Source organism: Nocardia niwae NBRC 108934 = DSM 45340 (genome assembly GCF_001613465.1).
Taxonomy (GTDB): Bacteria; Actinomycetota; Actinomycetes; order Mycobacteriales; family Mycobacteriaceae; genus Nocardia; species Nocardia niwae.
On the sequence record NZ_BDCK01000043.1, the window covers coordinates 1 to 54,540 of the forward strand.

19 protein-coding genes and 1 pseudogene are annotated in these 54,540 nt (G+C 70.5%); 13 read left to right on the forward strand and 7 right to left on the reverse strand.

Going from position 1 to position 54,540, the window contains the following annotated elements; all coding sequences use genetic code 11:
- The first annotated feature begins 1 nt into the window (after position 1).
- Both NNI01S_RS27560 and NNI01S_RS27565 read left to right on the forward strand, forming a co-directional pair.
- The gene (locus tag NNI01S_RS27560) at positions 2-814 is read left to right on the forward strand and encodes an HpcH/HpaI aldolase/citrate lyase family protein (RefSeq protein ID WP_063023424.1); all 813 of its coding nucleotides are present in this window, start codon (positions 2-4) and stop codon (positions 812-814) included.
- Positions 815-845: 31 nt separating this feature from the next.
- Positions 846-2,795, forward strand: coding sequence for an acetoacetate--CoA ligase (locus NNI01S_RS27565; protein ID WP_063023426.1), 1,950 nt, complete (start codon positions 846-848; stop codon positions 2,793-2,795).
- A gap of 233 nt (positions 2,796-3,028) precedes the next feature.
- Here the strand turns inward: NNI01S_RS27565 and NNI01S_RS34820 are convergent, their stop codons facing one another.
- Positions 3,029-3,211, reverse strand: a complete 183-nt coding sequence (locus tag NNI01S_RS34820) for a hypothetical protein (protein WP_157115004.1) — start codon at positions 3,209-3,211, stop codon at positions 3,029-3,031.
- Positions 3,212-3,898: 687 nt separating this feature from the next.
- Between NNI01S_RS34820 and NNI01S_RS27570 the strand changes: the two genes are divergently transcribed.
- The 10 genes from NNI01S_RS27570 to NNI01S_RS27615 all read left to right on the forward strand — a co-directional run bounded on the left by NNI01S_RS27570 (position 3,899) and on the right by NNI01S_RS27615 (position 17,909).
- Complete coding sequence (locus NNI01S_RS27570; protein WP_157115005.1) at positions 3,899-4,273, forward strand: effector-associated constant component EACC1; 375 nt, start codon at positions 3,899-3,901, stop codon at positions 4,271-4,273.
- Positions 4,260-6,425, forward strand: coding sequence for a caspase family protein (locus NNI01S_RS27575; RefSeq protein WP_063023430.1), 2,166 nt, complete (start codon positions 4,260-4,262; stop codon positions 6,423-6,425). The genes NNI01S_RS27570 and NNI01S_RS27575 overlap by 14 nt, the downstream gene beginning before the upstream one ends.
- 345 nt (positions 6,426-6,770) lie before the next feature.
- The gene (locus NNI01S_RS27580; protein ID WP_157115006.1) at positions 6,771-9,005 is read left to right on the forward strand and encodes a hypothetical protein; all 2,235 of its coding nucleotides are present in this window, start codon (positions 6,771-6,773) and stop codon (positions 9,003-9,005) included.
- Positions 9,002-10,264 carry a hypothetical protein gene (locus tag NNI01S_RS27585; RefSeq protein ID WP_063023433.1) on the forward strand — a complete coding sequence of 421 codons (1,263 nt, stop codon included), beginning with the start codon at positions 9,002-9,004 and terminating at the stop codon, positions 10,262-10,264. Before NNI01S_RS27580 ends, NNI01S_RS27585 begins: the two co-directional genes overlap by 4 nt.
- 11 nt (positions 10,265-10,275) lie before the next feature.
- Positions 10,276-10,887, forward strand: a complete 612-nt coding sequence (locus NNI01S_RS27590) for a hypothetical protein (protein WP_157115007.1) — start codon at positions 10,276-10,278, stop codon at positions 10,885-10,887.
- Positions 10,884-12,137, forward strand: coding sequence for a hypothetical protein (locus NNI01S_RS27595; protein ID WP_063023437.1), 1,254 nt, complete (start codon positions 10,884-10,886; stop codon positions 12,135-12,137). Before NNI01S_RS27590 ends, NNI01S_RS27595 begins: the two co-directional genes overlap by 4 nt.
- Positions 12,138-12,593: 456 nt before the next feature.
- Positions 12,594-13,961, forward strand: a complete 1,368-nt coding sequence (locus NNI01S_RS27600) for a cytochrome P450 (protein WP_063023439.1) — start codon at positions 12,594-12,596, stop codon at positions 13,959-13,961.
- A gap of 258 nt (positions 13,962-14,219) precedes the next feature.
- Positions 14,220-15,461: a TetR/AcrR family transcriptional regulator gene (locus NNI01S_RS27605; protein WP_063023455.1), complete on the forward strand. Its 1,242-nt coding sequence runs from the start codon at positions 14,220-14,222 to the stop codon at positions 15,459-15,461.
- Between the two features lie 149 nt (positions 15,462-15,610).
- Complete coding sequence (locus tag NNI01S_RS27610) at positions 15,611-16,873, forward strand: TetR/AcrR family transcriptional regulator (RefSeq protein WP_063023441.1); 1,263 nt, start codon at positions 15,611-15,613, stop codon at positions 16,871-16,873.
- 160 nt (positions 16,874-17,033) lie between these two features.
- Positions 17,034-17,909, forward strand: coding sequence for an aldo/keto reductase (locus NNI01S_RS27615; RefSeq protein WP_063023443.1), 876 nt, complete (start codon positions 17,034-17,036; stop codon positions 17,907-17,909).
- Between the two features lie 255 nt (positions 17,910-18,164).
- Here the strand turns inward: NNI01S_RS27615 and NNI01S_RS27620 are convergent, their stop codons facing one another.
- Both NNI01S_RS27620 and NNI01S_RS27625 read right to left on the reverse strand, forming a co-directional pair.
- A complete protein-coding gene (locus NNI01S_RS27620; protein ID WP_063023445.1) occupies positions 18,165-18,431 on the reverse strand; it encodes a hypothetical protein in 267 nt (88 codons plus the stop codon).
- 6 nt (positions 18,432-18,437) lie between these two features.
- Complete coding sequence (locus tag NNI01S_RS27625) at positions 18,438-18,626, reverse strand: hypothetical protein (protein ID WP_063023447.1); 189 nt, start codon at positions 18,624-18,626, stop codon at positions 18,438-18,440.
- Between the two features lie 150 nt (positions 18,627-18,776).
- On the opposite strand from NNI01S_RS27625, the gene NNI01S_RS27630 reads away from it, so the two are divergent.
- Positions 18,777-20,228: a helix-turn-helix domain-containing protein gene (locus NNI01S_RS27630; RefSeq protein WP_157115008.1), complete on the forward strand. Its 1,452-nt coding sequence runs from the start codon at positions 18,777-18,779 to the stop codon at positions 20,226-20,228.
- 60 nt (positions 20,229-20,288) lie between these two features.
- On the opposite strand, the gene NNI01S_RS27635 is transcribed toward NNI01S_RS27630, so the two are convergent.
- The 4 genes and pseudogenes from NNI01S_RS27635 to NNI01S_RS36190 all read right to left on the reverse strand — a co-directional run.
- On the reverse strand, positions 20,289-20,507 hold the full coding sequence (locus NNI01S_RS27635; protein ID WP_063023451.1) for an MbtH family protein: 219 nt from the start codon (positions 20,505-20,507) through the stop codon (positions 20,289-20,291).
- 26 nt (positions 20,508-20,533) lie between these two features.
- The gene (locus NNI01S_RS27640; protein WP_063023453.1) at positions 20,534-45,862 is read right to left on the reverse strand and encodes a non-ribosomal peptide synthetase; all 25,329 of its coding nucleotides are present in this window, start codon (positions 45,860-45,862) and stop codon (positions 20,534-20,536) included.
- Entirely contained in the window at positions 45,862-48,534 is a 2,673-nt protein-coding gene (locus NNI01S_RS36185) for a condensation domain-containing protein (RefSeq protein ID WP_369689697.1), read from the reverse strand. The genes NNI01S_RS27640 and NNI01S_RS36185 overlap by 1 nt, the downstream gene beginning before the upstream one ends.
- Positions 48,535-48,550: 16 nt before the next feature.
- Positions 48,551-54,472, reverse strand: a pseudogene (locus tag NNI01S_RS36190) (amino acid adenylation domain-containing protein); the annotation flags it as partial.
- Positions 54,473-54,540 lie beyond the last annotated feature (68 nt).

Here is a 54,540-nt window from a genome sequence, read left to right on the forward strand (position 1 = left end):
TATGAGCTGGCAGATGGCGGGCCCGGCGTGGTTGTTCTGCCCGGCCGATCGCCCCGAACGTTTCGCGAAGGCCGCGGCCGCGGCCGATGTGGTGATCCTCGACCTCGAGGACGGCGTCGCCGCGCACGACAAGGCGGCGGCGCGCGAGGCGCTGCTGGATACGCCGTTGGACCCCGAGACCACGGTGGTGCGGGTCAACGCGGCGGGCACGCGGGATCACGCGCTCGATCTGGCGGCGCTGGCCGACACCGCCTACCGGCGGCTCATGCTGCCGAAATGCGAGGCGGCCGAGCAGGTCGCGGCGCTGTCGGAGCACGAGGTGATCGCGCTGATCGAGTCGCCGCTCGGCGCGCTCACGGTCGGCCAGGCGATGACGGCGCGCAACGCGATCGGCGTCATGTGGGGCGCGGAGGATCTGGTCGCCGGGCTCGGCGGCACCGCGAGCAGGCACGCCGACGGCAGCTACCGCGATGTGGCCCGGCACGTGCGCTCCACCACGCTGCTGGCCGCCAAGGCGTACGGCAAGTTCGCGCTGGACTCGGTGTATCTGAACATTCGCGACCTGGACGGGCTGCGCGCGGAGGCCGAGGACGCGGTCGCGATCGGCTTCGACGCCAAGGTCGCGATCCACCCGAGCCAGGTGCCGGTGCTGCGGGCCGCCTACGCGCCCTCGGAGGAAGAGCTCACCTGGGCCCGGCGGGTGCTGGAAGAAACGCCGAAGCACCGCGGGGTCTTCGCCTTCGAGGGCAGGATGGTCGATGGCCCCGTGTTCCGGCACGCCGAGCAGATCGTGCGGCGCGCCGACCGCGCCTGAGCACCGAGTTTCCACAGTCAGGAGGACCGCGATGCAACCGCAATGGGTGCCGACCGCAGAAGACGTCGCCCAGGCGACCATCACCGACTTCGCACGATTCGTCGCCGATCGCACCGGAGTGCGCACGGCCGACTATCACGCGCTGTGGCAATGGTCGGTCCAGGATCTTCCCGGGTTCTGGCACGCGCTGTGGGACTATTTCGAGCTCGGCGAGATCGCGGGCGAGGTGCTGGCGAGCGCCGAGATGCCGGGGGCGCAATGGTTTCCCGGCACCCGGCTGAACTACGTCGACCAGGTGATCCGGCAGCTGCGCACCGACCGGCCCGCGATCAAGGCGGTCAGCGAGGACGCGCCGATTCGCGAAGTCTCCTGGGCCGAATTGATCGACCACACCGCCGCTTTCGCGCAGACCCTGCGTGGTCTGGGCGTGCGCCCCGGTGACCGGGTGGCCGGGTATCTGCCGAATATCCCGGAGGCGGTGGTCGCGTTCCTGGCCACCGCGAGCATCGGCGCGGTCTGGAGCGCCTGCGGGCAGGACTATTCGCCCAAGGCCGCGCTGGATCGGCTCGGGCAGCTCGAACCCACCGTTCTGGTCACCGCCGACGGCTACCGCTTCGGCGGCAAAGCGCACGACAAGCGCGACGACGTCGCCGCCTTGCGCGCGGGTCTGGACACTCTGAAGGGCACGGTCGTGGTCTCCCGGCTAGGGCTCGAGGTACCGGACGCGACTTCGTGGGAGGGCGCGGTGACCAGCACCGAGTCGGCGCCCCCGGTGATCACCACGGAATCGGTGAGTTTCGACCATCCGCTGTGGATCGTGTTCTCCTCCGGCACCACCGGCCTGCCGAAGGGCATCGTGCACGGCCACGGCGGGGTGTTGCTCGAACACCTCAAAGCCGTTGCACTGCAATCTGATATCGGATCCGAAGACACCTTCTTCTGGTACACCAGCCCGAGCTGGATGATGTGGAACTTCCAGATCGCGGGCCTGCTGGCCGGGGCCACCATCGTCACCTACGACGGCAGCCCGACCGCCCCGGCTCCCGACGCGCTGTGGCGGATCGCCGCCGAGGTCGGCGCCACCGTGCTGGGGGCGAGCCCCGGCTACGTGCTGGCGTGCATCAAAGCGGGCTCGGTGCCGCGCACGGATCACGACCTGTCGGCGCTGCGCACCGTCGGCATCACCGGCTCCTCGCTGCCCACCTCCTCGGCGCTGTGGCTGGGCGAGAACGTCGGCGAGCACGTCCAGGTGTCCTCGATCAGCGGGGGCACCGACGTGGTGTCCGCGTTCGTCGGCGGCGTGCGCACCGTGCCGGTGTGGCCGGGCGAGCTCTCGGCGCCCTATCTCGGGGTGGCGCTGGACGCCTACGACCCGGCGGGGCAGCCGGTGCGCGGCGAGGTGGGCGAACTCGTCGTCACCGCCCCGATGCCGTCCATGCCGGTCTCCTTCTGGCGCGACGAGGACGGAAAGCGTTATCACGACGCCTATTTCGACGTGTACCCCGGCGTGTGGCGGCACGGCGACTGGATCACCATCACCGAGCACCACAGCGTGATCGTGCACGGACGCTCGGACTCCACGCTCAACCGGCACGGCATCCGGATGGGCAGCGCCGATATCTACCAGTCCGTCGAACGGCTCCCGGAGATCGCCGAGGCCCTGGTGATCGGCGCCGAACAGCCGGACGGGGGCTACTGGATGCCGCTGTTCGTGACGCTGGCCCCCGGCGCGGAACTCACCGACGAACTGAAGACCCGCATCAACGGCACCATCCGCACCGAGGTCTCCCCCCGCCACGTCCCCGACGAGATCATCCTCGCCCCCGGCATCCCGCACACCCGCACCGGCAAGAAGCTCGAGGTACCGATCAAGAAACTGTTCCAGGGCGCCGACCCGGCCCGCGTCGTCGAACGCAGCGCCGTGGACAACCCGGACCTGCTCGACTGGTACAGCGCGATCCGGCCCGGCGGGCGGAGCTGAGGGGCCCGAGCGGCTGCGGCGCAGCAGGTTCGCGCAGAACGCGACAGCTTATTCGAGGCTGCCCTGTGGCACGACCCAGATATGGGGTTGCCTCGTCACCGCCGCGATGTGTTCGAAATCCGCGTCGTAATGGACAGTACAGCCCCATGGAACTCGGCCACTGCGGCAGTGAGCAGATCTACGATCCCCGCGGCTCGATGGTCAGTTCGATTGTCACGCAGTGGTGTTCGGGCCTATCTCCGGTAGCCGCGCCCGCCGATGGACGCGGTGAAGACCGCCGCCCGCGCGCCACGGGCGGCGTCCAGGTTGCGCTTCTCCTGCGGGGTGAGCCGATAGCGCGCCGTGATCCGCCGTACCGCGGCGATCACGGCGCCGAGCACCGGGATGGGGTCTACCGGTGGTAAAGCCAACGCCATGACGAACTCCTTACCAGAATACGCACGGGTACAGGCGAATTCGAGTGAATACGAGCGGTGGATCGTGACCGTTCGAATGACGGGCCGCCGCTGGCTTCGTCGCGGCGGCGATTGCCATGAGGCCGGGCGTAGAGGTGCGGTGAGCGCAGCCGTTACGACGAACGTGCCCGGAGCACGGGTGGCGGCTGCCGTCTATCGATCAGCCGATTTCCTCCACCCGATAGGTGCGCTCTCGAGGTCGGCCTTGGACCAACCCCCTGGCTCCACCCCTCAGGCAGGCTCGATGCAACAACACTGTCCGCGAATGCGCGATCTCGAGATTTGCGAATTGTCATGTGCTCGGTGAAACGCTCGTCACGGAGCTTACGATGATTCTGTGACGGGACTGGTGCTCCCCGGCCGATCAGAATTGCAGAACTCAGGCTGGAAGGAGCCCGACCTTACTGTGCCATTGCGGACTGGCCCGTTGAGCGGGACCGAGCCCATGGTCGATCAGCCGATAATACGGCGATCGATGCAGGATCCGACGCTGAATCCGACATAAGTGCTCGTTGCCGAAACAGGGGACTGCCGACGAACCGTAAGCAGCAATTGGCTGTCGACCGCTTCCCGACCAGCGACTCAGCTGATCCCGGTGAAGCGGCGGATCAATAATCACGAAACCCGGGGAATCTGATGCGCGAACAGATGGAATTCACAGTCGTCGAGGTCGGTGCGGACCCTGAACGGCTGAGCTGGGACAGTGATCTGCTCCTCGCCGAACTGCGCGAACTCGACTTCGATGACATCGGCCGTCCCACCGGAGGCCCGGCTTCCGCGCGAACGCGGGCAGGTGATGTAACGGCGGTCGCTTCGATCATCGCGATCGTGTCCTCGCCTGCCGTGACACAGGCCGCGATCGAGGTCGTCAAAAGTTGGCTTACTCGACGCGACCACGGCGTCGTGCGAGTGAAGCTCGATGACGACGAGATCGAGATCCCCGTCGCTTCGACCGACGAGAAGCGCAAGCTTCTCGCCGCATTCTTAGCCCGTCATCGAGCTCCGAACCATGGCAAAACGTAGTCTGATCATCGCGAATCAGCATTACCGCGATCCCGCGTTCGCCGAATTGCCCGGCGCGGCGCACGACGCGACCGAACTCGAGTCGGTCCTAGCCGATCCGAAAATCGGCGGATTCGAGGTCGAAGTGCTGCGGGATGCTACGGCGGCCGAGTGCCGCATGGCGATCGAACGATTCTTCCGCGACGCCCACGGTGACGATCTGCTGCTTCTGCACATGTCCTGTCACGGTCAGAAGGACCTGCAGAATTGCTTGTTCATGATCGGCACGGATTCGATGAAAGCCTATATCGCGTCGACGGGCATCGACTCGGCCTTCATCAACGATCAGATTGAGAGTAGTCGTTCGAACAAGACGGTGCTGCTGCTCGACTGCTGCTATAGCGGCGCATACTTCCATCGCAGGCGCCCAAGGTCCGCACCGGACTCCGTCGACGTCACGGAACCTTTCTTCGGGCAGGGCCGTGTAGTCATCACCGCCTCGACGTCGCTGCAGTTCAGTCACGAATCGGAAGCCAGCAGCCGCGTCACCAACGAACCGTCGGTGTTCACCAGTGCCGTCGTGCACGGATTACGCACTGGCGCAGCCGATCTCAACGGTGATGGCTTGATAAGCATCGATGAGCTCTACACCTACGTACACGATTCGGTGAAACGCCGCACCCCGCACCAGACGCCGACTCGCAGCGTGTCCAGGGTGCAGGGCCCGCTGTTCATCGCCAAGAACGTGGCCGGTCGACCATCGGATGAAACCACTCCCATAGCACCGCCCGAGCCGGAGCCGGAGCCGGGGTGGAAGAGTTTGTGGAGCCCTTCCAACATCGGGATGGCGCTGCTCGTTGCCGGCGTGACGGCGACGTATCTGCTCTGGCCGGACTCCGGCCCCGAGCCTGTCGAACGAACCCTCGAGATCGCCGAGCCGGGCGACACGGCCGAGCTGACCTTTGAAGGACGAGCCGGTCAAAAGGTATTCGTCGACGTCACCTCGTCGACTTTTCCGTCGCAGTGCGGGCTTCCCGTCTTGCGAGATCCGACCGGAAATCAGATCGCCAACGGCTGCACGTCCAGTAACGGCACAGGTTACATAGACGGCACAGCGCTGCGAGCGGACGGTCGATACACCGTCTTACTGGACCCTGCGAACAATGCCACCGGAAAAGCCACCGCACGTGTTATCGATGTGACCGACCAGGACGCGGAGATCGCCCTGGACGGATCACCGATAACCGCCGCCATCGAGGCGCCCGGCGCGGTAAGCAAACTTCGATTCACCGCCGCTGCCGGTCAAAAAGTATTCGTCAAGGTCAGTTCCTCGACCCTGCCTGCACTGTGCGGGGTCCTCGAATTGCGGGACCCGTCCGACAAGGAGATCGCCAACGGGTGCACCTACAACGATGGCACCGGGTATATCGACACCGCACGGCTTACATCGCCCGGGGAATACACGATCGTGGTGGATCCAGACGCCAACGCAACCGGCAAGGCCCAGGTGCAGCTTTTCAACGTCGTAGACCAAGAGAAGAGGATTACTCCGAACGGGCCGCACGTCACCTCGTCCATCGAACAGCCCGGCGCGGTCAGCAAGCTGCGGTTCACCGGCACCGCCGGTCAGCGGGTGTCCGTAGTGGTCGACTCCTCGACATTGCCCGCCCAATGCGGAGTCCTCGAGCTGCGGGATCGAGCCGGCAAAGAACTCGACAGCGAGTGCATTGATCAGAACGGCGCCGGCTTCATCAAGAATACGATCCTGCCGGCGGCGGGGGAGTACACGATCGTGGTGGATCCAGGCGACTACGCGACCGGTACGTCCCAGGTGCGGCTTTTCGACGTTGTCGACCAGGACACGACAATCGCCCCGGACGGGCCACCGGTTACCTCCTCCATCGAACAGCCCGGTGCCATCAGCAAGCTCCGGTTCACCGGCACCGCCGGTCAGCAGGTGTCCATAGTGGTCAGCACCTCGACACTGCCTGCAGAGTGTGGAGTTCTCAAATTATGGGATCGAGCAGGCAAGGAGCTCTACAGCGAGTGCATCGAGAAGGATGGCACAGGGCGCATCACTACGACATTGCCCAACGCTGACGAGTACACAATCACAGTCGACCCGTCCGGGACCGTGACCGGCGACTCCCAAGTGCGGCTGTATACCGGCTGAGCCCACGGGCCTCTCGGGCCCGAGCAGTGACGGCGCGGTGACGCGTAATTGACGGCGGGTGTGGACGATGGGCTCGCGACGACGACTTGCTCTGCGAGGCCCTGCGCAGAGACCGCACCGAATCCCGAGGGAAAAGCCATGACCGCTACGTCCGCAGAAATGGAGGCCTATGCTCCGGCCTCCCCGTTCGCCGAGACTTTTCAGCTGGTGTCCGATGGTGAGAGTCCAGGTTTCGGCTCGGAGACATTGCCTCCGGTAACCGAGATGGAATCGCCATTCCGATCGGAATACGAGCGGGAGACCGGCCCGAATGAGGCGAGTCCAGAGCGTGCAGCGTACGAGACGATGGTCTCGAGCTTGTACGAGATGGAATTCGGCGAAGCGCTGTACGAATTGGCGGCAGACGCAGCCGCAACGCTCGGCGAACAGTCCGAAGAGGTTCAGGCCCGCGACGGCGAGCAATTCCTCGAACACTATATGACCCCGCTCGTCACCGAAGCCGAGGCCATGCTCGATCGTTACGCCGAGCAGTACATGCAGCACGACATCACCACCAGCTCCGAGGACGAGCTCGACCGGCTGTTCGAGTCCATCCAGCCGAGTTTCGAGCACATGTCGCCGGCGTTCGAGAACTTCCTCGGCAAATTGTGGAAGAAGGCCAAGGCGGTCGCCCGCGGCGCGGTGCGACTGGCGAAGAAGGGCATCGCCGCGGTCGGCAAGATCATCCCGCTCGGTTGGATCTTCGGCAAGCTGAAGAAGCTCATCCGGCCGCTGCTGAAGCGGGTGCTCAAACTCGCGCTCGGGCGGCTTCCGGTCGCCTTGCGGCCAGCGGCACGCAAGCTTGCCGGCCGGCTGTTCCGTGAGCAGGAACAGTGGGCAGGCGAAACCGAGTCGTTCAGCGGTTTCGAGGAAGTCGAAACCGAAGCCATCGCCGAGGCGCTCGCGCACCCGGATCCCGACACCATTCAACGTGAATTCGACGCGACGGTAGCCAGTCTGTTCTTCACCGAACAGGAGAGCGAGCAAGAATCGATCCAGGCCGAAGCGACCGAGCAGGCCGAGGAGGAAGCCGAAGACCGGCTGGCCGACCTCGATTCCGCCCGCGAGCAGTTCATCCGCGACGTCACCCAGGCCCCTTCCGGCGGCGACGTCACCGAAGCGATGGAGAACTTCGTCCCGGCGATCATGGGCGCACTCAAGCTCGGCATCAACATCATCGGCCGGAAAAAGGTGGTCGGCTTCCTCGCCAAGTACCTCGGCAGGCTCGTACGGCCCTACGTGGGAGCGGATGTCGCGAAGCCCCTGTCGAAGGCCATCGTGTCCACCGGGATGAGTCTGGTGGGACTGGAGGTCCCGGCGGAGCAGAACAGGCTCGCCGGCGAGGCCGTGGCCGGCGCGGTCGAAGGGACCATCCGCCGAGTGGCGGAGCAAGGTCAGGAGGTTTTCGAAGATCAACGTCTGCTCGAGGCAGCCGTGCAGGAAGCCTTCACCGAGGCCGCCGCGGAATCGTTCCCCCCGGACATGATTCGCGAGGAATACCAGGAGGTGACCGCGAAAGCGGCTGCCCGCGGCACCTGGGTACTGCGCCCGGCCACCGGCAGGCGACGGTACAAGCGGTATACCCGCGTGCTCGATGTCACGGTGAGCCGGCCGACGGCCCGGATGGTCACCGGATTCGGGGCAGTACCACTCGCGGCGATCTTGCAGGCGCGCCTCGGGGTCGCAGCACCGCTGACCTGCAAGGCGTACCTGTACGAAGCGATCGTCGGAACCAATCTGTCCACGATCGCCCGGCTCGAACGCGACGTACCCGGTCTCGGGCCGAACGCCTCCCTCGGCTGGAAGTTGTTCCTGCCTTTGACCAGGCAGACGGCCGCCGCCCTGTTCGGTGAACCCGGACTGGGCCGGGATGTGGCGAACCACTTCCTGATGTCACCTCACCGGATCGCGGTGGGTCAGCGGTTCGTGATTCTCGTTCCGGAAGGCGGTCGGCGCATCCCACCGGATGCCCGCACCGTCACGCCACGGCGGCCGGTCGGGCGCACCAGCCAGGTCAACCTGACGTTGAACATCCCCGCATCGCAGGCGCAGATCTACATCCACCTCAATGAGACCGACACCCAAGCGGTGGCCGCGTCGATGCGCCGCGGCGAATCGGTGACCCCGGTGCTCGTGCTGCTCGAGAGCATTTACGTCGCCTCGCTGCGAAGCATGTTCTCCGGCAATGTCACTCGGCATGTCAAAGTCGTGCACGAGACGGCTGCGGGCGAACAGTTCGCAGGTAGGGCACTGTCCCTGGTAGGTCTGCAACTGCTCATGAAGATCGGCGCCAAGATCATCGACTGGATCGGTGTGGCGCTGTCGGAGTACTTCACCCGGCAACGCCAGGATTTCCTCACGGCGGCGGACAAACCGGTCAACGGAGTGACCATCATCGTCACCGCACGGCACCATTCGATGATGCAGGTGCTGGACAAGGCCCTGCGCGGCGACGGGGTCGGCGCCGCGATCGCCTTGACCAAGGCGCTGCTGCTGCGCGCCGAGATCGGCGTGCGCACCGTCGCGGGGTTCCAGTCATGATCGATGAGACCGCGGCGTTGCGCTTCGAGCTTTCCGGAGAGGCGGCGCACTGGCAGACCGCGACTGTGGGCTTGGCCGACCTGGACAACTTCGCCGCCCCGGACGCTTGGCGCGCGTTGGAAACCTATCTGGGGCTGGCGGTCCGGCGGCACTTGAGCGAACTGGTCACCAGCGCCCGGCTCGAACTCGACGCGATGCAAGCCGACATCCGCGCCGCGCTCACCCTCACCGATCTGCGCCGCTGTCAGCAACGAGTGCACCGATTCCGCCGCCGATACCTGCAGGCCGAGACGGTTCTCACTTTCTACGGGAACGCCGTCAGATCCAGAACCACCGCCCGGCTGGGCGAATTGCTGCGGGCCTGCGACTATCTGGCCGTCGAGAGCATGCGGGTCCCGCTGCGACCGATGCGGGTGACCCCGCCGCCCGCCTTGGTCTACCTCGACAGCGGTCTGGGCGCCTCCATCCTGCGGGCCGGATGGCGAGCGTGGGACGGTAGCTCGCCCTCCCCTGCCGCCGCGATCAAGCTCACTCGCTTCAACCTGCTGCGACCCACCTCGATGCTGCACGAGGCCGGACATCAGGTGGCGCATCTGACCGGTTGGAACGATGAGCTGACCACCGTATTGCGCCGGGGAATCCCGGATTCGCTGGTGGCGGACGTCTGGGCAGGGTGGGCGACCGAGCTGGGACCGGATCTGCTGGCATTCGCCCACGCCGGTTACGGTGCGGTCGCCGCCCTGCACGATGTGGTCAACGATGCGCGCCAGGTGTTCGCCTGTCCGATGGGCGACCCGCATCCGGTTGCCTACCTTCGGGTGCTGGCGGGAGTTCAGATGTGTCAGCGGTTCTATGGCGTCGGTCCATGGGACACGCTCCGGCAAGCCTGGCAGGCCGTCTATCCCATCGCTTCGGCGCCCCCCGAGCTACAGCCGCTACTCGTCCGCAGTGTCGAACAACTCCCCCGAATCGTCGACCTCGGATTGCGTACGCCGATGCGGGCTTTCGGTGGCGCGGCCCTGGCCGAGATCGTCGACCCGACCCGGGTGAGCCCCACCGCTCTCACCGAGTTGCAGCGGGCCGCCGGCGGTGCGCTCACCACCTCCAGCCACTACCTGCAAGCGGAGGGGCTACGGCTGCTGGCGCACGCGGCGTACAGCGTCGCGGTCCGTCCGGAGACCGCAGCGCAGACCGCAGAAGATTTCGAGACATGGATGCGCCGCCTCGGGACGGTTGCCTCCGTGTCCGCCGCAGCTTGAAAGGGAGACCGATGGTTGGCACGAAATTTTCCAAAGATGATGCAGAGCCCAACCAAAACGCACTGTATGCCCTACTCGAACAGCTGGTGCAGGACCTCGACAACCGGCACAACAAGCAATTCGAGGAGTACCGGAAGTTGACGGAAAAAATCACCGGTCGACTCAACGGGGCTGATGCGGAGGGGAACCAGCGCGGATTGCGCGACGAAGAACTACAGCGTTCGCGAGCCTATGCTCTGCATCGCAGTCAACTAGCCGGGCCAGTCGACGATAACTTCGTCGGCCCGGCCCGGATCGTGAGGATCGTTCCCGAGTCGGTCAAGCGGGGCGCCAGCATAGAAATTCACATGCGCGACGCCGCACCGCTGGATCGGGTGGGTTTCGTCGATACCGCAGGCGGTGAGGCCCCCGCGACTCCGGTCGCACTGGCCGAGGCTGGTTCCGGCCCGGACCAGCGCTACACCGTCGTAGTTCCCAAAAACGCAGAGACGGGTCCCGTCACGGTCAGGACCAATACCGACGAATCCTTGACCACGAGTTGGGAATTGACCATCACCGACGAAGACCCGCCCACACCTGTTCCGTACACAGTGCTCGTCGCGTACACAGAAGGTTCGTTATGATCCGCCAACTGGCCAATTGGTTCGCCGAAGACCTGACCAACAGGAAATTCAGCGAGCTCGATATTCCCCGGCTGGCCACCGAGGAAGTCTTCAAGCTGCACCCGGAGCAACTGCTGCGCTTTTTCGAAGAGAGTTGGGCCTATGGCAAATCCGGCAGACCAGTTTTCCAACTTCCCTCCGGTCTCTTGTACGGCGCAATCCCCGGCCTCGAATCCGGGATACGTGACCTATTACCCGGTATCACCAAAACATTCTTCGGACCGATCCAGATCACCCGCGGACCGGCGACAGATTCCGGCACCGGCGGTCGATGGGACCACCTGATCTACGCTTACCTGATCGAAAACACCCGGCTGATTGATATCTTCCGGCGAGTGGTCACCGAGTATCTTCAAGGCGAACGTCTCGAAGTGCCTTCATCGCTGACACATCTGTGGCTTCGTACCACCGAGTCCCTGTTCTTCCGGGATCTGCCATCGAGCAGCATCGCTGCGATCACCAGCCGTATCCGTCCGGACCCGGAGGCGACTCGCCGCAATGCGTACTACCGCATGTTCGGGGTCGATCTGAATCATGGCACGGACGGCGCCTCCAGCTATCCGTACCACCGACCGACCGCGTCGAACACCGGATTCATCGAAATTTTCGAAGACTTTCTGCGCGAGGTGTGGTTGGCATCGGAGAACTACAAGAACACCAGTGGCATCAATACCAAGGACGACGCGGCGATCGCGACCTCCGCGCGGGACATGCAGGACATGCTGACCACCCGGCGAAGGCTCGGCAACCTCGCCAGAGAAGAGTTCGCCATCGTCTCGATGCTGTCCTGGTTCCACCTGACCGTCGAGAGCGACAACTGCGTTGTGACCGATCTGAAGGCCAATGCAGGCAGCCCCGAGGAACGACTCCGCAAGATCGGAGAGCGAGTGGGGCTCGCGCCCCACACCAAATCCGAAAGCTTCTTCCGCCTCGCACCGGCGATGTCGACGCTGCTCAGCAGGATCGAGCTGGGTGACTTCAACACATCCAGCACCGTCAGCGTGCTCTACGCGGATCCCGAAACGGGGCCGCCGAACATTGTGCGCACGGAGATGCTCGACATCATCAACCAGTGGTCGACCGCCACCGGGCGGGACATGAAGGCCCGCCGGACCACGGTCACGCCGCGCACCAACGTCCCGGCTGCTCGGCCGAAGGCGTCTCCGCCGCGGGCGCCCGTCGCCACCGGCGACGGTTCCCGCACCGGCTGAGTCCACGGTTCACCACCGAAAACTCCCATGGGGAGACACCCACGGGCCGGTACCGAACGACCGATCTCCCGCCGCGCGGCAAAGACGGAACATCGGCCGGTTTTCCTGCCGGACTTCTCGGTACCGATCCGGTGCCCCCTTCGAGGCTGCTCGTGGCCGATTCCGAACATGCCGTGAACGCCGTCCGCCGTGGGCTCGACAACACTGTGCACGGGGGTCGAAGCCCTTTCAAACGCTGCCGATTCGGGGACAGCAGGGTACGCATCACGCGGAGCGCCGATACTCCACCGGACTCGATACAAGCTTTTCGGCTCCATAGATATCCGTGCCCTCGCGCTGACGAAGTGCCGGATGCGTTCGGGTTCCGGATTCGGCCCCCGCCACCATCGGACCGATGTCCGGGTTTCTCCTAGGGTGGAGACGACAGTCGGTCGGCATCCGTGTGGAGGTGGCATCGTGGCCGCACAGGACGTTCGAGAACGCGCTGGGTCCGCGGGATTCCCGCCCGGGCCCGTGCTGCCGCCGCTCGTGCAGAGCGCGCTGTTCCAGCGGGACCGGGCCCGCTTCCTCACCGCGATGGCGCGCCGTTACGGTGACGTCTTCACCTTGCGGATCCCGCCGTTCGCCGACCGCGTCGTGGTGTTCTGCCGCCCCGAGCACATCAAGGAGATCTTCGCGGGCGACCCGCGCGACCTGCACGCAGGCGAGGGCAACCAGATCCTCGGGTCGATCATGGGTCCGCACTCGCTGCTGCTGACCGACGAGGCCGAGCACGCGCGGGCGCGCAGACTGCTCATGCCCGCGTTCAACGGCGCCGCGCTGCGCGGCTACCGGGCGCTGATCACCGACATCGCGGCGGCGGAGGCGAGCAGCTGGACGGCCGGCTCCACCATGCGCATGCTGGACCGGATGAACGCGCTCACCCTCGAGGTGATCACGCGGGTGGTCTTCGGCGTCACCGACGAGCGGACCAGGGCCGAGCTGAATCCGCGCCTGAGCCGGATCGTCCACCTGAACCCGCTGGTCTTCCTCGGCTTGAAGAGCGACCGCCTGCGTGGCATCGGCCCGTGGAAGAGGTTCGCGGAGAATCTGTCGGCGGTCGACGCCTTGCTCTACGCGGAGATCGCCGCACGGCGGCGCGCGAGCGATCTGGCCGAACGCACCGATGTGCTGTCGCGCCTGCTCCAGGTGGGCGCGAGCGACGACGACGCACCGCTGACCGACGCGGAACTGCGCGACCAGCTCATCACTTTGCTGCTGGCCGGGCACGAGACCACCGCATCGGCGCTGTCCTGGGCGCTCTGCGAACTCGCCGCCGACCCCGGAATCCAGGGGCCGGCGGTGGAGGCGGCGCGTACGGGCGATGAGAAGTACCTCGACGCGGTGCTCAAAGAAGCGATGCGATTGCACACCGTCATCTCCGGCACCAATCGAAAACTGACCAGGGACATGACGATCGGCGGACGGCGGCTGCCCGCGGGCACCGTGGTCGCCACCTCCATCGTGCTCGCCCACCGGCGTACCGAGGCCTACCCCGACGTCACCGTGTTCCGCCCCGCCCGCTTCCTCGACGGCGAAGTGGCGCCCAACACCTGGCTGCCGTTCGGCGGCGGCGTGCGGCGGTGCATCGGCGCGGGATTCTCGCTGCTGGAGGGCGCCGTCGTGCTGCGGGAAATCCTCCTGCGGCACGCCCTTTCACTCCCGGTCGGCGGCAAGCCGGAGCGCGGCAAGATCCGCAACATCACCACGGTCCCGCGCGGCGGGGCCCAGGTGGTGATCCATCCACGCGATGCGCGGATATGTGAACAATCATTCTTTGACTGATCTGCTCTTGTACTGGCGGTATATTCGTGTAAGTTTGTCCGTGTTCGGCAATCAGTCCCGGCCCGGCGTTCCCTGTGCCCCCGCTCGGGCCGAGTCCGATTGCCGACTTCCGGACGCACCGGCGCGCATGTACCGCCTTCTCGCATGCCGACGCACACCGGAGAACAGGTACGGCTCCCGGGGGTCGCTCATCCCCGGGAGCCGTATCCCGTGACGCGGCCATCCCGGCCATACGGCCAGGTCGTTACGATGTTCGTCATGAGTGTCGACAATCGCCGTACGGCGCGGAAGGCGAGCAGCGGCGACTCGGCACCTCGCGAGATCCGGCGCAGACCGAAGAACCGCCGTGCCCAGATCGCCGCGGCGTCGGCGGCCGCGTTCGGCGCGCTCGGCTACCACGGCGTGAGCATGGACGACATCGCTTCGGGGCTCGGCATCAGCTCCGCGGCGCTGTACCGCCACTACCCGAGCAAATACGCGCTGTTCCGAGAGGAACTGCTGCGCGTCGGCCAGGCGATGACCGAATCGGTCGAGCTGCCCGAGGAGGCGTCCGGCTGGTCCGCCGAGCAGCGGCTCCGGCACGTGCTCGACGCGCTGATCGCGGTCACCATCGATAACCGCCCCACCGTCACGCTGGTGCGCTGGGAGGTCAGGTACCTCGAACCCGACGACCAGATCACGCTCAACGATCAGCAGGCCACGGTGCTCGGCGCGCTGGGCGGTCAGCTGTCGGCGCTGCGCCCGGACCTCGCCGAGGACGACGTGCGCGTGCTGCGCGCCGCCCTGCTCAGCACGATCACCAGCATCGCCGACCACCACGCGGCCTTGCCGGTGAAACCTCTTGCACGACTGCTGCATTCGGCCTGCTGGGCGATCGCGCACGCGAAGTTGCCCGCCACCCGCGCGGTCGAGCCGGTCGCGGTGGTGGAGATCCCGGACTCGTTCAAACACGAACTGCTGCTGCGCAAAGCGGTCGAACTGTTCCACGAGCGGGGCTACCCGAACGTCAGCGTGGAGGACATCGCCACCGCCGCAGGGCTTTCGGCCGCCTCGGCGGTGTACCGGTTCTACCGCGGCAAGAGCGACATCCTGGCCGCCGCGTTCCGCCGGGCCGCCGAACGAGTCTCCGGCGCGGTCGGCCCGGCCGTGGCGGCGGCCACCGATTCCGAGGACGCGCTCACCGCGTTGATCACGCAGTATGTGGCGGGATCGTTCGCCGAACGCGCCCTCACCTTCGTGTACTACACGGAATTCCAGCATGTGCCGACCGAGGAGCGCACGGTGCTGCGCAATATCCAGCGGCTCAGCGTCGAAGAGTGGGCCCGGCTGTTGCGCGAGGTGCGCCCGGAACTCGCTCCGGCGGAGGCGCGCATTCTCGTCCACGCGGCCTTCGCGGTGGTCGTCGACCTGGGCCGCGCCTTCGGCAACGAGCCGCTGGCCGCCCAGGACCGGGTGCGCCTGCTCATGCAGCTGGTGCTCTTCGGCCGACCCGCGCGATAGGCACGTATGTTATCGGCAATTCTGAATACGGCGTGTTCATAGTGCGACATTGAAGCGTGATCGCAAGTTATTTGTGATCTAACGTTCACTTGTTCCCCAGACAGGGCGGCCTGGGTGTACCAAACGTTAGGTTGGGCTACCATCGCGGCATGGGTGCCCAGGATCGCCACGCTGCGGACAAGGCGGCCGACGGGACACCGGCACGGGTGATCCGGCGCCGACCGCGCGACCGTCGCGCCCAGATCGCGGCCGCGTCGGCCGAGGCGTTCGGCGCGCTGGGCTACCACGGCGTCAGCATGGACGACATCGCCTCCCGGCTCGACATCAGCTCAGCGGCGCTGTACCGCCACTACCCGAGCAAATACGCGCTGTTCCGCGAGGAGGTGCTGCGGCTGGGCACCGTCAGCCGGGAAGCGGCCCGGCTGCCCGACGCCACCGGCCTGCCCGCCGGGCAGCGGCTCGCGCGCGTGCTCGACGCCCTGATCGGAGCCGCCATCGCCAACCGGCGCAGCGCCGCGCTGCTGCGCTGGCAGCGCCGCTACCTGGAGGAGCAGGACGCGGCCACCCTGGCCGAACAACTCGCGGGCGTGAACGCGACGCTCACCTCGCTGCTCGGCGAGACCCGGCCCGCGCTGTCGAAGGCCGACCGCGCCGTGCTCGCCGCGGCGGAGCTGAGCGTGCTCAGCAGCATCGGCGATCACCACGTGTCGATCCCGGTGCGGGCGCTCACCGCGCGGCTGACCGCAGCCTGTCACGCGCTCGCCGCGTGCGAGCTGCCGCCGGGCAGCGCGGAGACCGAGAGTTTCGCCGCGACCGAGATCCCGCTGACCTTCAAACACGAACTGCTGCTGACGCGCGCGGTCGAACTGTTCCACCAGCGCGGCTATCCGAACGTGAGCGTGGAGGACATCGCGACCGCCGCCGGGCTGCCCGCCTCCTCGGCGGTGTACCGCTTCTACCGCGGCAAGGGCGACATCCTCACGGCTGCGTTCCGCCGGGCAGCCGACCGGGTGTCGGCCGCCATCGGGCCCGCCGTGACCGCCGCCGAGACGCCCGAACAAGCGCTCGACACCCTCATCGAGTTGTACGTGGCGGGTTCGTTCGCCGAGCGCGAGCTCACCTTCGTCTACTACGCCGAGATCAGCAACGTGCCGCCGGAGGAGCGCACGGTGCTGCGCAACATTCAGCGCCTCAACGTCGAGGAATGGGCCAAACTGCTGATGGGTGTACGGCCCGGGCTGTCCGCCGCCGAAGCGCGCCTGCTCGTGCACGCCGCATTCGCACTGGTCGTCGACCTGGGCGAGCGTTTCGGCTCCACCGACCCGGCGTGCTCCCCCCGCCGCGTGATCCGCCTCATGCAAACAATCCTCTTCGACCGCCCCGCGGAGCTGACGCGCACGAGTGGCACATGATCGCGGCTGATCGCGGGTAGACCTCTCGGTGGTGTGCCACTCGTGGGTCCGGGAATCGGGCTCGCGACAGCGCTGTTGCGGCAGGGAGAGTGCGCGCACGGACAGGTGCGGCGCTCAGGGATTGATCGCGCAGTTTTCCGGCTTCGGAAGGAAGATCCTCATGAGCACAGATCTCGACGCGCAGCCCGCGGCGGCGTCCGGAACCTTCGCCCTCGGCGGAGATCTTCCGGTGCATCGGCTCGGGTACGGCGCGATGCAGCTGACTGGCCCCGGCGTGTGGGGCGACCCCAAGGACCCGGACGAGGCGGTGCGCGTGCTGCGTCGCGCCGTCGAACTCGGCGTCGACTTCATCGACACCGCCGATTCCTACGGACCCTTCGTCAGCGAGACGCTGATCCGCAAGGCCCTGCACCCCTACCCCGAGGGTCTGGTGATCGCCACCAAGGCCGGGCTGACGCGGCAGGGCCCCAACGAGTGGCGTCCGGTCGCCCGGCCCGAATACCTGCGCCAGCAAGCCGAACTAAGCCTGCGTCACCTCGGTGTCGACCGGATCGACCTGTACCAGCTGCACCGCATAGACCCCGAGGTGCCGCTGGCCGACCAGCTCGGCGAGCTCGTGGCGCTCCAGCAGGAAGGCAAGATCCGGCACATCGGCGTCTCGCAGGTGACCGTCGAGCAACTGCGCGAGGCGCGCGAACTCGCCACCATCGTCTCGGTGCAGAACCTGTACAACCTGGCCAACCGCGCCGACGAGGACGTTCTGAACTACGCCGAGCAGGAGAACATCGGCTTCATCCCGTGGTTCCCCATCGCCACGGGCGAACTCGCCGCCCCCGGCGGTCCGCTGGCGGCCATCTCCGCCGAACACGGCGCCACCCCCGCCCAACTCGCCCTGGCCTGGCTGCTGCGCCGCTCTCCGGTGATCCTGCCGATCCCGGGCACCTCCACCGTCGCGCACGTCGAGGAGAACATCGCCGCCGCCCGAATCACCCTGACCGACAGCGAATTCGACGCACTCTCGGCCGCCACGGCCTAACCCGCATCGACGCGCGAGTGGCACACCAGCGCGAGTTCTACTCGCGATTCGCCGCAGCCGTGTGCCACTCGCGCGTTCGGGTAGATGTTCCCCTCCGACATCGACTCGGGGATGGGGACGGGCCTCGCATCTCGGGGGTGGGAGATGCGAGGGCCGGTTTTGCCGGGGCTCCCTCGTCGTAGTCCCGAGCAGGGTGAACTTCGCTGTGGTGCGGATCGCGCGTGATAGCAGCTGGTTCGGCGCGCTGACGCGTGTTCAGCGCGAGTATCCGTCGGCCCGGCTGTCGGGGATGACGCGGCCGGAGGCGACGAGGGTGCGGAAGGCCGCCCGTTTGCGAGGGCAGGCGTCCGCGCGGCAGGGGCGGTGGCCCTGCATCACCCGGTGCGCCTGTTCGACGGTGAACGGCTGCTCGGGTGGCCGGTGCGCGCCCCCGGCGCCACCGCGCGGCAGGCACGAGCCGACGGCGACGATCGCCGCCACCAGCAGCGTGCACGCGCCGAGCATGCCCAGCAGCGGTTCCACGGCGGATCACCGATCGGCGGCCTGCCGGAAACAGAAGGCCGACGCGGCTAGGTACTGACGGCAATGCGCGCCGTGCCCGGCGTGCACCGCGCAGAGGAACCGCGCGCGCTCGTAGGTCAGGCCGAACGGTTCCTGGGTGCAGTCACGGCTCTGGATCAGCCACAGCTCCCGGACATCCGCGGGCAACACATCCATCTTCCACCTCCATCAGCGCAGTGCACCCGGCACCGAGAAGGCGCCGCCGGATCGCGCTCGACACGGATGGATCGGGCCGTGTCGGGACCGTGCGCCGGGTTCCGGACAATGGGCGCCCTCGACAGGGTTTGGGCGGACCCCCGATGCCGGGTGCGATTCAACAGTGCGCGTTGCGATTCGGTAGATAACAGACCCGAATGCGGTAATTGCGAGTACTTTCCGTTTGTAGCGGCCTGGAGCGAGGAAGAGAGACCTATGGTGGAGGTCGACTGGACGGGCGAAGCTGTACATGCGCTTCGCACGGCGATGAAGCGGAGCCGTTACGAATTCGCGCGTCTGGTGGGCGTCACACCGCGCACCGTGGTCCTGTGGGAGAACGGCCGGACAACCCGGATGCACGCCGCTAGCCAGCGTCTCCTCGACAGGGTCCTGTCGGGGGTCGATTCCGTTGTCGCCGAACGATTCGAGCGTGCGATCGTCACGGGCCGGGCGACCGCCCCCGACTACGAAAGCGCCGATTCGGCGCCCGAAAGGCACACCAAGCTCGGTAGGGAAATCGGGCTCGACAAGGAAGTCGAGGAAGATGACGTGAGAAGGCGAGAACTGCTGGCCTGCATCGGCGCCGGCCTGGCAGGCCAGGCGGCGGACCTGGTGGCGAGCGAACCGGAACGAATGCTGGCAACCCTCGACGCGGGGTCGATCAGCGAACGCAGGCTTGCGTTCCTGGAGCAGTCTGCCGAGGTCCTCGGCACGCGTGTGGTCCAGGTGCCGCCGCACGAACTGCTGCAGACCGGGCTCGAGCAATTCCGGATGGTCCGTGGCTGTCTCGGCGAGCGGCAGCCGACCCATCATCAGGTGCGGCTGGTGCGCACGGCGGGCAGGCTGGCGAACGTGGTGGGCGAGATCCTGTTCAACGAGGGGCATTTCGGTCAGGCGCGCATGTGGTATGCCACCGCGATCCATGCCGCGCAGGACATCGGCGACCGCTACTCGGAGGATATCGCGCTGGCCGGACTCGCGTATTTGCCGACCTATAGCGATAAGCCGAAGGAAGTTTTGCAGTTACTCGACGGCCGCTTGCAAGAAAATCCGTCGTACGGCGCGGCCGCCGCGTGGTTGTGGGGAATGGCGGCGCGGGCTCACGCCAGTCTCGGGCACGCCGACGAATTCGCGCGTTGTATCGCGCGATCGGCATCCGCTTTGGAAGACGTCGGCCCCGAAGACCTTTCGGTCGGTATTTTTTCTTTCCGGCCGGAGAAACTCGCCTTTTATCAGGCGATCGGATATTCCCGCCTCGGCCGCGCCGACGAGACCGCCGTGGCGGCCGCCCGCGCGATGGCGCTGTACGACCCGTCGGAGACCATGGAACCGGCCTTGGTCCGCTTCGAGCACGCCACGGCGCTGCTGGCCTCGGGCGAGGTCGACGAAGCCTGCGCGGTGGCGACCAGTGCCATCACGAACGCGCACACCTACGTCGGGCTCACCGTCACCAAACGCGCCAGGCAGTTCGACTCGGCGCTCGGCGGTCTGCGCACCCGGGCGGTCAGCGAATGGCGGCAGCACGCGCACGCGGTGATCGACTCCGCGCACGCGAAGGTCTGAGACGGGACGCGCCGGTCGGCAGGGGGGATGTGGACCGGCGCGCCCCGCGCGTTCAGATGGTCACTTCGCTTCGCCGGACATGGCCTCGATGAGCGAGTTGGGGCGCATGTCCACCCAGTGGGTCTCCACGTATTCCAGGCATGCCTTGCGGTTGGCGGCCCCGTAGGCGATGGTCCAGCCGCCGGGGACGGCGGCGAAGACCGGCCATAAGGAGTGCTCGCCCTCCTTGTTGATCAGGACGTAGAACTTGGCGTCGTGGTTGTCGAACGGGTTGGTCATCTCGGATTTCCTTCTTCCTGGTCGGGTCAGGTGCTGGGGGTCCAGGGGCGGTCGGTGTCGGCCAATGCCGCGGTGAGGACGTAGCCGATCCGGGCCAGCGCGGACTCGGAGGTCATCCGCCAGTGCGTGGCGTGCACCGCGTGGTTGTGCACCGTGCCGTCCACGGCGTCCGCCCAGCTCGCGGCGCCCGTGGCGCCGGTCGGATCGTCCAGCGCGGCGGTGAAGTAGACGAGGTTGCCCTTGTACGGGCGGGGGCGGTAGCGCCGGATCAGCTCCAGTGACCCGGCGCCCGCGCCGAGCGCCCGGTCGAGGCGGTCGGCGCCGAAGGAGGCGAACGGCTCGGGCAGTTCCGCGATCCGGCGCGCGAGCCGCGGCAGGTCCAGTTCGGCGTCCTCGGCGTCGGCCGCTTCACCGAGCAGCCCGCCGAGCAGATCGGCGACCGGCAGCGTCGCGGCCTCGTCCGCGGCGACGCGCAGCGAGCTGTCCATCATGGCCAGGACCGCGACCCGCTGGCCCCGCTCCTGCAGCTGCACGGCGACGGCGTGCGCGAGTACGCCGCCGAGCGACCAGCCGAGCAGGTGATATGGGCCCTCGGGCTGCACGGCGCGGATCTCGCGCACGTAGCGGCTCGCCCAGTCGTCGATGGACTCCGGAAGGGACGCCGCCGAATTCAGCACCGGCGACTGGATGCCGTACACGTCCCGTTCCGGGTCCAGATGCGCGGCGAGCCCCGCGAACGACCACGCGACGCCGCCTGCGGGATGGAGACAGAACAGCGGCTCCCTGGCGCCGCCGGTGCGCAGCGGAAGGACGACGTCGAACGCGGCGGCCGCGTCGACCCGGCCGCGACCGGAGCGGTGCTGCTCGAGCTGGGCGATCATGCGGGCCGGCGTGGGCGCGGCGAACAGCCACAGCACCGGGATCTGTTCGCCGAGCGCCGCGCTCAGGCGGGCGGCCAGGCGGGTGGCCAGCAGCGAGTTGCCGCCGCGTTCGAAGAAGTTGTCGTCCAGGCCAACCCGCTCGGCGGCGAGCACCTCGGCGAAGTCCGCGCACACGACACGTTCCAAGTCGGTGCCGGGGGCGCGGAATTCCCGGGCGTGCGGCTCCGGCCGAGGCAGCGCCGCGCGGTCGACCTTGCCGTTCGCGGTCAGCGGCAACGTCTCCAGTTGCCGCAGCACCGAGGGCACCATGTAGCTCGGCAGAACATCGGCCAGCGCGGCGCGCAACGCACTCGGGTCGACCCGCTCGGTGGCGGTGAAGTACCCGGCCAGCACGGCGTTCGCGCTGTCGGTGGCGTAGGCGAGCACGACCGCCGCACCGATCTCGGGCCGCGAGCGCAGGGCGTGCTCGATCTCGGCCGGTTCGATGCGGTAACCGCGGATCTTGACCTGGAAGTCGCGCCGCTCGACGTACTCCAGGTCGCCGTCGGCGGCCCAGCGCACCATGTCGCCGGTGCGGTACAGGCGGGCACCCGCGGATCCGAACGGGTCGGCCACGAAGCGCTCGGCGGTGAGCTCGGGGCGGCCGTGGTAGCCGCGCGCGAGTTGCGCGCCGCCGAGATACAGCTCACCGGTCACCCCGGCGGGCACCGGGTGCAGCCGGTCGTCGAGCACGTAGACCCGGTTGCCGGATTCGGGTGTGCCGAGGGGTGTCAGCGCTTGCCTGGTGCCCGCAGCGGTGCGGAACCGGGTGACCGACACCGTGGTCTCGGTAGGTCCGTAGAGGTTGTCGATCCTGGCCGCGGTGAGCGTCCGCACGCGCCGCACCGACGCGGCGGGCAATGCCTCGCCGATGACCAGCAACCGGCACAGCGAACGCGGCAAGCGGCGTTCGCCGGACGCTTCGGCCAGCATCGCCAGCAGCGAGGGCACCAGCGTCAGCGTCGTCACCGACGCGCGCCGCACCAGGTCGAGCAGGCCCGCGGGGTCGCGGTGCGCGTCGGGCGGCGCGAGCACCAGCCGGGCTCCGGTGCGCGGAGCCCACCAGTACTCCCACACCGACAGGTCGAAGGCGGCGGAGGTCAGCACCAGCGTGGCGTCGTCGGGGTCGAGCGCGTATTCCGACTGCATCCAGTCCAGCTGGTGCGCGACCGCCGCGTGCGGCACCGCGACACCTTTCGGTACGCCGGTGGAACCGGAGGTGAAGATGACGTACGCGGTGTTCGCGGGCGACAGCGCGGCGATCCGCTCGTCGTCGCGCACCGGCCCATCGGCAACGGCGTCGTCGACGGCCGAGATATCCAGCACCACACTGTGTTCCGACGCCGCCGGAGGCAGCATCGGCTCCCGCGCCGAGGTGAGCACGAGATGCGGTTCGGCGGCGGCGAGCACGCTCGCGGTGCGTTCCAGCGGATGCGCCGGGTCCAGCGGCACATACGCGCCCCCGGCGGTCACCACCGCGTACATCGCGACGAGCAGGTCGACGCTGCGCGGAATGGCCAGCGCCACCAGCTTTTCCGGTCCGATGCCGCGTGCGATGAGCACCCGGGCCAGGCGGTTGACCCGCGCGCCGAACTCCCGGTAGGTGACCGTCGCCGCGTCGTCGACGACGGCGATCGCCTCCGGCGTCCGGGCGACCTGCGCTTCGAACGCGGCGACGAGTGTGGCCGGGGCGAAGGCGCGCTCGGCGTGGTTCCAGGTGACCAGCACGCGCTCGGTCTCGGCCGGGTCCAGCAGCGCCAGATCGCCGACCGGCAGCCGCGGGTCCGCGCACACCGCGTTCAGCAGCCGTTGCAGGCGAGTGGCGAACCCGGCCACCGTGGACTCGTCGAACAAGGCGGTGGCGTAGGTGATCGAGGCCGCCATGCCCGCCGGGGTTCCGTCGGGGTCGTAGCGGTCGGTGACGATCAGGTGCAAGTCGAACTGGGCGACCTCGGAGTCGAAATCCGCGGCGGTGGCGGTCAAGCCGTCCAGCGAGAAGTCGGCCTCCGCTTGGTTGTGGAAGGAGAAGCCGACCTGGAACAGCGGGTGTCGGGCGGTGGAGCGCTCCGGGTTGAGTACCTCGACCAGGCGCTCGAACGGCACGTCGGCGTGCGCGAAGGCCGAGACGTCGGCGACGCGGACGCGGGCGAGCAGGTCGTCGAAGCCCTCGCCCGCGTCGACCTGGGCGCGCAGGACCAGGGTGTTGACGAACATGCCGACGACCTCGTCGAGCTCGGCGGCTCCGCGCCCGGCCACGGGGGTGCCCACCGCGATGTCCGGCGTCCCCGACAGGCGGGCGAGCAGGACGGCGAACGCCGCGTGCAGCACCATGAACACCGTCGCTCCGGATGCCCGGCCGAGTTCGGTCAGCCGCGCGTGCACGTCCGGGGAGATCGCGAAATCGACGTGCCTGCCACGGGTGGCGACGACGGCGGGTCGCGGGCGATCGGCGGGCAGGCTCAGCTGCGCGGGCAGCTCGGCCAGAGTCCCGGTCCAGAACCGGATCTGGCGCGCCAGCAGCGAGGCCGGGTCGTCCTCCGAGCCGAGCAGTTCGCGCTGCCACACGCTGAAATCGGTGTACTGCACGGGAAGCGGCGGCCAGGCCGGCGCGTGGCCGCGCTTGCGGGCGGCGTAGGCGGTCATGACATCGCGCGCCAGCGGCGCCAGCGACGAACCGTCGGCCGCGATGTGGTGCACGACCACCACGAGTACATGTTCGGTTCCTGCCGCCGCCTCGCCGTCGACGGGGGCGAACAGCCGGGCGCGCACCGGGACGGTCTCGGTGACGTCGAAACCGCCGCCGACGAAGTCGGCCACCGCCGCGCCGAGATCGTCGGCCGCGACGGCGACGGGCGCGAGCACGGGAGTGCTGTCCGCGACGGGCAACACCACCTGCACCGGGCCGGACTCGTGCAGCGGGTAGACGGTGCGCAGCACGTCGTGGCGGGCGACGACGTCCCCGATCGCGGCGTTCAGGGCCGCCACGTCCAGTGCGCCGGTCAGGCGGACCGCCAGCGGGATGTTGTAGGCGGTGGACTGCCGATCGAGGCGGTTGAGGAACCACATGCGCTGCTGTGCGAGCGAGAGCGGCACCGGACCGGTCAGCGCGCGCCGGGTGAGCGGGGGACGCGCGGCCGCACCGGAGGCGTCGTCCAGTGCGCGGGCCAGCGCGGCGACCGTCGAGTGCTCGAACACCACGCGGACGCCGACGGCGACCGACAGCCGGTCGGCGAGCCGCGCGGCCAGCTGGGTCGCGGTCAGCGAGTTGCCGCCGCGCGCGAAGAAGTCGTCGTCCAAGCCGACGTCGCCGTCGAGTCCGAGCACATCCGCGATCGTTCGCGCCACCGTCCGCTCGGCCTCGGTGCGGGGGGCGCGGAACGGCGCGGCGCGGAACTCGGGCCGTGGCAACGCATTACGGTCCAGCTTGCCGACCGGGGTCAACGGCAGCTCGTCGAGCACCAGCACGCTGCTCGGCACCATGTACGCGGGGAGCGCGCGAGCGGCATGAGCCGACAGGCCCGCGGTGTCGATCGTCCGGCCTGCCGCCGCGACCACGTAGGCGACCAGCGAAACCGCGCCCGAGGCGTCGGTGTGACCGACGGTGACGGCCGTGCGCACCGTCTCGTGCGCGGCGAGCACCGCGTCGATCTCACCGAGTTCGATGCGCAGGCCGCGAACCTTCACCTGGTGGTCCGAGCGCCCCACATAGCGCAGCGAGCCCGAGGCGGTCCACCGCACCAGATCACCGGTCCGGTACAGCCGCTCTCCCGGGGGGCCGTAGGGATCGGCGACGAACCTGGACGCCGAAAGGCCCGGCCGCGCGTGGTATCCCCGGGCCAGACCGGACCCGCGCAGATACAGCTCACCGGTGACGACGACCGGTACGGGCCGCAGCCTGCCGTCCAGCACCACCGCGGACATGCCGTGGATCGGCGTGCCCAGATCGAGCGGATCGCCGGGCCGCAACGCCGCGCTGATGGTCGCGATGACGGTGGTCTCGGTCGGGCCGTAGGTGTTGTGGAACGACCGGCCGGGCGCCCAGCGCCGCACCGTGTCCGGGCCGTAGGACTCGCCGCCGACGGTGAGCTGTCGCAGACAGCTCAGCTCGGCCGGGTCGAGCGTGGGCAGCACGGCGGGGGTGAGGAACGCGTGGGTCACCCGCTGGTCGCGGATGAGCGCGGTGAGCTCCGCGCCGCCGTAGACGCCCGGGGGTGCGATCACCAGTGCCGCCCCGGCGGACAAGGCCAGCAGCAGTTCGAGCATGGACGCGTCGAAGCTGGGCGAGGCCACGTGCAGGACGCGTGCGTCGGCGGTGACCTCGTACCGGTCCCGCTGCGCGAGCGCGACGCCGGCCAGTCCGCCGTGCGTGGCGACCACGCCCTTGGGCGTGCCGGTGGAGCCGGAGGTGTAGATCATCCAGGCCGGGTTCTCGACCCGCACCGGACGGATCAGCTCGGCCGCGTCGATCGGGGCTCCGCTGTTGCGGCGCATCCGCGCGGCGGTGGACGGCGCGTCCAGCACGAGCCAGTCGACGGCGCCGGGCAGCGCGGCGCGGCAGGTGGCGATCGTCAGGCCCAGCGCCGCAGCGGAATCGGTCAGCATGTGCGCGATCCGATCGGCGGGATAGGTCGGATCGACCGGGACGAACGCGGCGCCGGTCTTGGCCACCGCCCACACCGCGAGCACCGAGCTGATCGAGCGCGGCACCGCGACGGCCACCACGTCCTCGGCGCCGAGACCGTGCCCGATGAGCATGCGCGCCAACCGCGACGACTGCTCGTCCAGCATCCGGTAGGTCAACTGCCGCTCGCTCGCGATCAGCGCGACGGCGCCGGGATCGAACGCGACCGCGGCGGCCGTCAGTTCGGCCAGCGTGCGCGGCGGCACCGGTGCGTCACCGTCGCGGCCGAGCAGGTCGGCGCGTTCGGCGGGCGCGAGCAGGTCGACCGTGGCGATGGGCGCGTCCGGCGCCGCCGTGAGCGCGCCGAGCAGCCTGCCGAAGCGGCGCAGCAGAGCGCGTGCGGTGGCGCCGTCGAACAGGTCGGTGGCGTAGTCCAGTTCGACCGCGAGATGCCCGTCGGCGTCCGGCTCGGCGGACACGGTGAATTGCAGGTCGAATCGGGCCACCGGTTCGTCGAATTCGACGGCCGTGAGCTCGAGGCCCGGCACGGTGAAGGCGTCCTCGGCGGCGTCGAGGTAGCTCAGCGCCACGGTGAACAGCGGATGCCGCGCCTGGGAACGCGGGACGCCGAGTTCGTCGACCACCCGGTCGAACGGCACGCTCGCGTGTCCGAACGCCGCGAGGTCGACGGCCTTGGTCTGCGCCAGCAGGTCGGCGAAGGAACCGTCCTGATCCGGGCGGGTGCGCAGCACCACGGTGTTGACGAACATGCCGACCAGGTCGTCCAGGGCGGCCGCGCCGCGTCCGGCCACCGGCGTGCCGATCGGGATGTCGTCGGAGCCCGACAGCCGGGCCAGCAGGACGGCGAGAGCGGCGTGCACCACCATGAACGGCGTCGCGTCGTGTCGCAGCGCCAGCTCGCGGATCCGCGCGGCGACCTTCCCGCCGATCCTGGCCCGCACCTTCGCGCCGCGCTTGCTCGCGACGGCGGGACGTGGACGGTCGGTAGGCAGCTCGAGTTCGCCCGGCAGCTCCCGCAGCGTCTGCGACCAGTACGAAAGCTGTTGCGCGGCGGTCGTCTCCAGCTCGGCGTCCTGCCAGAGGGCGTAGTCGGCGTACTGGGCGGCCAGAGCGGGCCAGACCGGCTCGACGCCGAGGACGCGGGCGAGGTAGGCCGTCATCAGGTCGCGCAGCAGCGGTCCCATCGAGTAGCCGTCGGCCGCGATGTGGTGCGCCACCGCGACCAGCACGTGACTGGTCGCGTGCTCGCGCAGCAGCGCCGCGCGCACCGGGATCTCGACGGTGACATCGAAACCGGCGGCGAGGAATTCGGCGATCCGGTCATCGGCGGCGCGACCGTCGAGCGCTTCGACCGGCAAGGGCACGGCGCTGTCCGCGGGCAGGATCACCTGGTGGCCCGCGCCGGTCGCGTCGGCGGGATACATCGTGCGCAAGCTCTCGTGCCGCGCGACGACATCGGCGAACGCGGCGGCCAGAGCGTCGGCGTCCAGCTCGCCCGCCACGCGCACCGCGACCGGGATGTTGTGGGCGGGAGAAGCCGGGTCGAGCCGGTTGAGGAACCACATGCCGCGCTGGACCGGCGCCAGCGGAATCCGTTCCGGCCGTGGCCCGGCTACCAGCGGCACCGCCTGCTCGGTCGTGGCGGCGTCCGCCGCGAGCAGTTCGGCGAGGCCACGCACCGTCGGCGCCTCGAACAGCAGACGCACCGGCACACGGCGGCCGAGCCGATCGCCGATCCGGGCCAGTACCCGGGTGGCGCTGAGCGAGTTGCCGCCCAGCGCGAAGAAGTGGTCGTCGAGGCCGATCGGCGCGGTGCCCAGCACGACCGCGAAGGCGTCGGCCACCACGCGTTCGGCGGGGGTGACCGGGGCGCGGTAGGCGACGCGGCCGAAAACCGGTTCCGGCAGAGCTTGCCGGTCCAGCTTGCCGGAGGCGTTGAGCGGGAAGGCCTCCAGCGTGACCAGCGCCGCGGGGAGCATGTACGACGGCAGCGCGGCCGCGGCGGCGCGCAGCACCTCGGTGTCCGACAGCGCAGCGCCCGGCTCGGCGGTGACGTAGCCGACCAGATGGTCGTCACCGGTGACGGTGGTGACCACCCGGGCCGCCGCCTGCGCCACCCCGGGCGCGGCCGCGAGCGCGGCCTCGAGCTCACCGAGTTCGACGCGCTGGCCGCGGAATTTCACCTGGAAGTCGGTGCGGCCCAGATAGACCAGCTCGGCCGCGCCGCCGCCGGTGTCCCAGCGCACGAGGTCGCCGGTGCGGTACATCCGGCGGCCCGGCGCGCCGAACGGGTTGGCCACGAAACGATCCGCGGTGAGGTCCGGCCTGCCGTGGTAGCCGCGCGCTAGCTGCGCACCCGCGAGGTACAGCTCGCCCGCGACGCCGGGCAGGGTCGGGCGCAGCCGCGAATCCAGCACGTAGACCCGGCTGTTCCAGGCCGGGTTGCCGATCGGCAGCAAGGTGCGCTCGCGCTCGCCGGTGACGTCGCGGTGGGTGATGCTCACCGCCGCTTCGGTCGGGCCGTACAGGTTGTGCACCCGCGCGCCGCTGACCGCGCCGAATGCGCGCACGGTCTCGGCGGGCAGCGCCTCCCCGATGACGAACACAGTGTGCAGCGACTCGAGCGCGGCGCCGCGTCCCGCGGCCGCGACGTGCCCGGCGAAGACGCTCAGCATCGACGGCACGAAATCGGTGACGGTGACTTTTCGTTCGGCGATCACCTGGGTGAGGTAGCCCGGGTCGCGGTGCCCGTCCGGCGCGGCCAGCACGAGCGTGGCGCCGACCCGCAGCGGCAGGAAGTAGCCCCACAGCGACACGTCGAACGTGGTGGCGGTCTTCTGCAGGTACACGTCCTCGGCGGTCAGGCCGTAGCGCGACTGCATCCAGGTCATCTGGTTGACGATCGCGGCGTGCGACACGCTGACGCCCTTGGGTTTTCCGGTGGAGCCGCTGGTGAAGATCACGTAGGCGGGGCTGTCCGGGTGGATCGGCGCGCGACGCTCGTCGGCCGCGATCGGGTCGTCGGCGTAGGCGTCCAGCGCGACGGCGTCCACCAGCACGGTGGCCGCGGAATCACCGGCGTCGATTCGATCGGCCGTGGTGGTGAGCACGGCCACGGGCTGTGCGGTGTCGAGGATGTGCGCGATGCGCCGGGCGGGGTGGTCCGGGTCGATCGGCACGTACGCGCCGCCCGCCTTGAGCACCGCGTACATCGCGACGACCAGCTCCGGTGAGCGCCGGATCGCCAGCGCCACCAGCGCTTCCGGGCCGACGCCCGCCGCGATCAGGTGGCGGGCCAGCCGGTTGGCGCGCCGGTCCAGGTCGCCGTAGGTCACGGTGACCGGGGGCGTCGCGCTGTCGGGCACGAACACCAGCGCCGGGTCGGCGGGCGTCGCGGCGGCTTGCGCCTCGAATTCGTCGAGCAGCAGTTCGTCGGCCAGGGCGGTGTGCGCGGAATCGTTCCATTCGCTGACCACGCGATGCAGTTCGCCCGCGTCGAACAGATCGATGTCGCCGACAACGTGTTCCGGATCGGCGGTGACCGCGGCGAGCAGCCGGGCGAAGCGGGCGCCGAAGGTCTCGACGGTGGCGGCGTCGAACAGGTCGGTGGCGTAGGTCCAGCGCAGTTCGTCGTCGGTGACGGTGAGCTGGAGGTCGAACGGCGTGGTCTCGTAGTCGAGTTCGTGCTCCGCCACGGTGACACCGGCCATGTCCAGGGTGACCGGCGCGAGGTTCTGGAAGAACAGCGCGATCTGGAACAGGGGGTGGCGGGCCTGGGAGCGCGGAGGGTCGAGCACCTCGACCAGGCGTTCGAACGGCACGTCGGCATGAGCGAAGGCGTCCAGGTCGTGCTCGCGCACCCGGCGCAGCACGGCGGCGAAGGTGTCGGAGCCGGGGACCCGCGCGCGCAGCACCAGGGTATTGACGAACATGCCGACCAGGTCGTCCAGCGCCGCGTCCCCGCGGCCGGCGACGGGCGCGCCGATCGCGATGTCGGCCGTACCGGACAGCCTGGCCAGCAGGGTGGCCAGCGCGGCGTGCAGCACCATGAAGGGGGTGGCCTCGTAGCGCGCGGCCACGGCGGCGATGCCATCGGTGACCCCCGCGGGCAGCGTCATGGTGGTGCTCGCGGCGGCGTGTGAGGCGATGGCGGGGCGCGGCCGGTCGGCGGGCAGGTCCAGCTGGGCGGGCAGCGCGCGCAGCGTCTCGCGCCAGTACGCCAGCTGTCGCGCGGCCGCCGAATCCGGGTCGTGCTCGGCGCCGAGCACCTCGCGCTGCCAGAGCGCGTAATCGGCGTACTGCAGGTCGAGTTCGGTCCAGACCGGTGCGGTGCGGGTCGCGCGGGCCGCGTAGGCGGCGGCGAGGTCGCGAGCGAGCGGACCCATGGAGAAGCCGTCGGCCGCGATGTGGTGCACCACAAGGGCCAGCAGGTGATCGCGATCGGACCGGGTCACCAGGCCGATGCGCAGCGGCACCTCGGCGGTCAGATCGAACGGCGCGGCGACGAACTCGCGCAGCGCGCCCGCATTGTCCAGTGTCTGGATCGCCATGACGTGGCTGTCGTCGAGAACGCGCTGATAGCCGATGCCCTCATGATCGGGATACACCGTGCGCAGGGTCTCGTGCCTGCCGACCACGTCGCCGATGGCGGCGGCGAGGGTGTCCGGGTCCAGATAGCCGGTGAGGCGGACCACCACCGCGATGTTGTGCACGGTCTGGGCGGGATCGAAGCGGTGCAGGAACCACATGCGCTGCTGGGCCGGTGAGAGCGGGATGCGCTCCGGACGCGGCCGCGGCGCGAGCGCGGGCTTGCCGCCGGTGCCCGCGAGCCGCTCGGCCCGCGCGGCCAGCGCGGCCACGGTCGGCGCCTCGAACAGCAGGCGCACCGGGATCTCGGCGTCCAGTTCGGCGCCGAGCCGGGCCGCGACCTGAGTCGCGAGCAGCGAGTTGCCGCCGAGGGCGAAGAAGTCGTCGTCGGCACCGACGCGCTCGAGGCCGAGCAGCGCCGCGACGATCCGCGCGACGGTCGCCTCGGTGCGGGTGGCGGGAGCCCGGTAGCCGGCGGCCACGAACTGCGGCGCGGGCAGCGCGGCGCGATCCAGCTTGCCCGATGCGTTGACCGGGAACCGCTCGAGCAGGACGAACGCGGTGGGCACCAGGTACGAGGGCAGTTCGGCGCTCAGCGCGGCGCGCAAGCCGTCGAGGTCGATCGCATGGCGGCTCGCCGGGATCAGATAGGCGACGAGCTGACCGCCCGATCGCTCGTCCGAGCGGACCAGCACCACCGCCTGCGCGACCGCGTCCAGCGCCAGCAGCGCCGCCTCGATCTCGCCCGGTTCGATGCGCAGACCGCGCAGCTTCACCTGGAAGTCCGTGCGGCCCAGATACTCCAGCTCACCGTCGGACCGCCAGGTCACGAGGTCGCCGGTGCGGTACATGCGCGCCCCGGCGGGCCCGAAGGGGTTGGCGACGAACCGGTCCGCGGTCAGCTCAGGGCGCGCGACGTACCCCTGGGCCAGTTGCACGCCCGCCAGGTACAGCTCGCCCGGCACGCCGACGGGCACCGGCCGCATCCGGGCGTCCAGCACCAGCAGGCGGGTGTTGGCCACCGGCCTGCCGATCGGCACGGACACCAGGTCCTGGTCGGTCACCTCGTGATAGGTGACGTCGACGGCGGCCTCGGTAGGGCCGTACAGGTTGTGCACCCGCGCTCCGATCACCTCTCGCGCCCGCTGCGCGGTAACCGCGGGCAATGCCTCGCCCGATGCGAAGACGTTGCGCAGCGTAATGCACTCACCTGGGTGCGACTCGGCCAAGAAAACGCCCAGCATGGCGGGTACGAAGTGCACCGTCGTGACGCGTTGCGCGGCGATCAGCCGGGCCAGATACCGCGGGTCGCGATGCCCATCCGGACGTGCGACCACCAGGCGCGCGCCGAAAGCCAACGGCCAGAAAAACTCCCAGACGGAAACATCGAAGGTCGCCGGGGTCTTCTGCAGCACCACGTCGTCCGTGGCCAGCGGATATGCCGACTGCATCCAGGTGAGGCGATTCACAATCGCCGCATGCGTGACGGCCACGCCCTTGGGGCGACCGGTCGAGCCAGAGGTGAAGATCACATACGCGGTGTGGCCGGGGGTCGGGGAACCGAGCCGGTCCAGCGCGGTCAGCGGAGTGGCGGCGTAGCCGGCCAGTTCGAGCCGGTCGACCCGGACCTGCCGCGCCGCGCCCGCGTCCAGGTCGCACCCCGAGGTGAGCACACACACCGGCCGGGCCGTCGACAGGACGTACTCCAGCCGCTCGGCCGGATGGTCGGGATCGAGCGGGACGTACGCGCCGCCCGCGAGGACGACCGCGTACACGCCGATCACCAGGTCCAGCGACCGCCGCATGCCGAGCGCGACCGGCGCGTCGGGGCCGACGCCCTGCCCGGCCAGCCAGCGCGCCAGCCGCCGCGCCCGTCCGGCGAACTCGGCATACGAGAGGGTGCGCCCCTCGACGGTGATCGCGGGCGCGTCCGGGGTCCTGGCCACCTGCGCCTCGAACAGCGAGATCAGCGTGGCCGCCGGGTCGACGGGGACGGCGGTGTCGTTCCATCGGTCGAGCATCAGCGCCCGCTCCGCGTCGTCGAGGAGTTCGAGGTCCCCGACGCGCGCCGACGGGTCGGCGACCGCGGCCCGCAGCACACGCACGAACCGAGCGCCGAGCGTCTCGACGGTGGCCCGCTCGAACAGGTCGGTGGCGTACCGCAGCACGCCGCGCAGCGCGTAACCGGTGTCGGCGCGCTGTTCGGTCAGTTCCACGGCCAGATCGAACTGGGCGACGCCGTTGTCCAGCGGGTAGGCCGACACGGTGAGATCGGGCAGGCGCAGCACGGTGTCGTCGTGCTGCTCGAAGGTGAGCAGCGTCTGCACGATCGGCGAATGGGCCCGCGAGCGGACCGGGTTCAGTTCCTCGACCAGGCGCTCGAAGGGCAGGTCGGCGTGCGAGAAGGCGCGCACGTCGACCTCGCGCACGCGACCGAGCAGGTCGGCGAAGGACGCGTCCGGCGCGATCGGCGTGCGCAGCACGAGGGTGTTGACGAACATGCCGACCGACTCGTCCAGCGCTTGCTCGCCGCGGCCCGCGACCGGAGTGCCGATGGCCACATCGTCCACTCCGGCGAGCCGGGCCAGCAGCGCGGCGTAGGCGGCGTGCAACACCATGAACGTCGAGACGCCGCGCCGCCGGGCGAGATCGGCGATAGCGCCGGTGAGGTCGGCGGGAACCGCGAACTCGACGGTGGCTCCGCGTCCGGACGCCACCGCGGGGCGGGGACGGTCGGCGGGCAGTTCCAGCACCGGCGCGAGTCCGTCGAGTTCGGCCCGCCAGTAGGCGATCTGGTGTGACAGCGGCGAGTCCGGATCGTCCGCGGAGCCCAGCGTCGCGTGCTGCCAGAGGGTGAAGTCCGCGTACTGCACGGGCAGCGGCCGCCACGACGGCGCCTGCCCGGCGCAGCGCGCGGTGTAGGCCGTCATCAGGTCGCGAGCCAGCGGCGCGGTCGAGACGCCGTCGGCGGCGATGTGGTGGACCACCACGGCGAGCACGTGGTCTTCCGGCGCCACGCGGAACAGGCTCGCCCGTACCGGAATCCGGGTGCCGAGCTCGAAGCTCTCCGCGGTCGCGGCCAGCACCGCGGCCCGCAGTTCCGGCTCGGGCACCTCGATGGGGTGCAGCGACAGCTCGGGCACGTCCGTCTCGGCCAGCACCACCTGGGTGGGGCCGTCGGCATCCGCCGGGAAGACGGTGCGCAGCGATTCGTGCCGATCGATCACGTCGCGCACTGCCGCCCGCAACGCCGCCGCGTCCAGTGCGCCGGTGAGCCGAATGGTGATCGGAATGTGGTACACCGCCGAGTCCGGATCGAGCCGGTGCAGCAGCCACATCCGAGTTTGTGCCAGCGACAACGGGATTCGCGCCGGACGCGACGCGGGGGCGAGCGCGGGCGGTGCGGCGCCGGGTCGCTCCGACCGGGCGACCCGCTGTGCGAGCCCGGCCACGGTCGGCGCCTCGAACACCTCACGCACCGACAGCGCGCAGCCGAAGGCGGCGTTGACCCGGGCGACCAACCGCATGGCCAGCAGCGAATTGCCGCCGCGGGCGAAGAAGTCGTCGTCCGCGCCGATTCGCGCCGACCCGGTCAGGTCGGCGATCAGCGTCGCGAGCACCGCCTCCGTCCCCTCGCGCGGCGCGCGGAACCGCGCGGCCGCAGCCGTGAGCGCGACGGCGGGCAACGCCGCGCGATCGAGCTTGCCCACGGTGGTCAGCGGCATCTCGTCGAGTACGACGACGTGCGCGGGCACCATGTAGGCGGGCAGCTGGGCACGCGCTTCGCCGAGCACCGCCTCGGGCGTCGGGCCCGCTCCCGTGACGTAGCCGACCAGGCACTCCTGGCCCGCGTGGTCGCGGGCCACGAGCACCGCCGCGTTCGTCACGCCGGTCGCGGCGGTCAGTACGGCCTCGATCTCGCCCAGCTCGATCCGCTGACCACGCAGCTTGACCTGGAAATCGTTGCGGCCCAAATACACAAGATCGCCGTCACGGTTCCAGCGCACCAGGTCACCGGTCCGGTACATCGAGCGGCCGGGCACACCGAACGGGTCGGCGACGAATCGCTCGGCGGTCAGCCCAGGGCGGGCGTGATAGCCCCGCGCCAGCTGATCACCCGCGAGATACAGCTCCCCCGTGACGCCGATCGGCACCGGCCGCAGCCGGCCGTCCAGCACGTAGGCCCTGGTGTTCCAGCACGGGCGGCCGATGGCCACGTCCCGCCCGGATTCGGCGTCGGCGTCGGTGAACTCGTGGTAGATCGCCGAGATCGCCGCCTCGGTCGGGCCGTAGGCGTTGTGCACCGCGCCGTCGAAGCTGCCGCGCAGCGCGTCGAGCAGATCGGGGGTGAGCGCCTCGCCGCCGCAGTGCAGGTGCCGGAACGATCGCAGCGCGTCGCCCATGCCCTCGCCGATCAACGCGGCCAGCACCGAGGGCACGTACTCGGCGATGGTGATCCGATGCTCGCGCAGCAGATCCGCGAAGTAGGCCAAATCCAAGTGCCCGCCGGGACGGGCGATCACCAGGGGCGCGCCGACGGCGATCGGCAGGAAGCACTCCCACACCGACACGTCGAAGGTCAGCGGCGCGCGTTGCAGGATGCGGTCGGCCGCGGTGACCTGATAGCGGAATTCCAGCCACCGCAATTGATTCATGATCGCGCGGTGGCTGACGGCCACGCCCTTCGGCCGCCCGGTGGAGCCCGAGGTGAACAGTACGTAAGCGGTGTTGTCCGGCCGCAGCGCGGCGCGGCGCTCGGCATCGGTGACCGGTCCGTCGGCGATGCCGTCGAGGTCGAGTTCGGCGAGGTCGAACACCGGCACACCGTCCGGGACGAGCAGTGGCGCGCCGCCCGCGGTCAGCAGCAACCGGGGCGCGGCATCCGCGAAGACCTGGGCCAGGCGTTCGGCCGGGTGCGCCGGATCCATCGGCAGATACGCCGCGCCCGCACGCACGATCGCGTACATCGCCACCAGCATGTCGATCGAGCGTGCCGCGGCCAGCCCGACGATGTCCTCCGGGCCCACGCCCGCGTGGATCAGCTTGCGGGCCAGCCGGTTCACCCGGGAGGCGAACTCGGCGTAGGTCACCGCCGTGTCCTCGTAGCGCACGCCGACGCGGTCGGGAGTGGCCGCGGCGCGGGCGGTGAGCAGATCGTCCAGCGTCTCGGCGGGCAGCGCGTGCGCGGTGGCGTTGCGGTCCGACAGCAGCAGGCCGCGTTCGGCCAACGACATCAGCTCGACCGTGGCCACCGGTGTGCGGGCGTCGCGCACCATGGCGCGCAGCACACGTTCGAAGGCGGCCAGGAACCCGGCCGCGGTCGGCTCGTCGAACAGGTCGAGCGCATAGTGCAAATGCACGTCGATGCCGTCCGGCGCGCCGTCGGCGGTGTAGCGGTCGGTCAGCGTCCAGTCCAGGTCGAGCTGGATCGGCGCCGCGTCAACCTCGAGCGCGGCGATGGCCAGGCGGTGCAGCCGGAACTCCGGCGCGGCCTGGTTCTGCAGGGTCAGCGCGACCTGGTACAGCGGAGCGTGCGCCTGCGAGCGCACCGGGTTCAGCGCCTCGACCAACTGCTCGAACGGCACCGCGGCGTGATCGAAGGCGGCCAGGTCCGCGGCGCGCACGCAGGCCAGCAGTTCGGCCAGGGTCGCGTCCGGGCGAACCTCGGTGCGCAGCACCAGCGTGTTGACGAACATGCCGACCAATTCGTCGAGCGCTTCCTCGCCGCGCCCGGCGACCGGTGCGCCGATCACCACGTCCCGTCCCGCGCCGTAGCGGCTCAGCAGAATGGCGAGTGCGGTGTGCAGCACCATGAACGGCGTCGCCCGGTGCGCGGCGGCGAGATCACGGATCTGCTCGTGCAGTGCTGCGTCCAAGCGGCCGGTCAGCGCCGCGCCGCGGTTGGTGGCCACCGCCGGGCGAGGCCGGTCGGACGGGAGGGTCAGCACCTCGGGTAGCCCGGCCAGCCGATCGGTCCAGTAGGTCAGCTGACGCGACAGCGCCGAGGCCGGGTCGTCGGCGGAGCCGAGCGCGGCGCGCTGCCAGATCGCGAAGTCGGCGTACTGCACCGGCAGTGCGCCCGGCGCGGGCGCCATCCCCGCGCACCGCGCGACGTAAGCGTTGGCCAGGTCCCGGGTCAGCGGTGCGAAAGACCAACCGTCGGCGGCGATGTGGTGGACGACGAACAACAGGATGTGCACCTGCGGCGCGGTCGGCTCGTCGTCCTCGACGCGCAGCAGACGAACGCGCAGCGGCACCTCGGCGGTCACGTCGAACCCGGCGCGCGCGGCGGCGGCGACCAGTTCCGGCACCTGCGTCGCGGGCACCGGCCGTGCGACCAGTTCGACCAGTTTCGTCCCGGCGGGCAGCACCCACTGGGTCGCGCCACCGTCGTGCTCGGGATAGATCGTGCGCAGGGTCTCGTGCCGGGCGATCACGTCGGCGATCGCCGCCTCCAGGGCGGGCACGTTCAGCGCGCCGGTGAGGCGCAGCGCGAACGGGATGTTGTACGCGCCGCTGGTGGTGTCGAACCGGTTCAGGAACCACATGCGCTGCTGAGCGATCGACAGGGGGATCGGCTCGCCGCGCTCCTGCGGTGTGAGCGGCGGCAGCGCGACGGGGCCGCTCTCGGGCGGGCCGTCGACGGTGAGCCGCCGCGCCAGCGCGCGCACCGTGGGCGCGTCGAAGATCGTGCGCACCGCCACCTCGGCGCCGGTGGCCGCACCCAGCCGCGCGGCGAGCTGGGTGGCGCTGAGCGAGTTGCCGCCGAGGGCGAAGAAGTCGTCTTCGGCGCCGACCTCGGTCACCCCGAGCAGGGCGGTGAAGGTCTCGGCGACCAGCTTCTCCGCGGGCCCGCCGGGAGCCTCGAACACCGCGGGCGCGACCGCGGGCGCGGGCAGCGCGGAGCGGTCCAGTTTCCCAGAGGCGTTCACCGGGAACCGGTCCAGCACCACGAACGTCCGCGGCACCATGTAACCGGGCAGCCGCTGGGCCAGCGCGTCGCGGACCGTCTCGGTCTCCACCGGCGCGTCCGCCACCAGGTAGGCGACCAGTTGCTCACCCGTGCCGCGATCGTCGCGGACCAGGACGGCAGCCTGGGTCACGGGGGGCAGCGCGCGCAGCGCCGACTCGATCTCGCCCAATTCGATGCGCAAGCCGCGGATCTTGACCTGGAAGTCGGTGCGGCCCAGGAACTCCAGCTCGCCGGCGCGGGTCCACCGCACCAGATCGCCGGTGCGGTACATCCGTTCGCCGAGCGGGCCGAACGGGTCGGCGACGAACCGGTCGGCGGTGCGGCCGGGGCTGGCGAGATAGCCGCGCGCCAGCTGCGCGCCCGCGAGATACAGCTCGCCCGGCACGCCCTCCGGCACCGGCCGCAGCCGCGCGTCCAGCACATACGTCCGGGTGTTCCAGATCGGCTTGCCCATCGGCACCGTCTCGAAGTCGGTGTCGCACACCGTATGGAAGGTCACCTCGACCGCGGCCTCGGTGGGTCCGTAGCCGTTGTGCACCCGCGCGCCGGTGAGTTCGCGCATCCGGTGGGCGACTCCGACGGGCAGCGCCTCACCGGAGCAGAAGACCTCGCGCAGCGACGGCACCTCGAACTCGCCCGCCACGAAGACGGCCAGCATGGAGGGCACGAAATGCGCCACGGTGACGCCCTCGGCGCGGATCAGGCGGGCCAGGTACGCCGGGTCCCGATGACCGTCCGGACGCGCCAGCACCATGCGCGCACCGACCTGCAGCGGCCAGAAGAACTCCGGCATCGACACGTCGAAGGTGGCGGGCGTCTTCTGCAGCAGGACATCCCCGGACCCGAGCGCGACGTGCTCGGACTGCATCCAGCGCAGCCGGTTCACGATGCCGCGGTGGCTCATCGCCACGCCCTTGGGCACGCCCGTGGAGCCAGAGGTGAACAGCACGTAGGCGGTGTTCGCCGGGCGCAGCGGAGCGCGCCGGTCGGCGTCGGTGAGCGGGGTGTCCGGGTAGCCGGACAGGTCCAGCCGATCGATCCGTGTCTCGGGCAGGCCGCAGTGCAGATCCGCGCCCGCCGTCAGCACGCACACCGGCGCGGCCGTGGCGAGGATGTGCGCGGTGCGCTCGGCCGGGTGGCCGGGGTCGAGCGGCAGGTAGGCGCCGCCCGCGGCGACGATCGCGTACATGCCCACCACCAGGTCGACGGACCGGTGCATGCCCAGGGCCACCAGCGTTTCCGGGCCGACGCCCCGGCTGACGAGCCACCGCGCCAGCCGGTTGACCCGGCCCGCGAACTCCGAATAGCTCAGTGTCGCGGAGGGACTCGTCGAGGGATCGCCGGGTGACGGCTGAGCCGGCGCCGCGTCGCGATCGTCCGGGGAACAGCCGGTGACCGCGTGGGGCTGCGTCACTGGGTGGTCGGACAACGCATGCGACGGTCTCGTCGCCTCGAAGGTGACCGCGGGCGCGTCCGGCGTGCGTTCGACTTGCGCGGCGAACAGCGAGGCCAGCGTGTCCGATTCGGGCACCGGGTGCGCGGTGGCGTTCCATTCTCCCAGCATCCGCCCGCGTTCGGCGTCGGACAGCAGCTCGATGTCACCGATCCGCGTCCCGGCGTCCACCGCGGCGGCGGCGAGTATCCGCCGCAACCGGTCGGCGTACGACTCGGCCGTCGCTGGGTCGAACAGGTCGGTGGCGTAGCGCAGTGTCGCGGACAATCCCGCCGATCCCGCCCGCTCCGACACCACCAGGTGCAGGTCGAATTTCGCTCCGTCGTCGGGGATCTCGACCGGACGCACCGACAGCCACGGCACCTCCATGGCCTTCTCGTCGAAGGCGGGCGTCGCGGTCTCGAAGCTGAACATCACCTGGAACAGCGGATGCGCACCGGCGGAGCGATCCACCGCCATGGCGTCCACCAGCCGCTCGAACGGCAGGTCGGCGTTGGCGAACGCGGCCAGGTCGGCGTCGCGCACCTCGCTCAGCAGCGCTTCGAACGAGGCGTCGGCGGCGACGCGCGTGCGCAGGGCGAGGGTGTTGACGAACATGCCGACGAGGCCGTCGAGCGCCCGCTCGCCGCGTCCGCCGACCGGCGAGCCGATCACGATGTCGGCGCTGCCGCTCATCCTGGCCAAGGTGGCGGCGAAGGCCGCGTGCAGCGTCATGAACAGCGTCGCGCCGTGGCGCCGGGCGAGCGCGCGCAGGCCCGCGGCCACCTCCGGCTCGATCACGACATCGACGGCCGCTCCTTCGTGCGACGCTACGGCCGGCCTCGGCCGGTCGGCCGGGAACGGCAGCTGCGCGGGCGCGCCGTCCAGCACGGCGCGCCAGAAACGCAGCTGCTGACAAGCCAGGTCACCCGGGACGTCCTCCGCGCCGAGCAGGTCCCGGTGCCACAGGCTGTAGTCGGCGTACCGCACCGGAAGCGGCGCCCAATCCGGCCGTCGACCGGTCAGGCGGGCGAGGTAGGCGCGCACCAGATCGGTGACCAGCGGCGCCATCGAAAGCGCGTCGGCGGCGATGTGGTGCACGACGAACACCAGCACGTATTCGTCGCCGGTGACGCCGCGCGCCTCGTCCACCCGGTCCACCGACAGCAGCGCGACCCGGCACGGCAGTTCGGCGGTCACGTCGAACCCCGCGCGGACGATTCCGGCCACGGCGTCCTGCAGCGCGCAGCGGTCGATCGGCACCGGATGCAGGCTCAGCCCGATGTCGGCGGCGTCGAGCACGGATTGGCAGGGGCCGCTGTCGGTTTCGGGGTAGGTGGTGCGCAAGGTCTCGTGCCGGGCCAGTACGTCGAGCACAGCGCGCTCCAGCGCGGTCACGTCGAGTCGGCCGGTCAACCGCAGCACGAGCGGCAGGTTGTAGACGCTGTCGGCGCCGTCCTGGGTCTCGACGCGGTTGAGGAACCACAGCCGCTGCTGCGCGGGCGAGAGCGGCACCCGCTCGGGCCGCTCGCGGCGGACCAGCGGAAGCCGCGCGGCCCCGCCCGCGCCGAGCCGCTCGACGGCGGCGGCGAAGCCTTCCACCGTGGGCGCGTCGAACAGCGCGCGCAGCGGGACGCGCACCCCCGCGGCCTCGCCCGTGCGGGCGGTGACCTGGGTGGCGTCGAGGGAACTGCCGCCGAGGGCGAAGAAATCGTCGTCGAGCCCGACCCGCCGCGCCCGCAGCACCTCCGCGAAGACCCCGGCCACCAGCCGCTGCGCGGCGTCCACGGGCGGGCGGTAGCGCTCGGCCGTGAGTTCGGGGACCGGCAGGGCGGTGCGGTCGAGCTTGCCGTTGGCGTTGCGGGGGAATTCGGACGCCACGACCACCGCCGCGGGCACCATGTAGCCGGGAAGACGCTGGGCGACAGCTGCTTTCACCACGGCAGGATCGACGGTCGCGCCGGGCGCGGCGATCACGTAGCCCGCCAGGAACTCACCGGCCGGTCCGGTGACCAGCCGCGCCGCGGCCTGTCCCACCTCGGGCGCCGCCAGCAGCGCCGCCTCGATCTCGGCGAGCTCGATGCGCTGACCGCGGAACTTCACCTGGAAGTCGGTGCGGCCCAGATAGACCAGTTCGCCGTCGCGGCTCCAGCGCACCAGGTCGCCGGTGCGGTACATGCGGGTGCCGGGCGCGCCGAACGGGTTGGCGACGAAACGGTCGGCGGTCAGGTCGACGCGGCCGTGATAGCCGCGCGCCAGCTGCGCACCGGCCAGGTACAGCTCGCCCGGCACCCCGATCGGCGCGGGACGCAACCGGCCGTCCAGCGCGTAGACCTGCGAATTCCACTCCGGTTCGCCGATCGGCACGTACGGTGCGTCCACCTCGGTGACCTCGCGGTTGGTGATGGACACCGCCGCCTCGGTCGGGCCGTAGAGGTTGTGCAGGTCCGCGTCGCACACCTGACGGAACGCGGCGGCCGTTTCCGGCGCCAGCGCCTCGCCGATGACGAAAACGGCGCGCAGTGAATCCAGTTCGCCCGGCCGCGCGTGCGCGGCGAACGCCGCCAGCATGGATGGCACGAAGTCGGTGAGCGTGACGCCCTCCCGGGCGATGGTTTCGGCGAGGTAGCGCGGATCGCGGTGCCCGTCCGGCGCGGCCAGCACCAGGGTGGCGCCCGCCCGCAGCGGCAGGAAGTAGCCCCACAGCGAGACGTCGAAGGTGCTCGCGGTCTTCTGCAAGTACACGTCACCGGTGTGCGGACGGTACTCCGCGTGCATCCAGGCCAGCTGGTTGGCGATGGCCTGGTGGCTCACCGCCACGCCCTTCGGCTTTCCGGTGGACCCGGAGGTGAAGATCACGTAGGCCGGATGCTGCGGATGCAGCGCGCCGTGGCGTTCGCGGTCGCCGATCTTGCCGGAGGGGTACCCGGAGAGATCCAGTTCGTCCAGGTGATGGACCGGCGCGGCCGCGCCGGCGGCATCGAATCGGGCCGCCCGGCTGGTCAGGATCGCGTGCGGCCGCGCGGTGTCGAGGATGTGGCCGATGCGTTCGGCCGGATGCGCCGGATCCACCGGCACGTACGCGCCGCCCGCCCGCGCCACCGCGTACATCGCCACGACCAGCTCGACCGAGCGCGGCAGGGCCAGCACCACCAGCGCTTCCGGGCCGACGCCGATTCCGATGAGCATCCTGGCCAGCCGGTCGGCCCGGTCGGACAGTTCGGCGTAGCTCAACCGTTCGGTGTCGGTGACCAGCGCGACGGCCTCCGGGGTGCGGCGCACCTGCGCGTCGAATCCCTCGTGCAGGAAGCGGTCCGGCACTCGGTGCCCGCTGGCGTTCCAGCTCGCGACAACGTAGTCCAGTTCCCCCGCGTCGAGCAGCGGGAGGTCGCCGACCGGCGCGTCCGGGTCGTCCACCGCCGCACGCAGCAGCCGGACGAACTTCGCCGCGAACTCCCGCACGGTCGGGGCGTCGAACAGATCGGTGGCATAGGTGAATTCGGCGCGATAGCCCTCGCCTGCGTCGGACACCGTGAGCTGGAGATCGAATTTCGCGAAACCGGGATCGAAGTCGACCGGCTCGGTGTGCAGACCGGGCATGGCCAGCGCGATCGGCCCGATGTTCTGCATGAACAGCGCGACCTGGAACAGCGGATGCCGAGCGGCCGACCGCGCCGGGTTCAGCGCCTCCACCAGTTGCTCGAACGGGATGTCGGCGTGCGCGAACGCGCGCAGGTCGCGGTCGGCGGCCCGCGCGATCAGATCGGCGAAACCGCGGGCGGCGTCCACTTCGGTGCGCAGCACGAGCGTGTTGACGAACATGCCGACCAGATCGTCCAGCTCGGCCGCGCCCCGGCCCGCGACCGGCGTGCCGATCGCGATGTCGGCGGTCCCCGACAGCCGGGCCAGCAGGGCCGCCAGGGCGGCGTGCAGCACCATGAACGGTGTGGCGCGCACGCGCGCCGCGATCGCCTCGACGTCGGCGCGCAGAGCGGCGTCCAGGGCGAACTCGTAAGTTGCGCCCCGATATGAGGCCGCGGCCGGACGGGGCCGGTCGGTCGGCAGGTCCAACTGCGCGGGTGATCCGGCCAATTCGGTGCGCCAGAACGCGAGTTGGCGCGCGGCCGGGGAGTCGGCGTCGGTCTCCGCGCCCAGCACCCGCTGCTGCCAGAGCGCGTAGTCCGCGTACTGCACCGGCAGCGGGGCCCATTCCGGCGCCCGGCCCTCGCGCCGCGCGGCGTAGGCGGTGGCCAGGTCGCGCATCAGCGGACCGAGCGAGAAACCGTCGGCCGCGATGTGGTGGACGACGAGCACCAATGTGTGGTCCTCGGGCCCGCAGCGCAGCAGGCGCACCCGTACCGGGATCTCCTCGGCCACGTCGAAGCCCTGCCCCGCCGCCCGGCGGACCGCCGCGACCAGCCGGTCTTCCGGCACTTCGGCGGGCGTCAGGTCGAACACCGCGTGCACCCGCCGCACCGATTGCGCGGGCCCGTCGGGCGTCTGCGGATACACGGTGCGCAGCACTTCGTGTCTGGCCACCAGATCGGTGATCGCCGCCGACAGCGCGGAGACCTCCAGCGGCCCGCGCAGGCGCAGCGCCACCGGAATGTTGTCCACGGCGGCGGCGCCGAGGTCGCGGGCCTGCTCGGTGTCGGCGTCGAACCGGTTCAGGAACCACATGCGCCGCTGCGCGGGCGAGAGCGGAACGTGTTCCGGGCGCGGCCCGGCCACCAGCGGCGGGCGCGCCGCGTCCGGATGCGACAGCGCGGCCACCGCGGCCACGGTCGGGCGGTCGAAGAAGTCGCGGACGTCCACGGTCGCGCCCAGGGCGGCGGCGATCCGGGCGAGGGCGCGGGTGGCGAGCAGCGAATTGCCGCCGAGCGCGAAGAAATCGTCGTCGGCGCCCACCCGCGCCACATCGAGCAGCTCGGCGAAAACAGCGGCGACCGCGATTTCCGTCTCACTCTGCGGCGCGCGGTACACCGCTGCGCCGGAGCCGAATTCGGGTTCCGGCAGCGCCCGGCGGTCCAGCTTGCCGTTGGCGTTCAGTGGCATCGCGTCCAGCGGGACGAGCAGCGCGGGCACCATGTACTCGGGCAGCTCGCGCCGGACGCGGTCGAGCACCTCTTCGTCGTCGATCGAGTCGCCGACGACGTAGCCCACCAAGTGGTCGCCGCCTGCCCGCCGGTGCAGCACCACCGCCGCCTGGGTCACCCGCGGATGGCGCAGCAGCGCCGCCTCGACCTCGCCGAGCTCGATCCGCAGGCCGCGCAGCTTCACCTGGAAGTCGGTGCGGCCCAGATATTCCAGCTCGTCCGGACCGCCCTCCACGCCGGGCGTCCATCGCACCAGGTCGCCGGTGCGATACATACGCTCCCCCGCCGGGCCCTCCGGATCGGCCACGAACCGCTCGGCGGTCAGGCCGGGACGGGCGACATAGCCGCGGGCCAGCTGCACTCCCGCCAGGTACAGCTCGCCGACGACACCGCGCGCCACCGGGCGCAGACTGTCGTCGAGCACCAGCAGCTCGGTGTCGTCGGCGGCCACGCCGATCGGGACTGCGGCGACGTCCGCACCGGTCACCTCGTGCGCGGTCACGTCGACCGCGGCCTCGGTGGGCCCGTACAGGTTGTGCAGCGTCGCACCGCAGATGTTCCGGAAGGCCGCGGCGGTGGCGGCCGGGAGCGCCTCGCCCGAGGCGAAGACCAGCCGCAGCGAGTCCACCGCCGCCGCCTGCGACTCGGCGACGAAGACCGCGAGCATGGACGGCACGAAATGCGCCACGGTGACGCCGCGCTCGCCGATCAGGCGCGCCAGGTACGCCGGATCCCGATGACCGTCCGGCTCCGCGACGACCAACCGGGCCCCGACCTGCAACGGCCAGAAGAACTCCCACACCGACACGTCGAAGGTGAACGGCGTCTTCTGCACCACCGCGTCGTCGGCGCGCAGCCGGTACATCCGCTGGCGCCAGCGCAGATTCGCCACGATCGCGCGATGCGGCACGGCGACGCCCTTCGGCCGGCCGGTGGATCCGGAGGTGAAGATCACGTAGGCGATGTGATCGGCCGAGCGGGTGACCGCGGGCGCGTCCGGCGTCGGCGGCTCCGCGAACTCGTCGATCCGCAGCGTGGCGACCTCGCGCCCGAAGCCGGGCTCGTCGCGCGCGGTGGTCAGCACGACCACCGGCGCGGCGACCGCGAGCACGTAGGCGCTGCGGTCGGCCGGGTGATCCGGGTCGATCGGCAGGTACGCGCCGCCCGCCTTCAGGATCGCGTACATGCCGACCACCAGGTCGATCGAGCGCCGGACGGCCAGGCCCACCAGTGTGTCCGGCCGGACGCCGAGTCCGATCAGGTGGTGGGCGAGCGCGTTGACCCGAGCGTCGAATTCGGCGTAGGTCAGGGTGACGCCCGCGTAGTCGAGCGCGATCGCGTCCGGAGTCCGCCGTACCTGCTCCTCGAACACGCTCACCAGCGTCTCCACCGGCGCGGCGGCGACCGGGGCGGTCGGCGCCGCCGCGAGCGCGTCGCCGAGCAGCGCGTCCAGCACCGCGCCGAGCGCACCGTCACCGGACTCCAGCAGCGCGGGCAGCCGACCGGACACCACCACCGGGACCAGCGCTTCCACAGTCATGACCGTGGACAGAGCGCCGATTTCCGCGGCCAGTTCCGCGTAGGTGACGGTCACCTCCCCGTGCCGCAGCGCCACCCGCTGCGGCTCCTGTCCGGCGACGGCCGCGATGAGGCCGGGCAGGTCGTCGATGCCGTAGGCGCGGCGCACGTCGTCTGCGTGGGTCATCAGCGGTTTCCTTCCGAATCGAGGGCCGACGCCGGGTCGGCGAGCACCGCCTCCGCGGCGGCGGGCAGGGTTTGCAGCAAGGCCGCCAGGCCGCTGCCGCCGAGAGCGGCGAGCAGGCCGGGCACCAGCCCGGCGAGCGAGACATGGATCAGGGCTTCGGGTTTGGCCGTCGCGCCCATCGCCCTGGCGACGGCCGCGAGCTTCGCGTCGAGTTCAGCGAAGCGAACCTGCCGGTCACCGTGCGCGAACGCGGGCGCGTCGGGGGCGGCCTGCGCCGCCCGAGCGATCAGCGCGGGCAGGTCCGCCACCGACGGTGCGGGCCGGGGCCGCCGTTCGTCCGCGGAGCGGATGTCTATCGCACGCACGTCCACCGCCGGATCCGCGGCGACCGTGTCCAGCACCCGCAGCAACCGGTCACCGAACGCCTGGGCCGTCGGCTCGTCGAAGATGTCCGTCGCATAGCCGAAGCGCAGCTCGAGACCGGTGCGCGCGCCGTCGGCGGCGAACCGCTCCAGCACGGTGACCTGCACGTCGAATTTCGCCTCCGCGAGCGGCAGATCGACCGCCTCCACGGCGAGACCGGGCAGCTCCACCGCTGCCTCCGGCATGTTCTGGAAGGTGAGCAGCACTTGACACAGCGGCGCGTACGAGCCGGAACGGGTGACGCCCAGCGCCTCGACCACCTGGTCGAACGGCACGTCCGCGTGCGAGAGCGCGGCCAGGTCACGCCGGGTGGCCTGGCGCAGCAGCTCGGCGAAGCTCGACCGCGGGTCGACCTCGGTGCGCAACGCCACGGTGTTGACGAACATGCCGACCAGCTCGTCCAGCTCGCGGACTCCGCGGCCGGCGACCGGGACGCCGATCGTGACGTCCCCCGCGCCCGACAGTTTCGCCAGCAGCACCGCGAGCGCGCTGTGCACCAGGGTGAACAGCGTGCCGCCGTGGTCGCGGGCCAGCCGTTCCAGCCGGACGGTGCGCTCGGCGTCGATTTCGCGGATGACGGTTGCCCCCTGCAAGCTCCGGCGAGCCGGGCGTGGGCGATCGGTGGGCAGGGCGAGAACTTCCGGCGCTCCCGCCAATTCGGTTCGCCAGAAGGCGAGCTGGCGTGTCAGCAGGCTGTCCGGATCGGCGGCGTCGCCGAGCAGCTCGTGCTGCCAGACGCTGTAGTCGCGGTACCGGATCGCCTGCGGGGCCCAGTCCGGGACGTGTCCGGCGGACCTCGCCGCGTAGGCGCGCACCAGGTCGGCGGTCAGCGGCGCGATCGAATACCCGTCCGCCGCGATGTGGTGCAGCACGACCACCAAGAGGTGGTCGTCGGGGGCCGTGGCGAACAGGGCGGCGCGCACGGGCGGCACGGCGGCCAGGTCGAAACGAGCGGCCACGAATTCCGCTATCCGCGCGTCCGATTCCGCTCGCGGCACCGCGATCGGCGTCAGGTCCACCCCCGCCGCGGGCACGACCTCTTGGACCGGTCCCGCCTCGGTATCGGGGTACCTGCTGCGCAGCGTCTCGTGCCGGTCGAGCACATCGCCGACGGCCGCCTCCAGCGCCGCCACGTCCAGCTCGCCGCGCAACCGCAGCGCCGCGGGAATGTGGTAGGCCGACGAGTCCGGCGCGAGCCGGTCGACCACCCACATGCGCTGCTGCGCGGGCGCCAGCGGCACCGGCCCGGTGCCGGCGCGACGGACCAGCGCGGGCCGGGCCGCGCCGCGCTCGGTGACCGCCAGACGCTCGGCGAGCGCGGCCGGCGTCGGAGCGTCGAACACCGCGGCCACCGGGACGTGGCCGCCCAGTGCCGCGCCGAGCCGGGCCGCGAGGCGGGTGGCCATCAGGGAATTGCCGCCCCTGACGAAGAAGTCGTCGTCCACGCTCACCGCGTCCACGCCGATCACCTCGGCGAACGCGTCCGCGACCAGGCGCTCCAGCGCCCCGGCCGGTGCACGGAAGGCCGCCTGCGCGAACACCGGCTCGGGCAGCGCGGAGCGATCGATCTTGCCGTTGGCCGTCAGCGGCAACGCCGCCAGCACGACGACGGCGGCGGGCGTCATGTAGCCGGGCAGCTGTTCGGCCACCGCCGCGCGCAGCGACACGGCCAGGTCGGCGTACGTGCCCGAATCCGGTTCCGGTAGCGCGGCATACGCGACGAGCCGCGTTCCGGCGCGCTCGTCGGCGCGCGCCACCGCGACCGCCGCCGTCACTCCAGGCTGCCGCAGCAGGGCTGCCTCCACCTCACCGAGCTCGATGCGGAAGCCACCGATCTGCACCTGGAAGTCGGCGCGCTCCAGGTATTCCAGGGTGCCGTCGGGACGCCAGCGCACGATGTCGCCGGTGCGGTACATCCGCTCGCCCGCCGCCGCGCCGAGTTCCACCGCGAACGGATCGGCGACGAAACGGTCCGCGGTGATCGCCGGACGACCCTGGTAGCCACGCGCCAGTTGCGCACCCGCGAGATACAGCTCGCCCGGCACCCCGATCGGCGCGGGCCGCAGGCGCGCGTCCAGCACGTAGACCCGGCTGTTCCAGGCGGGCGAACCGATCGGGACGGTGTGCTCCGGCTCTGTGCGCACCGGGAACGCGGTGATCGACACCGCGGCCTCGGTGGGGCCGTAGAGGTTGTCCAGCGCGATGGCGGCGCAGGAAGTCCACGGCGGTGGCGGACGGCAGCGCCTCACCGATGGCGAGCACCTGGCGCAGCGTCTCCGGCAGCGCGGCGCCGGGTGCGGCGGCCAGCAGCATGCCGATCAGGGCGGGCACCGCGTGCAGCACGGTCACGCCGTGGCGGCGCAGCAGCGCGCGCATCAGGTCGGGATCGCGTTCGGCGCCGGGCGCGGTGACGATCAGACGTCCTCCGGTGACCAGCGGAGACCAGAATTCCCACACCGACAGATCGAAAGTCGCGGGCGTCTTCAGCAGCACGCGATCCTGCGCGCCGAGGCCGAATCGCTCGGCCAGCCAGGCCAGCTGGTTCACGATCGCGGCGTGCGGGATCGTGACGCCCTTCGGCAGGCCCGTGGAGCCGGAGGTGAAGACGACGTACGCCGGATGCTGCGGACGCAGCGACCGCACCCGCTCCGCGTCCGTGACCGGCGTCGCGGCGCATTCGGCGAGATCGAGCCGATCGACTTCCATCGCCGCGCAGCGCGTTCCGGCGGGCACGCCGTCGCGGGAGGTGGTGAGGACGACCACGGGCGCGGCGACGGACATGATGTGGGCGATCCGTTCGGCCGGATGGCCTGGATCGATGGGCACATACGCCCCTCCCGCGCTCACCACCGCGTACATCGCGACGACCAGATCCGGCGAGCGGCGCATCGCCAGCACGACCGTCGACTCCGGGCCGACCCCGGCCGCGATGAGCGTGCGGGCAAGGCGGTTCACCCGGTCGCCGAACTCGGCGTAGCTCAGCTCGGCTCCGGTGGTCGCGTCCACCAGCGCGACCGCCCTCGGGTTGCGCGCGATCTGCGCATCGATCAGGCCCGCCAGCGTGACCGGCGCGACCGGCTGCCGGGTGCGGTTCCATTCGGCGAGCACCAGCGACCGATCGGTGCCGAGCAGATCGATGTCGCCGACCGGCAGGTCCGGCCTGACCGCGACCGTTTCCAGCACCCGGCGCAACTGGGCGGCGAACCGGAAAGCGGTGGGCCGCTCGAATAGATCGGTGGCATAGCGCAACGCCAGTTCGACGCCGTCGGGCGCGCCGCCGGAGTCGTAGGCGTCCACCGCGAACAGATGCAGGTCGAATTGCGCCACGCCGTGGTCGAAGTCGAGTTCGCGCACCTCCAGCTCGGGCAGCCGCAACTGTCCGCGCTCGTGGTTCTGGAACGAGTAGCCGACCTGGAACAGCGGATGACGTGCGGTCGAGCGCACCGGGTTGAGCACTTCAACCAGCCGTTCGAACGGCACGGTCGCGTGTTCGAGCGCAGCGAGGTCGGCGGCTCTGGCCCGCGCCAGGAGCCCGGCGAACGACTCGCCGCCGTCGACGCCGACGCGCAGCACGAGGGTATTGACGAACATCCCGACCACGTCGTCGAGTTCGGCCGCGCCGCGCCCGGCGACCGGCGTGCCGATCGCGATGTCATCGGTGCCGGACCAGCGCGCGAGCAGCACCGCGAACGCGGTGTGCAACACCATGAACAGTGTCGCGCCGTGCCGCCGGCCGAGGGCGGCGAGATCCGCGTGCAGCCGTGCGCCGATCGTCAGCGGCACCTGGTCGCCGCGCAGACTCTGCTTGGCGGGACGCGGGCGGTCGGTCGGCAGCGCCAGCTGGTCGGGAAGCCCGGCGAGGGTATCGGTCCAGAACTCGATCTCGCGGGCCGCCACCGATCCGGCGTCGTCCTCGGCGCCGAGTAGGTCGCGTTGCCACAAGGCGTAATCGGCGTACTGCACGGCGAGCGGCGCCCAGTCCGGCGCTGCGCCGGCGCGGCGCGCGGTATAGGCGACCATCAGGTCCCGCACGAACGGCGCGATGGACGAGCCGTCCGCGGCGATGTGGTGCAGCACCGCGGCGAGCACGAATTCGCCGTGCCCGTCTTCCGGGCGCGCGCTCGCTCGGGTCACGCGGAACAGTCGTATCCGCACCGGGATCTCGGCGGTGACGTCGAAGGTCGTTTCCGCCAATTCCCGGATCCGCCCCGGTATCTCGTCTTCCGCGACGTCGATCGGCCGCAGCGCCGGTGCGGCTTCGGCGACGGAGGCGACGAGCTGCACCGGTTCGCCGTCGACCTGCGGGTAACGGGTGCGCAGCGCCTCGTGCCGCGCTGTCACGTCGGCGAGCGCGGCCTGCAACGCGGACACGTCCAATCGGCCGGACAGCCGCAGGGCCACCGGGATGTTGTAAGCGGTGGACGCCTGATCGAACCGATTCAGGAACCACATCCGCTGCTGCGCGGGCGAAAGCGGTATGCGCGCTGGACGCGGCGCCGCCACCAACGGTGGCCGGGTGCCGCCCATGGCCACCGTGCTCGCCACGGCCGCGAGGTCGGCGACCCGGGGAGCTTCGAACAGCGCCCGCACCCCGACCGTCCGGCCCAGCGCCGCGCCGATCCGGGTGACCGCCTTCGCCGCCAGCAGGGAGCTGCCCCCGAGCGCGAAGAAGTCGTCGTCGGCCCCCACCGCGCGCTCCGCCGCGAGCACCTCGGCGAACACCTCGGCCACGACGCGTTCGCTCGGCGTGGACGGCGCCCGGTAGGCGGTCGACTCGAACCGCGGCGCGGGCAGCGCCGCACGGTCGAGTTTCCCGTTGACCGTCAACGGGATGCGCGGCACCGGCACGATCGCGGCGGGCACCATGTGCTCGGGCAGGCGGTACGCCAGCGCTTGCCGCAGCGCGACGGTATCGGTCGACTCGTGGGCGGCCACCGCGTAGGCGACGATGCGCGGTTCGTCCACCAGGTCGGTGCGCACCACCACGGCCACCTCCCGGACCGCGTCGCACGCTTCCAGCAGCGCGGCCTCGATCTCGCCCAGCTCGATGCGGAAGCCGCGCAGATTCACCTGCTGGTCGGCGCGCCCGAGGTACTCCAGGTCGCCGTCGGGTGTCCAGCGGGCCAGATCGCCGGAGCGGTAGGCGAGCGAGCCGTCGCGGGCGTACGGGTCCGCGACGAAGCGTCCGGCGGTCAGGGCGGGCCGATGCAGATAGCCGCGGGCCAATTGGCCTCCGGACACGTAGATCTCGCCGGGTACGCCCACCGGGACGGGCCGCAACCGGTCGTCGAGCAGGCGCACGCTCAACCCGGGCAGCGCCGCGCCGATCACGCTCGCGGAGCCGGTGCGCCCATCGATCTCGCGATAGGACACGTGCACCGTGGTCTCGGTGATGCCGTACATGTTCACCAGGCGTGGTGCGTGCGGGTAGCGGGCGAACCAGCCCGCCAGGCGCTGCGGCTCCAGCGCCTCACCGCCGAAGACGACGGTGCGCAGCGCGAACGGCGCGGGCTCCGGTTCGGCGAGATCGGCGGCGACCAGCTGGTAGAACGCCGACGGGGTCTGGTTGAGCACGGTGACCCGCTCGGCGATCAGCAGTTCCCGGAACTGCTGCGGCGAACGCGAGGTGTAGTAGTCGACCACCACCACCGTCGCGCCGGACAGCAGCGGAACCCACAGTTCCCACACGGAGAAGTCGAAGGCGTAGGAGTGGAACAAAGTCCATACGTCCGCCGGGCCGAAGCCGAAGCGCCGCCGCGTGTTGTCCAGCAGCCGCAGCACGTTGCGATGGGGCACCACGACGCCTTTGGGCCTGCCGGTGGAGCCGGAGGTATAGATGACGTATGCGGCGTGGGCGGAGCACAGGGGGGCGCGCCGGTCGGCGTCGGTGACCGGCGCGCCGCTGAACTCGGCGAGATTCGGCGCGTCGACGTCGATCACCGGTCCGCCGAACCAGCCGCGCGGCAACTCGGTGGCCGCCCCCGCGATCGCGCAGAGCGGGCGGGCGTCGTCGAGGACGTACTCGATCCGGTCGTCCGGGTAGGCCGGATCGATCGGCAGGTACCCGCCGCCCGCTTTGAGCACGGCGAGCAGGGCCACCACCAGTTCCGCCGAGCGGGGCAGCGCGACGGCCACCAGCGTCTCCGGTCCGACGCCCGCGGCGACCAGGCGCCGCGCCAACCGGTTGGACCAGTCGTCGAGTTCGGCGTAGGCCAGCGATCGCGCGCCGTCGCGGACCGCGACGGCGTCCGGGTCCAGCGCGGCGGCCCCCGCGAAACGGTCGGCCAGGCTGCCGTCGACGTCGGCGACGTCGTCCCCGCCGACCGGCCATTCGTACAGCGCGCGATGCTGCTCCTCGGCGCTGAGCAGCTGGATGTCGCCCACGACCACGGTCGGATCGGCGGCGACCGCGGCGAGCACCTGAGTGAACCGCCTGCCCAGCACGGCGATCGACGGTGCGTCGAAAAGATCGGTGGCGTAGCGGATCTCGACCCGCATGCCGTCGGCGCGGCCGTCCCGGTCGTGCGCCTCCAGCACGGTGAACTGGAGGTCGAATTCGGCCACGGGCGCGTCGAACTCCTGCGCGCTCACCCGCAGGCCCGGCAGCGCGAACTCGGGCAGGGCGAAGTTCTGAAAGGTCAACGCCACTTGGAACAGCGGATGACGGTTGCGCGAGCGAGTGGGCGCGAGCACCTCGACGAGTCGTTCGAACGGCACGTCGGCGTGCGAGAGCGCGTCGAGGTCCTGGTCGCGCACCGCGTCCAGCACCGTCTCGAACCGCGCTCTGGAGTCGACGGCGGTGCGCAGCACCAGCGTGTTGACGAACATGCCGACAAGCCGGTCCAGCGCCGCGTCGCCGCGCCCGGCGACGGGGGTGCCGATCGCGATGTCCGAGCCGCCGGACAGGCGGGCCAGCAGCACCGCCAGCGCGGCGTGCACGGTGCTGAACAGCGTGGTTTCCCGTTTGCGCGCCAGCTCGCCCAGCTCGCTGTGCAGATCGGAGTCGATGCGCAGGCGGTGGGTCGCGCCACGATGGGACGAGACCGGGGGGCGCGGGCGGTCGGCGGGCAGTTCGAGCTGCTCCGGCAGGCCGTCCAGGATGTGCCGCCAGTAGTCGAGTTGCCGCTCGGCGTCGGCGGATTCGGCCTGCCAGAGCGCGTAGTCGGCGTACTGCACCGGCAAGGCGTCCCACGCGGGCGCGGCGGCGTCGCGACGCGCCAGATAGGCGGCCATCAGGTCCTCGGCCAGCGGTCCGAGGGAGAACCCGTCCGCCGCGATGTGGTGCAGGACCAGGGCGAGCACGTACTCCGCCTGCGGCGCGTCATCGATCGCCAACACCATCGCGCGCAACGGCGTCTGGGTGGTCAGGTCGAAAGGGATGGCCGCCAGCTCCCCGAGCTGATCCCCCAGGGCGGATTCGGTCACCCCCACGACCGGTAGGTCGGGTTCGGCCGAAGGCAGGATCAGCTGTCGCGGGCCTTCCGGGCCGTCCGGGTAGACGGTGCGCAGGGTCTCGTGCCTGGCCACCACGTCGGCCAAGGCCGTGGTCATCGCCGCGAGGTCGACGTGACCGGACAGCCGCAGCGCGACCGGGATGTTGTCGATCGCGTCGGCCGGACCGGTGTGCTCGCCGGCGTGGAAACGGTTGACGAACCAGATGCGCTGCTGGGCCGGGGACAGCGGAATCCGATCCGGCCGCGGCCGGGGGCGCAGTGGCGCGCGGCCGCCGTCGCCGCGATACCGCTCGGCGCGGGTGGCCAGCGCGACCACGGTCGGGGCGTCGAACAGCATGCGCAGCGGCAGCTGGGTGTCGAGCGCCGCGCCGAGCCGGGCCACCACCCGGGCGGCGGTGAGCGAATTGCCGCCCAGGGCGAAGAAGTCGTCGTCCAGGCCAACTCGGTCGACGCCGAGCAGCGCACCGAACGTGGCGGCGACGAGTTCCTGTACCGGTGTGGCCGGCGCACGGAACCGCGCGGACTCGACCACGGGCGCCGGTAGCGCCCGGCGGTCCAGCTTGCCGGAGGCGTTGACCGGAAACTCGCTCAGCACGACGTAGGCCGAGGGGATCATGTAGCCCGGTAGTCGCCGGGTGAGCGCCGCTTCGACCGCGCTCAGCTCGAGCTGCGCGCCGGAGACCTCGACGAGGTAGGCGACGAGGCGTTCACCGGCTCCTGCGTCATCACGCACGACGACGACCGCTTGGGCGACTTCGTCCAAGCCGGTCAACGCCTGCTCGATCTCACCCAACTCGATCC

Excerpts from the sequence above, each read along its gene's own strand:
- NNI01S_RS27570 (WP_157115005.1), top strand. The coding sequence starts at position 3,899 with ATGGAATTCACAGTCGTCGAGGTCGGTGCGGACCCTGAACGGCTGAGC.
- NNI01S_RS27580 (WP_157115006.1), top strand. The coding sequence starts at position 6,771 with ATGGTCTCGAGCTTGTACGAGATGGAATTCGGCGAAGCGCTGTACGAA.
- NNI01S_RS27565 (WP_063023426.1), top strand. The coding sequence starts at position 846 with ATGCAACCGCAATGGGTGCCGACCGCAGAAGACGTCGCCCAGGCGACC.
- NNI01S_RS34820 (WP_157115004.1), bottom strand. The coding sequence starts at position 3,211 with ATGGCGTTGGCTTTACCACCGGTAGACCCCATCCCGGTGCTCGGCGCC.
- NNI01S_RS27590 (WP_157115007.1), top strand. The coding sequence starts at position 10,276 with ATGGTTGGCACGAAATTTTCCAAAGATGATGCAGAGCCCAACCAAAAC.
- NNI01S_RS27625 (WP_063023447.1), bottom strand. The coding sequence starts at position 18,626 with ATGGATGTGTTGCCCGCGGATGTCCGGGAGCTGTGGCTGATCCAGAGC.
- NNI01S_RS27595 (WP_063023437.1), top strand. The coding sequence starts at position 10,884 with ATGATCCGCCAACTGGCCAATTGGTTCGCCGAAGACCTGACCAACAGG.
- NNI01S_RS27575 (WP_063023430.1), top strand. The coding sequence starts at position 4,260 with ATGGCAAAACGTAGTCTGATCATCGCGAATCAGCATTACCGCGATCCC.
- NNI01S_RS27585 (WP_063023433.1), top strand. The coding sequence starts at position 9,002 with ATGATCGATGAGACCGCGGCGTTGCGCTTCGAGCTTTCCGGAGAGGCG.
- NNI01S_RS27605 (WP_063023455.1), top strand. The coding sequence starts at position 14,220 with ATGAGTGTCGACAATCGCCGTACGGCGCGGAAGGCGAGCAGCGGCGAC.
- NNI01S_RS27640 (WP_063023453.1), bottom strand. The coding sequence starts at position 45,862 with ATGACCCACGCAGACGACGTGCGCCGCGCCTACGGCATCGACGACCTG.
- NNI01S_RS27615 (WP_063023443.1), top strand. The coding sequence starts at position 17,034 with ATGAGCACAGATCTCGACGCGCAGCCCGCGGCGGCGTCCGGAACCTTC.
- NNI01S_RS27635 (WP_063023451.1), bottom strand. The coding sequence starts at position 20,507 with ATGACCAACCCGTTCGACAACCACGACGCCAAGTTCTACGTCCTGATC.
- NNI01S_RS27610 (WP_063023441.1), top strand. The coding sequence starts at position 15,611 with ATGGGTGCCCAGGATCGCCACGCTGCGGACAAGGCGGCCGACGGGACA.
- NNI01S_RS27560 (WP_063023424.1), top strand. The coding sequence starts at position 2 with ATGAGCTGGCAGATGGCGGGCCCGGCGTGGTTGTTCTGCCCGGCCGAT.